Origin of the sequence: Chitinophaga skermanii, assembly GCF_003259335.1 — a bacterium.
Classification (GTDB): domain Bacteria; phylum Bacteroidota; class Bacteroidia; order Chitinophagales; family Chitinophagaceae; genus Chitinophaga; species Chitinophaga skermanii.
This window is the reverse complement of sequence record NZ_QLLL01000001.1, coordinates 230,686-288,356: the sequence shown is the minus strand read 5'-3', so window position 1 is coordinate 288,356 and position 57,671 is coordinate 230,686. Positions and strand designations below refer to the sequence as shown.

General features: G+C 42.0%; 45 protein-coding genes (1 of these 45 running past the window's edge). 20 read left to right on the top strand and 25 right to left on the bottom strand.

Features of this window, described 5'->3' with window-relative positions; all coding sequences use genetic code 11:
- Nucleotides 1-4 precede the first annotated feature (4 nt).
- The 6 genes from LX64_RS01220 to LX64_RS26535 form a co-directional block, all read right to left on the bottom strand.
- Nucleotides 5-5,746, bottom strand: coding sequence for an alpha-2-macroglobulin family protein (locus tag LX64_RS01220; RefSeq protein ID WP_111595779.1), 5,742 nt, complete (start codon nucleotides 5,744-5,746; stop codon nucleotides 5-7).
- A gap of 213 nt (nucleotides 5,747-5,959) precedes the next feature.
- Nucleotides 5,960-6,838 carry a succinate--CoA ligase subunit alpha gene (gene sucD / locus LX64_RS01215; protein WP_111595778.1) on the bottom strand — a complete coding sequence of 293 codons (879 nt, stop codon included), beginning with the start codon at nucleotides 6,836-6,838 and terminating at the stop codon, nucleotides 5,960-5,962.
- Nucleotides 6,839-6,931: 93 nt separating this feature from the next.
- The gene (locus LX64_RS01210) at nucleotides 6,932-7,753 is read right to left on the bottom strand and encodes an ABC transporter ATP-binding protein (protein ID WP_111595777.1); all 822 of its coding nucleotides are present in this window, start codon (nucleotides 7,751-7,753) and stop codon (nucleotides 6,932-6,934) included.
- 20 nt (nucleotides 7,754-7,773) lie between these two features.
- Nucleotides 7,774-8,517, bottom strand: a complete 744-nt coding sequence (locus LX64_RS01205) for an MlaE family ABC transporter permease (protein WP_111595776.1) — start codon at nucleotides 8,515-8,517, stop codon at nucleotides 7,774-7,776.
- Nucleotides 8,518-8,617: 100 nt separating this feature from the next.
- A complete protein-coding gene (locus LX64_RS01200; RefSeq protein WP_111595775.1) occupies nucleotides 8,618-9,649 on the bottom strand; it encodes a hypothetical protein in 1,032 nt (343 codons plus the stop codon).
- 112 nt (nucleotides 9,650-9,761) lie between these two features.
- Entirely contained in the window at nucleotides 9,762-12,071 is a 2,310-nt protein-coding gene (locus LX64_RS26535; RefSeq protein WP_111595774.1) for an NADP-dependent malic enzyme, read from the bottom strand.
- Between the two features lie 114 nt (nucleotides 12,072-12,185).
- Between LX64_RS26535 and LX64_RS01190 the strand changes: the two genes are divergently transcribed.
- A complete protein-coding gene (locus tag LX64_RS01190; RefSeq protein WP_111595773.1) occupies nucleotides 12,186-12,635 on the top strand; it encodes a DUF4293 domain-containing protein in 450 nt (149 codons plus the stop codon).
- A gap of 65 nt (nucleotides 12,636-12,700) precedes the next feature.
- Here the strand turns inward: LX64_RS01190 and uvrA are convergent, their stop codons facing one another.
- Entirely contained in the window at nucleotides 12,701-15,523 is a 2,823-nt protein-coding gene (uvrA, locus tag LX64_RS01185) for an excinuclease ABC subunit UvrA (protein ID WP_111595772.1), read from the bottom strand.
- A gap of 266 nt (nucleotides 15,524-15,789) precedes the next feature.
- Between uvrA and LX64_RS01180 the strand changes: the two genes are divergently transcribed.
- Nucleotides 15,790-16,371: an RNA polymerase sigma factor gene (locus LX64_RS01180; RefSeq protein ID WP_111595771.1), complete on the top strand. Its 582-nt coding sequence runs from the start codon at nucleotides 15,790-15,792 to the stop codon at nucleotides 16,369-16,371.
- 454 nt (nucleotides 16,372-16,825) lie between these two features.
- Here the strand turns inward: LX64_RS01180 and LX64_RS01175 are convergent, their stop codons facing one another.
- On the bottom strand, nucleotides 16,826-17,746 hold the full coding sequence (locus LX64_RS01175) for a DMT family transporter (RefSeq protein WP_158538495.1): 921 nt from the start codon (nucleotides 17,744-17,746) through the stop codon (nucleotides 16,826-16,828).
- 80 nt (nucleotides 17,747-17,826) lie between these two features.
- Nucleotides 17,827-19,026: an acetyl-CoA C-acyltransferase gene (locus LX64_RS01170; protein WP_111595769.1), complete on the bottom strand. Its 1,200-nt coding sequence runs from the start codon at nucleotides 19,024-19,026 to the stop codon at nucleotides 17,827-17,829.
- A gap of 71 nt (nucleotides 19,027-19,097) precedes the next feature.
- Here LX64_RS01170 and rlmN point away from each other — a divergent pair, with 71 nt between their 5' ends.
- The 3 genes from rlmN to LX64_RS01155 all read left to right on the top strand — a co-directional run bounded on the left by rlmN (nucleotide 19,098) and on the right by LX64_RS01155 (nucleotide 22,561).
- A complete protein-coding gene (gene rlmN, locus LX64_RS01165) occupies nucleotides 19,098-20,180 on the top strand; it encodes a 23S rRNA (adenine(2503)-C(2))-methyltransferase RlmN (protein ID WP_111595768.1) in 1,083 nt (360 codons plus the stop codon).
- Between the two features lie 34 nt (nucleotides 20,181-20,214).
- Entirely contained in the window at nucleotides 20,215-21,774 is a 1,560-nt protein-coding gene (locus LX64_RS01160) for a pseudouridine synthase (RefSeq protein ID WP_111595767.1), read from the top strand.
- A 64-nt stretch (nucleotides 21,775-21,838) separates the two neighbouring features.
- Nucleotides 21,839-22,561, top strand: a complete 723-nt coding sequence (locus LX64_RS01155) for an RluA family pseudouridine synthase (protein ID WP_111595766.1) — start codon at nucleotides 21,839-21,841, stop codon at nucleotides 22,559-22,561.
- 635 nt (nucleotides 22,562-23,196) lie between these two features.
- Here LX64_RS01155 and LX64_RS01150 read toward each other — a convergent pair.
- Nucleotides 23,197-23,832 (bottom strand): peroxiredoxin, encoded by a 636-nt coding sequence (locus tag LX64_RS01150; protein WP_111595765.1) that lies wholly within the window; start codon nucleotides 23,830-23,832, stop codon nucleotides 23,197-23,199.
- Between the two features lie 202 nt (nucleotides 23,833-24,034).
- Complete coding sequence (locus LX64_RS01145) at nucleotides 24,035-24,643, bottom strand: hypothetical protein (RefSeq protein ID WP_111595764.1); 609 nt, start codon at nucleotides 24,641-24,643, stop codon at nucleotides 24,035-24,037.
- A 150-nt stretch (nucleotides 24,644-24,793) separates the two neighbouring features.
- Between LX64_RS01145 and LX64_RS01140 the strand changes: the two genes are divergently transcribed.
- On the top strand, nucleotides 24,794-25,804 hold the full coding sequence (locus LX64_RS01140; protein ID WP_158538494.1) for a helix-turn-helix transcriptional regulator: 1,011 nt from the start codon (nucleotides 24,794-24,796) through the stop codon (nucleotides 25,802-25,804).
- 46 nt (nucleotides 25,805-25,850) lie between these two features.
- On the opposite strand, the gene LX64_RS01135 is transcribed toward LX64_RS01140, so the two are convergent.
- Nucleotides 25,851-26,576: a LolA family protein gene (locus LX64_RS01135; protein ID WP_111595762.1), complete on the bottom strand. Its 726-nt coding sequence runs from the start codon at nucleotides 26,574-26,576 to the stop codon at nucleotides 25,851-25,853.
- A 166-nt stretch (nucleotides 26,577-26,742) separates the two neighbouring features.
- Between LX64_RS01135 and ade the strand changes: the two genes are divergently transcribed.
- Nucleotides 26,743-28,383 carry an adenine deaminase gene (gene ade, locus LX64_RS01130; protein ID WP_111595761.1) on the top strand — a complete coding sequence of 547 codons (1,641 nt, stop codon included), beginning with the start codon at nucleotides 26,743-26,745 and terminating at the stop codon, nucleotides 28,381-28,383.
- A gap of 145 nt (nucleotides 28,384-28,528) precedes the next feature.
- Here ade and LX64_RS01125 read toward each other — a convergent pair whose 3' ends face one another.
- On the bottom strand, nucleotides 28,529-29,629 hold the full coding sequence (locus tag LX64_RS01125) for an anhydro-N-acetylmuramic acid kinase (protein ID WP_111596320.1): 1,101 nt from the start codon (nucleotides 29,627-29,629) through the stop codon (nucleotides 28,529-28,531).
- Between the two features lie 120 nt (nucleotides 29,630-29,749).
- Here LX64_RS01125 and LX64_RS01120 point away from each other — a divergent pair, with 120 nt between their 5' ends.
- The 3 genes from LX64_RS01120 to LX64_RS01110 all read left to right on the top strand — a co-directional run bounded on the left by LX64_RS01120 (nucleotide 29,750) and on the right by LX64_RS01110 (nucleotide 33,614).
- Complete coding sequence (locus LX64_RS01120) at nucleotides 29,750-31,606, top strand: YfbK domain-containing protein (RefSeq protein ID WP_111595760.1); 1,857 nt, start codon at nucleotides 29,750-29,752, stop codon at nucleotides 31,604-31,606.
- Nucleotides 31,607-31,723: 117 nt separating this feature from the next.
- Nucleotides 31,724-32,380, top strand: a complete 657-nt coding sequence (gene upp, locus LX64_RS01115; RefSeq protein WP_111596319.1) for a uracil phosphoribosyltransferase — start codon at nucleotides 31,724-31,726, stop codon at nucleotides 32,378-32,380.
- A gap of 220 nt (nucleotides 32,381-32,600) precedes the next feature.
- Entirely contained in the window at nucleotides 32,601-33,614 is a 1,014-nt protein-coding gene (locus LX64_RS01110; protein ID WP_111595759.1) for a PorP/SprF family type IX secretion system membrane protein, read from the top strand.
- 60 nt (nucleotides 33,615-33,674) lie between these two features.
- Here the strand turns inward: LX64_RS01110 and LX64_RS01105 are convergent, their stop codons facing one another.
- A complete protein-coding gene (locus LX64_RS01105; RefSeq protein WP_111595758.1) occupies nucleotides 33,675-34,292 on the bottom strand; it encodes a DNA-3-methyladenine glycosylase in 618 nt (205 codons plus the stop codon).
- Nucleotides 34,293-34,367: 75 nt separating this feature from the next.
- Between LX64_RS01105 and LX64_RS01100 the strand changes: the two genes are divergently transcribed.
- Both LX64_RS01100 and LX64_RS01095 read left to right on the top strand, forming a co-directional pair.
- A complete protein-coding gene (locus LX64_RS01100) occupies nucleotides 34,368-35,120 on the top strand; it encodes an EI24 domain-containing protein (RefSeq protein ID WP_111595757.1) in 753 nt (250 codons plus the stop codon).
- Entirely contained in the window at nucleotides 35,117-35,827 is a 711-nt protein-coding gene (locus LX64_RS01095; RefSeq protein WP_111595756.1) for an SAM-dependent methyltransferase, read from the top strand. Before LX64_RS01100 ends, LX64_RS01095 begins: the two co-directional genes overlap by 4 nt.
- A gap of 223 nt (nucleotides 35,828-36,050) precedes the next feature.
- On the opposite strand, the gene LX64_RS01090 is transcribed toward LX64_RS01095, so the two are convergent.
- Both LX64_RS01090 and LX64_RS01085 read right to left on the bottom strand, forming a co-directional pair.
- A complete protein-coding gene (locus LX64_RS01090) occupies nucleotides 36,051-36,446 on the bottom strand; it encodes a hypothetical protein (RefSeq protein ID WP_111595755.1) in 396 nt (131 codons plus the stop codon).
- Nucleotides 36,447-36,471: 25 nt separating this feature from the next.
- On the bottom strand, nucleotides 36,472-37,848 hold the full coding sequence (locus tag LX64_RS01085) for a M20/M25/M40 family metallo-hydrolase (protein ID WP_111595754.1): 1,377 nt from the start codon (nucleotides 37,846-37,848) through the stop codon (nucleotides 36,472-36,474).
- Between the two features lie 182 nt (nucleotides 37,849-38,030).
- Between LX64_RS01085 and bshA the strand changes: the two genes are divergently transcribed.
- Nucleotides 38,031-39,173 (top strand): N-acetyl-alpha-D-glucosaminyl L-malate synthase BshA, encoded by a 1,143-nt coding sequence (gene bshA, locus LX64_RS01080; protein ID WP_111595753.1) that lies wholly within the window; start codon nucleotides 38,031-38,033, stop codon nucleotides 39,171-39,173.
- A gap of 347 nt (nucleotides 39,174-39,520) precedes the next feature.
- Here bshA and LX64_RS01075 read toward each other — a convergent pair whose 3' ends face one another.
- From LX64_RS01075 to porU, 7 genes are all read right to left on the bottom strand, one after another.
- Entirely contained in the window at nucleotides 39,521-40,993 is a 1,473-nt protein-coding gene (locus tag LX64_RS01075; protein ID WP_111595752.1) for a murein hydrolase activator EnvC family protein, read from the bottom strand.
- 98 nt (nucleotides 40,994-41,091) lie between these two features.
- Nucleotides 41,092-41,949, bottom strand: a complete 858-nt coding sequence (locus tag LX64_RS01070) for a DUF4292 domain-containing protein (RefSeq protein WP_111595751.1) — start codon at nucleotides 41,947-41,949, stop codon at nucleotides 41,092-41,094.
- A gap of 30 nt (nucleotides 41,950-41,979) precedes the next feature.
- Nucleotides 41,980-43,752, bottom strand: a complete 1,773-nt coding sequence (locus tag LX64_RS01065; protein ID WP_111595750.1) for a tetratricopeptide repeat protein — start codon at nucleotides 43,750-43,752, stop codon at nucleotides 41,980-41,982.
- A 9-nt stretch (nucleotides 43,753-43,761) separates the two neighbouring features.
- Nucleotides 43,762-44,205: a dUTP diphosphatase gene (gene dut, locus LX64_RS01060; protein ID WP_111595749.1), complete on the bottom strand. Its 444-nt coding sequence runs from the start codon at nucleotides 44,203-44,205 to the stop codon at nucleotides 43,762-43,764.
- A 75-nt stretch (nucleotides 44,206-44,280) separates the two neighbouring features.
- Nucleotides 44,281-44,763 carry a 2-C-methyl-D-erythritol 2,4-cyclodiphosphate synthase gene (gene ispF, locus LX64_RS01055; RefSeq protein WP_111595748.1) on the bottom strand — a complete coding sequence of 161 codons (483 nt, stop codon included), beginning with the start codon at nucleotides 44,761-44,763 and terminating at the stop codon, nucleotides 44,281-44,283.
- A gap of 140 nt (nucleotides 44,764-44,903) precedes the next feature.
- On the bottom strand, nucleotides 44,904-46,055 hold the full coding sequence (gene porV, locus LX64_RS01050) for a type IX secretion system outer membrane channel protein PorV (protein ID WP_148707150.1): 1,152 nt from the start codon (nucleotides 46,053-46,055) through the stop codon (nucleotides 44,904-44,906).
- 107 nt (nucleotides 46,056-46,162) lie between these two features.
- On the bottom strand, nucleotides 46,163-49,534 hold the full coding sequence (gene porU, locus LX64_RS01045) for a type IX secretion system sortase PorU (protein WP_148707149.1): 3,372 nt from the start codon (nucleotides 49,532-49,534) through the stop codon (nucleotides 46,163-46,165).
- Nucleotides 49,535-49,774: 240 nt separating this feature from the next.
- On the opposite strand from porU, the gene LX64_RS01040 reads away from it, so the two are divergent.
- A complete protein-coding gene (locus LX64_RS01040) occupies nucleotides 49,775-51,304 on the top strand; it encodes an SUMF1/EgtB/PvdO family nonheme iron enzyme (protein WP_111595746.1) in 1,530 nt (509 codons plus the stop codon).
- Between the two features lie 72 nt (nucleotides 51,305-51,376).
- On the opposite strand, the gene bcp is transcribed toward LX64_RS01040, so the two are convergent.
- Both bcp and LX64_RS01030 read right to left on the bottom strand, forming a co-directional pair.
- Nucleotides 51,377-51,841 carry a thioredoxin-dependent thiol peroxidase gene (gene bcp / locus LX64_RS01035; protein WP_111595745.1) on the bottom strand — a complete coding sequence of 155 codons (465 nt, stop codon included), beginning with the start codon at nucleotides 51,839-51,841 and terminating at the stop codon, nucleotides 51,377-51,379.
- Nucleotides 51,842-51,844: 3 nt separating this feature from the next.
- Nucleotides 51,845-53,560 (bottom strand): peptidoglycan DD-metalloendopeptidase family protein, encoded by a 1,716-nt coding sequence (locus LX64_RS01030; protein ID WP_111595744.1) that lies wholly within the window; start codon nucleotides 53,558-53,560, stop codon nucleotides 51,845-51,847.
- A 217-nt stretch (nucleotides 53,561-53,777) separates the two neighbouring features.
- On the opposite strand from LX64_RS01030, the gene LX64_RS01025 reads away from it, so the two are divergent.
- From LX64_RS01025 to nth, 6 genes are all read left to right on the top strand, one after another.
- The gene (locus LX64_RS01025; RefSeq protein ID WP_111595743.1) at nucleotides 53,778-54,185 is read left to right on the top strand and encodes a DUF4332 domain-containing protein; all 408 of its coding nucleotides are present in this window, start codon (nucleotides 53,778-53,780) and stop codon (nucleotides 54,183-54,185) included.
- A gap of 161 nt (nucleotides 54,186-54,346) precedes the next feature.
- Nucleotides 54,347-55,252 carry a gliding motility-associated ABC transporter ATP-binding subunit GldA gene (gldA, locus tag LX64_RS01020; protein WP_111595742.1) on the top strand — a complete coding sequence of 302 codons (906 nt, stop codon included), beginning with the start codon at nucleotides 54,347-54,349 and terminating at the stop codon, nucleotides 55,250-55,252.
- A 104-nt stretch (nucleotides 55,253-55,356) separates the two neighbouring features.
- Nucleotides 55,357-56,652, top strand: a complete 1,296-nt coding sequence (gene eno, locus LX64_RS01015; protein WP_111595741.1) for a phosphopyruvate hydratase — start codon at nucleotides 55,357-55,359, stop codon at nucleotides 56,650-56,652.
- A 93-nt stretch (nucleotides 56,653-56,745) separates the two neighbouring features.
- A complete protein-coding gene (locus LX64_RS01010; protein WP_111595740.1) occupies nucleotides 56,746-57,060 on the top strand; it encodes an FtsB family cell division protein in 315 nt (104 codons plus the stop codon).
- A 164-nt stretch (nucleotides 57,061-57,224) separates the two neighbouring features.
- Nucleotides 57,225-57,446 (top strand): hypothetical protein, encoded by a 222-nt coding sequence (locus tag LX64_RS01005; RefSeq protein ID WP_111595739.1) that lies wholly within the window; start codon nucleotides 57,225-57,227, stop codon nucleotides 57,444-57,446.
- 78 nt (nucleotides 57,447-57,524) lie between these two features.
- On the top strand, nucleotides 57,525-57,671 hold the 5' portion of the coding sequence (nth, locus tag LX64_RS01000; RefSeq protein WP_245952511.1) for an endonuclease III. Its footprint extends 516 nt past the window's final position; 147 of the gene's 663 nt are visible here — the first part of the coding sequence; the start codon lies at nucleotides 57,525-57,527; its stop codon lies off the right edge, out of view.

Below are 57,671 nucleotides of genomic sequence, written 5' to 3'. Positions count from 1 at the left end.
CATACTATTTTACTTTTAGTACACCGGCTGCCGAATGCGCAGCAATGGCCGGATCGTACATACAGGTTACTTTCACAGGCCCAGCGGTGAATTCACCTCGATGGGTAACCGAAGAAGTATGTTCAATTGTATACTCACCTGGTGTTAGGTTGTTGATATAATAATTAGAACTTACGTCTTTTGTTACTTCATAATATTGCATATTCCCAAGGTAGTTGTACCCCGACAATACATTTTTAGGTTCGAAGCAAGCTGCCCTTACATCTTCCACCAACAAGTACGACAAAGATGCTGTTACTTTTATTTTTATTCTCGTTACAACTTGTTGTCCTACTTCCAATACTTCACCCGGTTGAATGGCTTTATTTTGTGCAATATTGCCACCAGGGGTGGCTATGAAATATTGTTTATCAATAGTAATAGGACCTGTACTAGTTGCTTTCAACTTCAACAAATCTTCGCTGTATTTCCAGTTAACATTTCCCCAAGAAGGCTGGCCATTAGAGCCCTTTACTTGTAACTTGATGTTTGCGTTCTTGTGGTTGAATTCCTTTGGTGTTATGCTTTCTACCAACTCGTATGCGCTTGATGTTATTACATGGTTGTTGGTGGTGATAGTGATATTGGGTTGGGCATCCATCCATTTCCCACTTGTCGACAATAACGCATAACAAGCACCAGCTGTTGCTTTGGTGGTTTCCCAATTGTTGTTGTCTTTATGGCGTAATAACCAATTCTTCAAATACAACACGTGTTGTTCGTTCTTCCCTAATTCTGCAAAAGCGCGTAGTGCTAAAGTTTGCGTTTCGATGTTACTATGATCAAAGTAATTCATGGGAACATCTTTCCAGTACATTGTTTGCAAAGAATCATCAACTTCTGCTTTGGATGTTAGGGCACGTATAATATTGTTGGCCACTTGTAGATCTCCGTTCCGTTTAAAATATAAAGCCAAGGCCAATTGGTCGTACAATGGATACTTCTGCCATGTAACGCGTAGTTCTTCTGTGTACTTTTTCTTCCACGTTTTAATGGAATCCACCATTGTATATTGTGGATATTCATCGCGTAAAAGTAAATACTGGATATTGTTATGTACAGGCAATATGGTACGATATTGATCTATAGGACGAGGTGTTTTACTATTCGCAAATTGCTGATCGAGGTATTGTATTGCACGTGCGAGTAATTCATTAAAAGACGCATCCTTTGTAAGTCTCTTCAACTGTGCTATTTGCTGCAAAATTTCGATAGTTATATACATATCGGCGCCATCGCCACCATACCAAGAAAATCCGCCTTCACGGGTTTGCCTTGCGGTTATTTTCTCGCGTATATCTACTAAGGTTGCTTTTACTTTTACTTGATCTAGCAAACCAAATAATTGTTTCTGCTTAGCTGCTTCGTCTAGTAACCAAGGCGATTGGGCGAATAAAATATGGCGTAAGGAGGATAAGGAATCGAGTACATCTTTCTTCGCTGTGGCTTTCCATGCTGCAATTGTTTTCGCTATTTGTGGATATTCTTGCAATAAAGAAAGCGCTAAGGCATTCGCCGAGTATTTACTCATTAACTGTTCTGTACAATCGTGTTGGTATTCGCGTAAATCACCCAATGCACGCACCACCGTCCATATTGGACTAGCAGTATATTCTATGTTCAGTAAGCGGTTTTGTAATGTGTTGCTGGTATCGCTGTGTTGTAGTGATTCGAATACGAAAGTTTTCTCACCATCCCCCTTCATCCCAATCGGCAATGTTTCACTGAGGGCGGTACTTCTTGGCAGTACCGGGATAATGTTTTGTTCTCCATCACTGATAGTACCTGCATCACCCATTGCGCGGTAGATGATGGCTTGCTCCATGTTTTCGCGTACTTGTAAGGTAAAATGGAGCACTTTGCTTTCGAAGGGTTGTAGTTGGATGGTTTGCACTTTGTAAAACTCTTCGAAAGGCTGGTTTGTTTTTGGGTTTATGTATTCCATGCCCGCTTTTACTGATAGGGTAGAATCGGTGTTATTGATGTAGTTCACAGATATTTTGAGATCGTCGCCGATGCGTACGAATCTTGGCGCATTGGGTTGTACCATTAACTTCTTCTGAGAGATTACATCGGCTTGTAGGAAGTTAGAGAAGGTAAGTTGCTTATTCCCTGCGAACGCTTTAAAACGCCAAGTAGTAACCGATCCTGGCAAGTCGAAATCCAATACAATTTCCCCTTTTTCATTGCTTTGTTGATGAGCGATGAAGAAGGCTGTTTCATTGAAGTTTTGGCGGATGGAGAGGATAGGTTTTTCTACAATTTGATCTAATACGCTAGCCACTGCAAAATTAGGGGGCGCCATAGCCGCCACTGCGGCAGTTAAAGATTCTCTTTTCATTCCACCAGCAAAATTCAATGCATCGCCCTCATATTGATGTATGTTTCTAAGCGTATTCAAATAACCTGCAAACTGTAGATATTTATAACGAATAAATTTCTCGCTATACGAACTGTAATGATTGTTTTTAGGGTATAAATATTGAAACTGGTTGACGGTATATGTTCTTGTTTCGTCTTTAAAGTTGGGCAATTCCCATCTATGCCTCAGCATTTCATCGATTGAAGCATCGTACATCGTAGCGGTAATCTCAGCGGGTAAAGCTTGTGCTTTTGCTTCTACTTTTATTTTCCATTGTTCATGTTGCCCTGGTAATAATTTATCTCGGAAGGTATGAAAGGAAATGGCCAAGGGAGCTTGTTTAGGTTCTACATAAATGAACACATTCCTTGAAAATACTCTTCCATCTTTAACGCCTAAAACACCCAATGTTTTACCGCCTAAATCCTTTTCCGTTATGCTATACTTCACCTCATTTACATCGCCTTTAGACCATATTGATTGTGATGTTAAATAACCGTAACTGCTTTGTTGTAAAGCCAAATAATATAATACATTCGGTGTCATAATAACACGGAACGTTATGGTATCGCCAACTTGGTATATCGGCTTAAAAGGATGTACACCCAGTTGTATCCAATTAGATGAAGGAGCTTCATTGGCGTTATAATCATACAATTTTGAATACCCTTCATATTCCAAAGGCTGCCCATATTCATCTTGTGAAGTGGCCACAAATTTATAATACCCAGGCGGCAGGCCCCTTAATGCAGTTGAATCGTTGTTATAAACCGTTAACTCTTTATACAATTTTGCCGGCCAGTTTGATTGTTGCGTACCATATTTATAATCATACCCAGGGAACTTTTGTAAAAAGGTTATACTATCCATGAAGTAAAGACTTGGTGGATTCCATGCTCTTTTATGGGTTTCAAAGTTACCAGGTGTTAGTTGATATATTTTAACTTGAATAGGGTAAGGAAGTAATTTATCACTATTAGTTTTCAGCACAAATGGTGACTTATGAACATGTTCAACACTCACTTCACTTCCATAAACGAAATACATCCTAGCAGTTTCATCTGAAATACTGATTGATTTATCCAGCTCATGCGACTCCCCATTTTGGTCCGTAACGGTTACATACAATTGGAGATATGCACTCTCGAGTAAACCTTTGCTTGTATCGATTTTAATAGCATGAATGGGGATGATGAAATTTCCTAGTGTATCTGTTACGGTATTGAATTGTACAGTATCATGTATATAATCGCTTGTATGTTTGATGCTATCAGAAAAACGCCAAGTATATTGTAATTGTGCTTGTACGGAAGCATGCGAAACGGGTGTACCTGCTAATGTAAGTGCATTGCCTGGTAATAGGGATGTATGATGTAGTTTTACTTCCTTATCATAACCAGTAAAAGCCAATTTGAAACGTGGTCGTTTATACTCTTCCACATTAAATCTTGTGGCAGTAACATTATAATATTCACTTTCGGGATCTATATCGGTTTCAATTTCAAATTCCCCTGTTCCGTAGCTTTCTTTTACGTCGAAGTAGCCACTGAAAGAGCCAAAAGTATTGGGTTTTATATACAGTTCTGCAACTTCTTCCGATCGATCATTCAACAACCTAACAGCAACGCTATCTTTCGTGACAGGTTTAAAATTATCCCAATCAGAAGCGCTTTCAGCCCCAATAAATCCTTTAAAAAAGACACGCTGGTTTGGACGGTAAATAGAACGATCTGTGTAAACAAATATTCTTTGTTGTCGCCTCTTCTCCCTACGATCACTATGTACGCTTACAAATGCATCACCTGGTTGCAATAATAATGAATCCCTACCTTTTATGAATAGGTGCGTCCAACTTCCATAAATCGAAAAGACTGGTATTACACTGCCTTCTGTCGTTGTTTTTCCTAGTTTTCTTAATAGTTTATTCTTCTTCCATGCTTCAATATTAACATTCGTAACCGGTAACCCAGTTGTTCTATCAAGTACGGCCACCTTGTTATTGCCTAAGTATACAGGAAATAAATTCGACACCTGGAAATCTACGCTTGTTGTACCTACTTTTCCTTCATAGGTAGCCGCGGAAATTGTTAACCGGTAATTCCCCACTGGCAAACCTTCTAATGGGATTTCCGTACTATAACTAGTATGTTCAACCGCTTTAGGCAATGCCTGTTCCCATTTACTTACTATGGTAGACTTTCCCTTACCAACCAATGGGAAACGTTCAATTTTACACTGTACCTTCTCAATGTTTCTAAAAGTTACCAGCGTTAATATTGGTGTATGGGGGCGTTGTACTGCTTCTATTTTAACATCTAGTTCTTTGTATTCGAGATCGTATTTCAACGCTAAAGCACGTTCACTTATCCATGAGTTGGGAGCCAATTTAATGGCTTGATTCACATAATGTAATTGTTGTAATAAGGACTGCTCGTCATGACTATCAAAATTATTGTTCAATTCTTGGGCTACTTCTAGGTAAGTTTCAGCTAATGCTGTTTGGGATTGCATAGTAGAATCGAGCAGGCTTAACTTGAACGTCAGCATATCCCTTATCCCGTTTTCAATAATATGCCTTTTGTTAGTTCTGCTTTCATACAGCATCTTGGCACGTTGGAATTCCAAATGCCGCAAAGCATCTATATTACTTGATGAGATATACCGTTTCGTTAATGTTTGAAAGAGGCGTATTTGTTGTATACGAATATCATGGGGAGCCTTAGAAGAAAAGGTTGTATTGACAAACACCGTGGACGGTGCTAAAACCATATTGGAGGGAGAAATAGCTACTGTGTCTATTCTTTCGATTGTTGCTATAGCAGCACTGTAAAGTACTAACAAGCGTTGTGCAAATAAGTCGTACAAAGAGGGTCTATAAATACTTGGGAATTGTTCAGCATCCAACTCTTTTGCATATGCTTCTATCTTGGTGTTTAATAAAACCTCGCTATCCCTTTCAAATGCACTACCTACAGCAAAAGCTGAATCGAATAGCGCTTCTTTTGTATAAAACTTTTGATTGAGCGTGTACCCACCAGTCATCCCTAATTCTAAGAAATGTACAGCTTGAGCGGCATTGAGGATGGCTTTACGAATGGAATCGTATTGATTGATGTACTTCGTGGTACGAAGTATATCTTTTGAGTAGCTTTTATTGGTACGGTAACCATTCACCAATTTATCCAGCAATACTTTGAAAGCCGCCGTGGTATCTTTCTTTTGGATAAGTTGGAGATATTGTTTTTCGAAGAAGTTGAACGAGGTATCTACTTGTTTGGGAATAGGCTTTTGTGCCTTCACATGACATGTGAATAAAAGCAATAGAAATAGTACGAGTCGCTGCATATAGGGTAATGAATTTGAAGCTGTTTAAAAATGCGCCGCCATGTTGTATTCAACCAGCGGCGCATCGATCCGAAGATCGGTATGTATAAACGGTAAAGCTTGTTAGGTTGTATAAAGGATGCAAAAATTGGGGGGATTGCATAATCTTAGGCAACAAAAAACCCATCCCGCGAAGAGATGGGCTTTTGCCTTAAATATATTGAGCAAGGAGGATTAAGCTTTAACGCCTAATACTTCTGCCATTTTTTTACCGATGTTAGCTGGGCTTTCTACTACGTGGATACCACATTCAGCCATGATCTTCATTTTAGCAGCCGCTGTATCGTCGGCACCACCGATGATAGCACCAGCGTGACCCATACGACGACCTGGAGGCGCTGTTTGACCAGCGATGAAACCTACAACTGGTTTAGTACCATGTTCTTTGATCCAATGAGCAGCTTCTGCTTCCATAGAACCACCGATTTCACCAATCATGATGATTGCTTCTGTTTCAGGATCGTTCATCAACAATTCAACCGCTTCTTTAGTAGGTGTACCAATGATTGGATCACCACCAATACCGATCGCTGTAGAGATACCCATACCAGCTTTTACCACTTGATCAGCCGCTTCGTACGTTAAAGTACCAGATTTAGATACGATACCGATTTTACCTTTTTTGAAGATGAAACCTGGCATGATACCTACTTTTGCTTCTTCAGCAGTGATAACACCTGGACAGTTAGGACCCACCAAACGTGTATTTTTACCTACGAGGAAGTTTTTAGCTTTAATCATGTCTTGTACAGGAATGCCTTCTGTGATACATACAACCAAGGCAATACCCGCTTCCGCAGCTTCCATAATTGCATCAGCAGCAAATGCCGGTGGTACAAAAATGATAGAAACATCAGCACCGGTAGCTTTTACAGCATCCGCTACAGTGTTAAATACTGGTCTGTCGAGGTGAGTGCTGCCACCTTTACCTGGTGTACAACCACCAACTACGTTCGTACCATACTCTATCATCTGAGTAGCGTGGAAAGTACCTTCTGTACCGGTAAATCCTTGTACAATTACTTTGCTATGCTTATTTACTAAAACACTCATCGCGCTTTGATTTATTGGTTTAATATTATTATATGCTCTTCTATTGGCGTGGCAAATTTAAAATATAATAGGGAATTAGCAATTACCTGGTTGTTAAGACTTAGGTTCATTGCCATCTTTTTTCATCTTATTTCGCCAATCCCGGTCCTGGAACATCTCCATTTGTCGCATTTCTTTAGCATCTCGCAAGAAATCCGAGGCAAAAATAAAATCGTTCAATTTTTCATCTTTTGCGAAGATGATTTCCTTATTACTTCCTTCCCATTGCTTTAAGCCCTGGTACATATACACAATATGATCCCCGCTTTCCATTACGGTATTCATATCGTGGGTATTGATAACAGTTGTAATATTATATTCTTTTGTTAACTCTGAAATGAGCTTATCTATTACAAGCGAAGTTTGCGGATCGAGGCCAGAGTTAGGCTCATCGCAGAAAAGATACTTGGGGTTCAGCACAATTGCGCGGGCAATTCCCACACGCTTCTTCATCCCTCCACTGATTTCAGCCGGGAATTTCTTCGCGGCATCCGAAAGGTTCACACGGTCTAAGCATTCTGCCACACGCTTCCTCTTCTCTTTATAAGACCCTACAGAAAACATATCCAATGGGAATAATACGTTTTCTTCTACTGTCATACTATCAAATAAGGCCGAGCCTTGGAATAGCATGCCAATTTCTTGGCGTATATCCTTTTTATCTTTGTCGTTCATCGCCGTGAAATCCTTGCCATTATACAAGATTTTCCCAGAATCGGGTTTCACTAAGCCCACCATACACTTCATCAGTACCGTTTTACCGCTACCGCTCGACCCGATGATAAGGTTGGTTTTACCGGCCTGCATCGTTGCCGATACATCCTGCAAAACAACTTTTTCACCAAAGCTCTTCCGTATATTAACCAGTTCAATCATCTATTGCGTTATTAAAGCGATTATAACAATATTGCCGCCAATATGTAATCGGCAAATAAAATCAAAATACAGCTGATTACCACAGCCGTTGTACTAGCACGACCAATCTCCAAGGCGCCGCCTTGCACATAATACCCGTAATACGCCGGGATGCTGGATATAATAAAGGAATAAGTGTAGCTCTTCGCTAAGGCAAAAAATACATTGTAGCCGTCGAACGACTGGCGTAAGCCTTGCATAAACTCTTCGTCGGATAAAATCCCAGATAAAGAGCCGGCCATTTTACCGCCCCAAATACCTAAGAATGCTGCTGTAATAACCAACATAGGGATGGTTACGATGGCTGCCATTATTTTAGGAAGGATTAAATATGCTTTAGTATTGATACCCATGATCTCCAAGGCATCGATCTGCTCGGAAACACGCATGTTACCCAATTCAGACGCGATCTTTGAACCAATTACACCACCCAATACGATACAGACCATCGTGGGCGCCATTTCCAAAATCATCGTATCACGTACGATTTGTGCAATCGTAGCTTTAGGAATAATCGGGCTCACCAACTGGTAAGCCGTTTGTACGGTGGTTACCGCACCTAAGAAGAGAGATATGATTAACACAATGCCTAACGAACCGATCCCGATTTCCACGCATTGATGCATAAATTCTTTCCAGTACATTTTCCCGTTCTCGGGGCGTGTAAACATGCCCTTTATCATTAACAGGAATTTACCGAAGTGGTAGAACAAATTGAACTGCATAACTGGTCAAAGATAGGAAAGAGTTACCAGTTATATGCTGGCTCCTCTTTGTAATATTATTATTTTATGGATACATTTTTTTCGTCATTTCTCAATTCCCTTACCGTAAACTCTTCACCAGTAAGCGTTTTAAGCTACGCTCTATTATTTCCCCCATGGTCTTGCATTTAGCAAAAACTGGGTCTTCATAATGCACCGCCAACTCGCTTCCCAATTGCTGAATTTTCTCGGGGAACGACACTCGGTCGGTCATAATCACATCCCGCAAATCTTTCATCCTATGCCGGTGCGCTTTTATGCGGCGGGCAATTAACGAACGCTCTTCCTGCTGGTATTGTTTCACCACCTCCGCATTCAAATGTTTCATGGCCAATTCTACGAACACCCGGTTCTCTTTAAAGAATTGTGGCATGTATAAAGTTTTCTTGCCCTCGTAAAATTGCTGGTCGAAATCAATCGCCCTTATCCTAAACTGCACATCGTCGAAGTCGGGCGTAATATCAAATATGAAGTTATACGAACGCATATCTCCCAGTAAGCGCACAAAACAACGTTCGTTGAATTTCACAAACTCCTTGGCTATCCGCTTCGGGTTAAACTCAGGGCGGTTAATATAATCCTTCGCAAACTGGTCGCCCGGCACGCCGGCAATATGCTCCTCCACGAGCGTATTACCATCGATATAGAAGTTCATCCAATAGGGCGACAAAATATGTTCCAATTCCAAGCCGTATATCCGCGAAGCATCTGCTATTTTGATATAGAAATAATCATACACTTCATTATAATTATTCACAATCTTGATCCGGAAGGGGTGCGAATTCCCAAAGGTGCAATAATCGATCCGCTCGATGTGTAGATGTTCTTCCGCAGCTTGGTCGCCCCCGGCTTTAAGAATGGAATATATCCGCTTTAGGCCGTTGTGAATGGTATCGATCATATGCTGGGGGTACATCACACTTACCCACAAGGTGTCCTTCCCGTACTTGTCGTACACGGGCACACCGAAATCATAATATTTCAGGTCTTCGTACGAGATAGGCAACTTCAATTCGCGTTCATATAACTTAAGGTAGTTCCTGAACGCGGGGTTGAGCGGGAAGAAGACTTTCTTGCGTGAAATTTCTTGCATATTCCGAATATAGGAAGAATTGTGAAAAATGACGACTGTAAAAACGTACAAACCCCGGTGATGCTAGCATTACCGGGGTTTGATACAATATTTCAAAGTACTGAAATCTTACTTATTTGCGACCTTTTTTCACAGGTGCTTCTTCTTTTTGGCAGCATTTTGTTTGTGCATCTACTACGGCAATTAATACCATGTTCACGATTTGGCGAACAGTAGAGCCTAATTGCAAGATGTGCACCGGTTTCTTCATACCTAGCAAAACAGGACCGATAGAATCGAAACCTGCTACTGTTTGTAACAAGTTATACGCTACGTTACCGGCAGCTAAGTTCGGGAAGATGAGGGTATTCGCTTCGCCATCTACTAGCTCGCTGAAAGGATAGTTGTCTTTCAACAATTCCTTATCAAAAGCTAATGTTGCTTGCATTTCACCATCCACAACTAAAGTTGGGTCCATTTGCTTCACCAACTCACGGGCTTTGCTCATGGCTTGTGCTTCAGGACTTTGGCTTGAACCAAAGTTAGAATACGAGATCATAGCAATACGTGGATTGATATTGAACTGGCGAACTTCTTTTGCTACCATCATCGTAATTTCCGCTAATTCTTCCGCAGTTGGGTTGAAGTTAACAGTGGTATCGGCCAAGAAGAGCGGGCCACGTTTCGTGTTGATAATATACATACCGGCCACGCGTTTAGCACCTGGCTCCATACCAATTACCTGCAAAGCTGGGCGAATGGTATCGGGGTATTTACGTGTTAAACCAGAGATCAAAGCATCTGCTTCACCTGTTTCCACCATCATACAACCGAAGTAGTTACGCTCGCGCATAATTTTCTTCGCTTCGTACAAGTTGAACCCTTTGCGTTTGCGTTTTTCGAAGAACAATTGGCCGAAATAGTGACGTTTGTCTTGCATTTCATCACTCTTAGGATCAATGATTTCAACGTCATCGATTTCGATGCTGTTTTCTTCCATGATCTTGCGGATACGTGCTTCGTTACCCAATAAAATTGGGTAGGCAATACCTTCATCTTTCACCACTTGTGCAGCCTTCAAGATTTTCACGTTATCTGCATCGCTAAATACTACGCGGCGTGGATCTTTACGGGCTTTTGAACCAATTACGCGGAAGAGTTGGTTATCCAAGCCTAAGCGTTTGTTCAAATCTTCTTTGTATGCTTCCCAGTCGGTGATCGGGTGCGTGGCAACGCCGCTATCCATGGCTGCTTTAGCAACAGCTGGGGCAACGGTGCTCAACAAACGTGGATCGAGCGGTTTTGGGATGATGTATTGTGAGCCGAACACAATGTTGCGTTCGTTATAAGCCAAGTTGACGATATCTGGCACAGGCGATTTAGCCAATTCTGCTAAGGCGCGAACGGCAGCGAGTTTCATCTCTTCGTTGATTTGCGTAGCACGAACGTCTAACGCCCCACGGAAGATGTAAGGGAAACCCAATACGTTATTTACCTGGTTAGGATAATCTGTTCTACCCGTAGCCATAATCACATCAGGACGGGCACCTGTAGCTGCTTCATAAGAAATTTCCGGGTCGGGGTTAGCCATTGCGAATACCACTGGGTTTTTCGCCATGCTTTTCACCATTTCCGGGGTTACCACGTTACCTACAGAAAGACCAACGAATACATCGGCACCTTTCATTGCTTCGATAAGGTTGGTAGCTTTAGATGAAGTGGCAAACAATTGCTTCATTGCATCTAAGTCGGTACGTTGTTTATTCAACACACCATCTTTATCGAATAAAATAAAGTTCTCGTATTTAGCACCGAGGGCAACATATAGCTTTACGCAAGCCATTGCAGCAGCACCGGCACCGTTTACAACGAACTTAACTTTTTCAATTTTCTTTTTCACCAATTCCAAGGCGTTCAACAAAGCTGCACCGGAAATGATCGCGGTACCGTGTTGATCGTCGTGCATGATGGGAATTCTTAATTCATTCCTCAACCTTTCTTCAATCGCAAAGCACTCGGGGCTTTTGATATCTTCCAGGTTGATACCGCCGAAGGTAGGCTCCATTGCCTTTACCACGCGCACAAATTCATCTACATCCTTCGTATTCAATTCGATATCGAATACATCGATATCAGCAAATATTTTGAATAATACACCTTTACCTTCCATTACAGGTTTACCTGCTTCCGGACCGATATCGCCAAGGCCAAGTACGGCAGTACCATTACTGATAACCGCTACGAGGTTACCTTTCGCAGTATATTTGTAAACATTTTCTACGTCTCTGTGAATTTCTTTACAAGGTTCGGCCACCCCAGGAGAGTAAGCCAGGGAGAGATCCCACTGTGTCTTTGAATCTTTCGTAGGTATTACTTCTATCTTACCGGGTCTGCCGAGCGCATGATAATCCAATGCGTCTTGCTTATTCAGTTTTCTAGCCATATAAGATTGTTATTGGGCGTGCAATATACAAACTATCGCATGAACAGCAGTGTTAAGCCGCCCAGTATTCGTAATAATTATTTACTTTTACCCCATTAAACATGCCGAAATATCATGATACAACGTATACAAAGTCTTTACCTGTTGCTGGCCGCAGCCTGCGGAACCGCCACTTGGTTCTTCAACTTATGGAAAGCTGATTTCTTAAAAGCTGGTGTTACCCAAACGGTGGCAGTAACCGCTCAATCGAACTTTCTTTCCTTTGTATTATACATGTTGATCGTAACCTTAGCTGTTGTTTGCATCTTCTTATACAAGAACCGCAAATTGCAATTTCGTTTAACGGTATTGAATGTGTTATTAGCTGTTTGCGCCATTTTCTTGCAATACTTTATTGTACAGGGTAAAATTGGCGACGAGCAACAAGCAGGTGCTGTTATGCAAACTTCTACATTCCTTCCGGCAGCTTTCTTGCCGATTGTAATCCTTATTCTCCTATTCTTAGCGGCGAAAGGTATTTATAAGGATGAAAAATTAATTAAATCGCTCGACCGTCTTCGTTAATCAACGGTTTCGCCGTCAAATATATTGAAAACGCCCTCTACTATTGATGTGGAGGGCGTTTTTATTTATTTCAAGAATTGTCCGGTATAACTCTCTTTTACTTTCGATAAGCCCGAAGGTATGCCCTCGTACAGTAAATTACCGCCGCCTTCACCGCCTTCTGGTCCCAAATCAATCAACCAATCGGCACTTTTAATCACATCCATGTTATGCTCGATCACAAGGATGGTATGCCCTTGTTCGATCAGCGCATTAAAGGATGCCAGCAACTTCTTGATATCATGGAAATGTAGACCCGTTGTGGGTTCATCGAAGATAAAGAGGATGTGGCCTTGAGCCTTTCCTTTTCCTAGGAAGGAAGCTAGTTTTACACGTTGCGCCTCACCACCAGAAAGGGTATCGGACGATTGGCCAAGTTTTACGTAACCTAATCCCACGTCGCTTAATGGCCTAATTTTGTTACACACATCTTTTTCGTCTTTAAAGAACTCCAAAGCTTCGTCTACACCCAGTTCCAATATATCGTATATGTTTTTGCCTTTATAGGTTACTTCCAATACTTCTTCTTTGAAGCGCTTGCCACCGCAAGTTTCGCAGGTTAAGTGCACATCGGCCAAGAATTGCATTTCTACAATTACTTCACCTTCCCCTTTACAGGAGTCGCAACGACCACCTTCTACGTTAAACGAGAAGTGTTTGGGTTGGAAGCCGCGCATTTTACTGAGTGGTTGTTTTGAAAACAGGTCGCGGATTTCATCGTATGCTTTGATGTAGGTAACAGGGTTGGAACGGGATGATTTACCGATTGGGTTTTGGTCGACCATCTCTACCTGTGTAATATCGTCGATATTGCCTGTGATGGCTTTATGACGGCCAACACGTTCTGTGAACTCTCCTTTTATTTTCATCAACGCTGGGTAAAGGATTTGCTTTACCAGCGTGGTTTTACCCGATCCGCTCACACCGCTTACCACGGTGAAAATGCCTAATGGGAATTCAACATCAATATTTTTTAAGTTATGCTGCCTAGCACCTTCTACTTTAATCGACTTCTTCCATTTGCGCGTAACCTTTGGCGGGTCGATACGCATGGTGCCGTTCAAATAGTTACCGGTAAGGCTTTTCGGATCTTTTAAGATTTCCGGGTATGTTCCCTCGAAAATCACTTCACCACCAAGATGGCTGGCTAGTGGGCCCATATCGATAATGTAATCGGCTTCCTCCATCATTAGTTCATCGTGCTCTACGACTACCACGGTATTACCGAGGTTGCGTAGTTCTTTCAACACACCAATGAGTCGATGGGTATCCCGGGCATGCAAGCCTATACTGGGTTCGTCGAGAATATACAACGAGTTGGTAAGGTTACTGCCAAGGGTACGGGTAAGCTGTATACGTTGACTTTCACCGCCCGATAAAGTATTGGCTACGCGGTTGAGGGTTAAATACCCCAAACCTACGTCGAGCAAAGTTTTGATGCGGTGATTGACTTCTATTAAAATACGTTTAGCTACTTGTTGTTGGTATTCGTTCAACTCCATGCCATCGAACCAAACTTTCAGTTTTTCGATGGGCATATCCACTAATTCTGCTATATTCTTACCACCTACTTTTACGTACAAAGCTTCGGGTCGTAAACGGCCACCGTGGCAGGTTGGGCAGGTAGTTCTTCCTCTATATCTCGACAACATTACGCGGTAGTGCACTTTGTACAAGTTTTGTTCTACCATTTTGAAGAAGTCGTTCAAGCCTTCAGCATACTCGTTTCCTTTCCAGAGAATGCTGTATTGCTCGTCGGTTAAATCGCCAACGGGCTTGTGTATTGGGAAATTGAATTTCTTTGCTGCGCGGATGAAAGCCTCTTTCCATTCGCTCATTTTTTCGCCGCGCCAAGGTGCAATGGCATTCTCGAATAAGCTGAGGCGCTTATCGGGAATTACCAAGTCCTCGTCGATCCCTAATACTTGACCGAAACCTTCGCAGGTAGGGCAGGCACCGAAGGGATTGTTGAAGGAGAATAAGTTGGGAACGGGTTCTTCGAAAAGCATGCCATCGAGTTCGAACTTATTGGAGAAGCGTTTTTCTTCTTTGCTGTCGATCTCAAGGATACATTCACCTTCACTTTCGTAGAAAGCGGTTTGAATAGAATCGGCGATACGATGGATATCATCTTCTTCGAAATCTTTAGTAACGATACGATCTACGAGCACGAAGGTGGCTTTCGGCAATTTGGGTTTCTTTTCTTCTACCAAATCTTCGATCCGCAACATTTTACCAACACCCTCGTCATCCTTTGCAAATAAACGGCTGAAACCCTTTTGTAGTAAAATATTCAGCTCTTCTTTTGCATCGCGTTTAGCGTGTTGACGGAAGGGTACAATAATTTGCACCTTGCTGCCGTGTGGCATTTTTTGGATATAATCTACCACGTCGGCCACTTCATCCTTTTTCACTTCCTTACCGGAAACGGGGGAATAGGTGCGGCCTGCACGGGCAAATAGTAGGCGTAAATAATCGTAGATTTCTGTCATCGACCCTACAGTTGAGCGAGGAGTACGGGTGATCACTTTTTGCTCGATGGCGATGGCCGGGCAAATACCTTTGATGTAATCAACGTCGGGTTTGTTCATTCTCATCAAAAACTGGCGGGCGTAAGCGCTTAAACTTTCGGCATAGCGGCGTTGACCTTCGGCGTATAACGTATCCATTGTCAACGACGATTTTCCCGAACCTGAAACACCTGTAACCACTACCAATTTCTCGCGGGGGATACTTACATTCACATTCTTCAAATTGTGTACCCGCGCGCCTTTTATATAAATCTGATCCTGTGTGCTCACTTCATTCACAGCATCCTTTTTTTTCGCAGTTGTATCTTTTGTGCGCATAATACAAATGTACTGAAAAATGCTTGCTAAAAATTTTAGGAAGTGCAAAAATGGGGAAGGAAAATGTTAAATCATGATTTAGAAAAATACCCTATAAAATATATGAGTCCCCGTTGTTTTATTGAACTATTCTATTATATTTGCAATAACCAGTATTAAATAATTCTATCACCCTAATTTACACGCTATCGCATAAACTCTACTCTATTAAATAATCTGCTATCTGATTATTGATTTATTTACTCACCTGTATTGGTAGAAAGTTTATGCAAGTAATTAACAAACTTAACGACGAAGAATTAATTTCCCTCTTCAAGATGGGCCATGCATCTGCATTAGAAGAGTTGGTATTCCGCCATAAGGATAAATTATTTACTTCAATTGTACTATTAGTAAAGGATACTTTTCTTGCTGAAGATATTTTTCAAGACACCTTTATTAAAGTAATAGACACGATCCGTGCCGACAGGTATACGGAGAAAGGTCGCTTCCTTCCTTGGGCAATGCGCATTGCTCATAACTTATGCGTGGATCATTTCAGAAAGATAAAGCGAACACCTATTGTTAAAACTAGCGACGATAAAGACATCTTTAACGTACTGAATTTCAGCGAGAAGAGCGCCGAGGACCAGATGATCCAACGCCAGAGCTATGATAGTGTTCGTAAAATGCTCGACTTATTACCGGAAGAGCAACGCGAGGTAATCATCTTGCGCCATTATGCAGATTTAAGCTTTAAAGAGATTGCCGATCTTACGAAAGTAAGTATTAATACAGCCTTGGGTCGTATGCGCTATGGTTTAATCAACCTGCGTAAAATGATGACCGAGAAACATATTTGTTTGTAATACCCATTTTGCTTGCCATCAACGGGCGGCCGGGCTAATTTTGAACGACCGCTCGTTTATTTGTTTTGCACTCCTACCTAACAAGTGTCCCTTTTACACCCAAGCATAATATCCCACTTATTCATCTACACATCTTCCCAATAGGAATTCTTTATCCCTTTTAGGGAATCCCAAGCTGAGTACCTACCCTTCATATAGGAACTACCGATGAACTCATAGTAAATGATAAGGCACTTATATATCTAATACTATAGATTACCAATGTGTTTACATGGATTTACATGGAAGTTACATGGGGATTACATGGAAACTACTAAGAATTTACATGGAAAGCACATGGAACCTACTTGCTAGGTACTTTACAATTACTTAGAACAATATGGGATGGATATATCTCTATATAGGCAAGAAACGATGAGCAATAATAAAACACCTTTATTTCCGAAGCATTAGACTAGGCTTTCCCCTTTTTACCGATTAACACCACGCCTGCCAACACTAGGATAGTACCGAATACCTGTGGTACATTCACTTCTTCTCCCAAGAAAAAATACGCCATAGCGATAGTGGCTACTGGGCCTACACTTGTAATAATAGCTGTATTACCTGCTCCAATCATTCGAATACCTTCCGACATTAAGAAAGTGGGGATTACTGTTGATATAATGGCCATCATGGCACATAACCAATAAACGTGTGTAGTGGCTTGGGGAAAATGTATGCCATGTTTTAGCATATAGTGTGCAAATACGCCTATTGAACTGAAAGTCAATGCATAAGCAGTAAACTTCATGGAACCAACTTGGGGTATTACCTCGCCGCCTCCTACAATGTAAAATGCATATGTTATAGCGCAGCCCAATACAAGTAACGAGCCTATAATGAGTTCGCGGCTAATGGCTTGTGTTTGAATATCACCATAAAAGGCAATCAGCATACCGATATATGCGAGACCTAACGCGCTCCATTGCAGCTTTGTGATTTTCTTCTTGAAGAAAACGGCTGCCATGAGTAAGGAAAAAGTAGGGTAGAGGAAGAGAATTAACCGTTCCAAGCCGGCAGAAATGTATTGTAAACCCATGAAATCCAGGATACTACTTAAGTAATAACCCATAAATCCCAACACCAATATATAACCCCATTGCTTGGCAGTAAGTCGCTGGTTACCCGGCCTGCTATATAGCCATATAGCCGTTACGAGGTAAAAAGGGATTGAAAAGATCATGCGCAAAGCGAGTACAGATATGGCATCAATTGGTTCGTGGCGATAAGCAAGCTTAGCAAAAATGGCTTTGGCGGAGAAACAAATAGCACCAAAAAGTGCCATGCTAAAGCCTAAAATGAAACGAGATCTTGGAATGGAGCTGTCGGACATAGGTTCAATTCTTCCCATAAAAGTACAGCAGGCATCGTTGGAATGGATGCCTGCTGCAAAATTTTTCTTGTTTTGGTGAATTAGAGTTTCTCGTAAATGATGGCGGCACCTTGTCCAACCCCTACACACATGGTGGCTAAGCCGTATTTCATGTTTTCCCTTCTTTGCATTTCGTGCAGTAAGGTAGTGGTAATTCTTGCACCACTACAACCTAAAGGATGACCGATAGCAATGGAACCTCCATTAGGGTTGATGATGCTGGGGTCTAATTTCAAGTCGCGCAAACATGCTAAGGCTTGTGCAGCAAAGGCTTCGTTTAATTCAATCAAACTCAAATCCTTCGGTGTAATACCTGCTCTTTGCATCGCTTTTTGTGTAGCTGGTACAGGTCCTACTCCCATAATAGAAGGGTCAACACCTGCCACTGCCATACTAACAATACGCGCCATGGGTGTTAGGTTGAAGCGTTTTAATGCAGCTTCGGAAACGATTAATACTGCGGATGCACCGTCGTTTATACCCGATGAGTTGCCTGCCGTTACGCTACCATCTTTGGCGAAAGCGGGTTTTAAACCGGCGAGTTTCTCTAAAGTGGTTTCGCGGGGGTGTTCGTCGACCGAGAAAATAACTTGCTCTTCTTTATTAGGGGTGATGGCTACCGGGGCAATTTCCGCGGTCCATTTACCTGCCAATAAGGCTTGCTTGTATTTTACTTGGCTTTCGAAGGCGAAGCGATCTTGATCCTCGCGGCTGATGTTCCATTGGCGGGCTACGTTTTCGGCAGTTTCACCCATAGAATACGGGTAGTACATATCTGCCAATTTCTTATTCGTAAAGCGCCAACCGATGGTAGAATCGTAGATTTCCGTTTTACGGGAGAAAGCTCCGTCGCTTTTAGGCATTACAAAAGGCGCTCTTGTCATGCTTTCTACGCCCCCAGCAATGTACACATCGCCTTCGTTGCACATTACAGCACGGGCGGCGTCCATAATAGCCTGTAGGCCTGAGGCACAGAGCCTATTAACCGTATTACCGGCTACAGTTACGGGTAAACCAGCGAGTAAAGCGGCCATACGAGCCACATCGCGGTTATCTTCCCCGGCCTGGTTGGTAGCACCTGCAATAATGTCTTCGATGGCGTGGACATCAATGCTTGGATTTCGGTCGAGTAGCGCTTTTACGACAACGGTAAGAAGATCGTCGGGGCGAACGCTGCTTAAAGCCCCACCATAGCGCCCTATGGGCGTTCTCACGGCGTCAACAATGTAAGCTGTTTGCATAAGGATATCGAAAATAGGGAATTTAGACAAAAAGTAAGCATCCGCGTACTTTTCGTTACCTTTGCAGCGAAATGAGCAGTAAGAAAAACATTAGGCATTTGAGCCTAACCGAGTTACAAGATTTTTTCGTGAAAAATGGCGAGAAAGCATTCCGTGCAAAGCAAGTGTACGAATGGCTATGGACGCGCCATGCAACGAGCTTCGAGGCAATGACAAACCTTTCGAAGCAGTTACGTACTTACTTGGAGGAGCACTTTGTGTTGCCGGCAGTGCAGGTGGGTACTACCCAACAGAGCAACGACGGCACCATTAAGAACAGCTTCCGTTTGGCCGATGGCAACATCGTGGAAGGGGTATTAATCCCAACAGATACACGTCAAACGGCTTGTGTTTCCAGCCAAGTGGGTTGTAGTTTAAGCTGCAAGTTTTGTGCAACCGGTTACATGGAGCGTAAGCGTAATTTGGATTACGACGAAATCTATGATGAAGTAGCACTGCTCAATCAACAAGCATTGGCACAATCTGGCAAAAAGCTCACGAATATCGTGTATATGGGTATGGGTGAACCGTTGTTGAACTACAGCAACGTATTGAAATCCATCGAAAGAATTACGGCACCAGATGGCCTAGGTATGAGTCCTAAAAGAATTACGGTATCTACTGCCGGTGTGGCGAAGATGATTCGCAAATTGGGCGACGATAAAGTTCGCTTCAACTTAGCGCTTTCATTACACGCGGCGAACGATAAAAAACGTAGTCAAATTATGCCGATTAACGATAGCAATAGCTTGAAAGAGTTGATCGATGCATTGAATTATTTCTACAAGCAAACAGGCAACGAAATTTCCTTCGAATATATCCTTTTCCAAAACTTCAACGATTCGTTGCAAGACGCAGACGAATTGATTAAGATTTACCGCCAAGTGCCGGTAGATTTGGTGAATGTGATCGAGTACAACCCGATTGATAATGTTGTATTCCGCAAACCGGATTCTGAAACCACCGATGCTTTCCTTGCATACCTTGCTAAAAACAAAGTGAATGCACGTGTAAGAAGAAGTAGGGGTAAAGATATTGATGCCGCTTGCGGGCAGCTGGCAAACAAACAAAAAGCGAACGAAATCGCTGAAGCTGCAGCATCCTCAACTATTTAATACTGCAGGAATGCAGCAAATATAAATTCAATACATGAAACAAAACAAACCTGCCGGTAAAAAGAGCTTTAGCCCTTTTAAAGAAAGCAAAAACGAAAGCAATCGTAAGTTTGCTGGCGGCAAGAATTCAGACAAATTTTCATTCGAAAAGTCTAACAAAACTTTTAGCGATTACTCGGCTAACTTCAACGAGTCGAAACGTTTCTCTAAAGCAGACCAGCCATTCAAAAAACACAAAGAAGATAACGACTTCAATAAAGAAGATAACTTCAAAAAGAAGAAAACATTTGAAGCATCTTCAGATAAACCTCGCTTCAAAAAAGATGATGATTTCTCTAAGAAAAGATCGTCTGAAGGTTATTCAAAAGATAAAAAAGGATTCTCTTCCGATAAGCCTCGTTTCAAAAAAGATGATGACTTCTCGAAGAAAAGATCACCTGAAGGTTATTCAAAAGATAGAAAAGAATTCAGCTCCGATAAGCCTCGTTTCAAAAAAGATGATGACTTCCCGAAGAAAAGGTCATCTGAAGGTTATTCAAAAGATAGAAAAGAATTTTCTTCTGATAGAAAACCTAAGAAGTCGTACGACAAAGACGATACCGCTGACTTCGATTTTGGCAAAGAGAAATTCTCTAATAAGAAAGAATCCGCTTTCCATGGCAGCGACGATAACGGTGCAAAGCGCGTAAAGAAATCGGCCTACGGAAAACCACTCTTCGACAAAGGATTCAAAAACCCAGAACGCGACACACCAAGCGGCTTTAATCGCCAGAAGTACTTAGATACTGCCAACGAGCGTTTTGCCGATAAACAAGCCCGTAAAGAAGAAAAAAGAAAAGTAAAAAACGACGCGTCTGAAGCCCAGCACGAATCTGTGCCAGGTGAAATGCCGTTGAACAAATATATTGCGCATTGCGGCCTTTGTTCACGCCGTAAAGCAGTTGATTTCATCAAAGAAGGTAAAGTAACTGTGAATGGCCAGGTAATAACAGAACCGGCCCATAAGGTTTCTCCTGCCGACGATGTGAAATTGTCGAACAAGAAGATCAAGATTTCTAAAAATCTTGTGTACATCTTGTTGAACAAACCGAAAGGTTTCATTACCACAACGGACGACCCGGAAGGACGCAAAACCGTGATGGAACTTATCACCGATGCATCTGATCAGCGAGTATACCCTGTTGGTCGCCTCGATCGTAATACCAGTGGTTTACTGTTATTAACCAACGATGGTGATTTAGCACAGAAATTGGCACATCCTAGCAATAACATCAAGAAGATCTACCACGTAGAGTTGGATAAGGCGTTGTTGAAACCGGATGCAGAAAAGATTGTAGAAGGGTTGGTATTGGAAGATGGTCCTACCCAGGTAGATGCATTGGGTTATGTAGATCCGAAAGACAAGAAGCAGCTGGGTATTGAGATTCATAGTGGTAAGAACCGTATTGTGCGTAGGATATTCGAGCATTTGGGATACGAAGTAGAAAAACTCGACCGCGTAATGTATGCAGGCTTAACGAAGAAAAACTTGCCACGTGGTAAATGGCGTTTACTTACTGAGAAAGAAGTGATTTTGCTGAAACATTTCAAATAATTTACACCAAATAAATAGGCTGCAAACTCTTAATTATAAGGGTTTGCAGCCTTTTACATAGAACATGCGAATCGAAGAACATATTATATTCGAAGATGACAATATAGTTGCGGTGAACAAGCCATCGGGATTGTTAACCATACCTGACCGTCATGATAACCAATTGGCATCTTTATCGGGCTTGTTGAAGAAGAAATATGACCAAATATTTATTGTGCACCGCCTGGATAAGGATACGAGTGGATTGATCATTTTTGCGAAGAACGAGGTAGCGCACAAGTATTTTTCCAAGTTATTTGAGAGCCGCGAGGTAGAGAAGTATTACATCGGTATTGTGAATGGTGTATTACCGAATGAGAAAGGCTCTATTAAAGAAAGTATAATGGAGCACCCTGTGGTAGCCGGTAAAATGGTAACTAATCCAAGGGGCAGGGCTTCTCATACCGATTACGAGGTATTGGAATCATTTGGCATATACAGCTTTATACAGCTACAAATCCACACAGGTCGTACGCACCAAATTCGTGTACATATGAAGTGGTTGGGTTACCCAATTGCAGTGGACGAGATGTACGGTACAGCACAACCTATTTTGTTATCGGCTATTAAGAAGAAGTTCAAGCTAGGCAAATATGTAGAGGAAGAGCGCCCGATATTAAGCCGCTTGGCACTACATGCTTTCAAACTCACCTTTACCAATATGCAAGGTGAAAAGCAAACGATAGAAGCGCCGTTAAGCAAGGATATGCAAGCTACGCTTACCCAATTAAGAAAACATAAAGGATAAATATTTAGAGGCTGTGGTGTTCCACAGCCTTTTTCTTACTATATAACACGATTATCTTAAAGATTTCCCGCCTAGGACTATCTCATTATCCAAGTTTCATCTATTCTTTCTTCTGCTGCCGGTGATGCAGCTTATTAGGCTTACTTACAGCAAAAGCTAACTGGGACTTACAATGAACCATCTTAGATTTATTACTACGGTTATTTTACCACGAAAGGGGTTTCTTTGTTAAAAAAGAGGCATATAAAGTATTAAAGCGCTACTATCATAGTAGGAAACGGGCTTTGTTCATGAAACAAAACAGGGAGGGTTTGGAAACAGCGACATCATATAAAGTGTAAAAGGGGACTGCCGGGGGAAGCTAAGCTGGTTGGACATGTATAAAAAAGAAAAACGGGGAAAAATCCCCGTTTCGTAAAATCAAAAACCAACCATTAAAAAAAATCTTGCAAATGTTGAAATCAATAAACCAAAAACGATTTAGCATTTCAATTTCAACACGATATATCTAATATTTTTGAATTATCGTTCGTAAAATACGCGATAAAGATAGCACGAATTCCTGTTCTACATAACACTATTTTATAAGTGTCTCAAATAAATTCAATTTACTTGTTTTGCGAACTGATTTTCAGCTATTTATTCGGCTGAGGCGTTGTACGTAAATAAGGCTTAATTTCTGTGAAGCCTTTCGGGAAACGGCCAGGGATCTCAGATGTAGGAATCGCAGGAACTACGATCACGTCTTCCCCATCTTTCCAATCTGCCGGTGTTGCCACGCTGTACTTAGCTGTTAATTGTAATGAATCTATAACACGTAAAACCTCGTAAAAGTTTCTACCTGTAGATGCTGGGTAAGTGATGGTTAATTTCACTTTTTTATCAGGACCAATCACGAACAAAGAACGAACAGTGAAAGTTTCTGACGCATTTGGATGGATCATACCATACAAATTCGCTACTGTTCTGTCTTCATCAGCTATAATTGGGAACGTTACATCACAATTTTGTGTTTCGTTAATGTCCTTGATCCAGCCTAAGTGTTTATCAACCGGGTCAACGCTCACTGCCAATACTTTAACACCACGTTTTGCAAATTCGTCCTTCAACAAAGCCGTTTTACCTAGCTCAGTTGTACAAACCGGTGTATAATCAGCAGGATGCGAGAATAAAACGCCCCAGTTATCACCTAAGAATTCATAAAAATCAATTTCGCCTTGCGAAGTTGTAGCTTTAAAGTTTGGGGCAATGTCGCCGAGTCTTAAACTCATAGTATTTCAATTATGTGGTCAAAAATACTAATTTCCTATAAATATTATAGACTTCTAGTAAAAAATTTCACAAAATTAGAAAATATTAATCCTCAGCCTGCAAGATAATTTGAAGTGGATGTCCTGTGCTGTAAAATAATACAGTTGTGGACTTGCCGGGTTGGGGTACTGGTTGTTAACAAACAAGCGGGGTAAAGGCCGGCTACTGCTTATCCTTTAGCTCTTGCTCTTTCCAAGCATAATAAGCTAAGGTATATTTCATGTCGTTCGTTAGGTTGGCTTTCCTACGGGCATCATCTTCAGGGAAATCCAACTCTAAATAGCCCAAATACAGCTCGTAATGGTCTGCTAATACTTGCATGCATTGATCAATTTCAATATTCACGGCAGGTTTGGCCGGTTTGGGGACTGGGATGGCCTCTACTTTTTGAATATAGAAACAGTTGTCTTGCGCATAAGCAGCCCAAGCATCTTTACGTTTGTAGATGGGTTTTGCCAAGTAGAACCGCATGTCTTCAAATTTGACAGGGTGGCCTAATTGGGCTTCAAAGTCTATCATTTCGGGTATATGCTCCATGTGCTCCAACTTCTGCACAATGGCCATTTGTACAGCTTCATCATGTTCTTCTAAGTAGCGCAACATGTTATTTAATACCTCGTAATTGGTTACAAAGTCACATCTTTTCCACTCACCTCCAGGCGTTTGGATATAGCCCCAGAAAGTGAGATAATGCGAGTCGTCCAAAATAATCTGGCCAATGGAAATGCCCGTCGTTATTAGTCCGCTTTTATTTGCTTCTATCTTTTTCATTTTGCTATGATTTGATGATACGAAATTATTCGCTCACCACGCACTGGATATGCGCAGTAAAAAAAGAGATGAATTTTTCTTCAATTCTTCTGCCCAATGCCCTATCACAGCCATTTTTCCTTATTTTTACTACTCCTTAAACAGCAATTCATGCCTTTTAATAAAGACGCGCTTTCTCGTTTCCGCTGGATCGACGAACGGTTAAGAAACAAACGTTTACCCAAACCCACGCTCGCCGATATCATTGCTTATGTGGCCGATAAAATCGAAAAGCCCGTAGGTGAAAGAACGATCCAACAGGATATCCAGCACATGCGCAGCGATACCAGTCTGAATTACAATGCACCGATTGTATACGATCGCTCGTCGAGAACCTACGCGTATAGCGACGATAATTACTCCATTAAGCAAATACCTATCGACGAAGCCGACCTCCAAGGACTCGAAATCGCCATCGGTATCCTCGAGCAATTCCGTAGCCTGCCCGTTATTCAACAATTTGAAGACGCCATCCTAAAAATTGCCGCCAGCTTAAAAATCAACCGCGATAACCTCGAAACCCAAGGCCTCATTAAGTTCAGTAAGGCCTCCCAATATAAAGGCGCCTCCTTTATTCCAGATATTGTCGACGCCATCAAAGAACGCAGCGTTATTCGCATTGCCTACCAAAGCTTCGGGCGCGACGAGCCCAAGGAACACTGGGTAGAACCTTATCACCTCCGCGAGTACCAAGATCGTTTTTACCTGATCGGTAAAAGTCAACAAACCCGCGGTGGTACTGTGCTTACGTTTGGTTTAGATAGGCTGGTTGACTTATGGCCTACCAACCAAAAGTTCGACGAAAAAAACTTCGACGATGCCAGCTATTTCCAGCACGCTATTGGCATAACCGTGCCTGGCGAAGCGCCAGAACACGTAGAACTGTCGTTTACCCCTTTACAAGGGAAATACATCAAATCGCAGCCTATTCATGCTACGCAAACTTTATTAACAGATAACGAGGAAGAATGTAGGATTTCCATCCAGGTGGTATTGAATACGGAGTTAACGATGTTGTTATTGAGTTACGGTGCGAATGTAAGAGTAATAGCACCGGCTAGCTTAGCAGAGAAACTGGCAACAGAAGCGAAAGCCATGGTGAATTTATATGCAAAAAAATAAGGAGTTCCTTTCGAAACTCCTTATCAAAAATTGATATATCAATTAATTATTTCCCTGCTGGCTTGTTGAACAATGTTTCTGTCACATCAGCACCATTGTAAGCATACTTGTTAATTTTGATATTCACGCCCATAGCCGGTTGTTCTAACGTTGTTGGCGTCATAATACCTTCAGGACCTTTCTTGTAATCACCGAATACGATTACGATATCCACATCTTGACCTTGGATGTTTTTCTTTTCAGCTTTCCTGTTGATCAAGTTTGTTTTTGTATCGATATAGATGTTTGACGTTTCGCCGTTAGGTTTAGTAACCAACAAGTTGTATAATTCAACGCCGTCGATAGTTTCTTTACCTTTCAGATCAACTTTGATACCTCTCGTTTTATAATCAACCAATTCGCCTTTTAAATCGAGTTGACCTTGGCCAGCTTTTGCTTCTTCAGCAGTTAATTCTTTGGGTTCAGACATACCTTGAACTGGCATATACATCCAACCACCGGTAGTTGTTACAACTTGTGAATTGGCTGTACCCATTACTTCCATATCCATACGCATGCCTTTATCGTGGAGAATCCATTGTTTGAAAGGGATTTCCATACCTTGTACTTCGAGGCTACCTTCAGCGTAAAGACTTTTAATTCCGTTCAATTTATCTAATCCGCCCATCGCTTCGATGTGTTTGCTTACTACCTCATCCGCAGTTTGTGCGAAGCTTGTAAAAGCTGCGAAAGTCAATGCCATCGTGAGGGTAAACAATTTAAAACGTTTCATAAGTTTCTTTTTAGAGTTTTAGAAGATGTAATACAAATGTATCCTTTTAAAGATAATAACAAAAAATCTGTTGTACCAAAAGGTAGAATCGCAGTACGAACAGGCTAAAATTAGGCCAAACTAGGAACTGCGTCCTGGTCGCAGATATTTCTTTTACTTTTGCTGCATGAATAGTTTCGAGATTGCAGCAAACCTCATAGATATTGAGGCCAAAAGGGTATTTCCTGCCCGTATCACGGTACAAGAAGGCGTTATCAAGGAAATTACGCCCATTGCCGATCATGTGAACACCTATATTTTACCCGGTTTTATTGATGCTCATGTGCATATTGAAAGTTCTATGCTCGTTCCATCGGAATTTGCCCGTTTGGCCGTTGTGCACGGCACCATTGGCACTGTATCCGACCCACACGAGATTGCGAACGTATGCGGCGTGCCCGGGGTAGAATATATGTTAGAAAACGGCCAGCAAGTACCGTTCTATTTTAATTTCGGGGCACCGTCGTGCGTACCGGCTACTATTTTTGAAACGGCCGGGGCCACTATTACGCCCGAAGATGTGGATAAGCTATTGGCGAGGGAAGATGTGAAGTATTTGACCGAGATGATGAACTTCCCCGGGGTATTACATAAAGACCCTGGTGTGCTGGCAAAACTAGCCGCCGCCAAGAAACACAACAAGCCGGTAGATGGTCATGCGCCAGGTCTACGCGGCGAGCAAGCCCGCCAGTATATCGAAGCGGGTATTAGTACAGATCACGAATGTTTTACCATAGATGAAGCAATAGATAAGCTGAATTACGGCATGAAAATTTTGATTCGAGAAGGCAGTGCGGCCAAGAATTTCGAAGCATTAGTACCGCTCATTGCTACTCACCCGAAAGAATTAATGTTCTGTAGTGACGATAAACATCCCGATAGCCTGGTAGAAGGTCATATTAACTTATTGGTGAAACGAGCGCTGGAAAAAGGATACGACTTATACGACATCCTTCAAGCAGCGTGTATAAATCCTGTTACACATTACAAACTTTCATCGGGCTTGTTGCGCGTTGGAGATCCAGCAGATTTCATCGAGATCGACAATCCCACAAACTTCAACATCATGCGTACATTTATCCAAGGAGAACAAGTGTCTGAAGCCGGTAGAACGCTCATCCAACCAGTACCTACATCCACCATTAATCAATTTAACGTAGATTTTAAATCTGCTAAAGATTTCGCTGTAAAAGCCGCTAACGAAAACGACAAAACCGTTACAGTGCCTGTTATTGAAGCGCTCGACGGGCAACTAATTACGCCTGCTAATACAGCTACCCTCAAAGTAAAGGATGGTTTAATTAAAACCGATACTACGCAAGATGTATTAAAAATAGCCGTTGTAAACCGCTACAACGAAGCGCCTGTTGCAACCGCGTTTATTAAAAACTTTGGCTTGAAAAAAGGAGCTATTGCCTCTACAGTAGCACACGATAGTCACAACATTATTGTAGTGGGCGTCGACGATCAAAGTATTTGTGAAGCTGTCAACTTACTAATCGATAGTAAAGGCGGTATTAGTATCGCTACGCAAGAACGCATCCAGTTGTTACCCTTACCTGTAGCCGGCTTAATGAGTACACACGATGGCTATGATGTTGCATTGCAATACAGTGAAATGGATAAAAGTGTAAAACAAATGGGCAGTAAATTATCGGCACCTTTTATGACACTTTCTTTCATGGCTTTACTAGTGATACCTCATTTAAAGCTCAGTGATAAAGGACTTTTCGATGGAGATAAGTTTGATTTTGTGTATAAAGCTTAATCGCCACGAGCCTATCATATGAAACATATAAACCAAACGCTTCCTACAACAGGAAGCGTTTTTTATTTGACACATCAATGTTTGACATAAAAAAGGTCGATGTTACGAAAACACCGACCAACCTAGTTTATTTTGCGAATTGGAGTTACACATCGTTGCCGACCCACAAAGCACCATTCACACTGTTCCTAGAAGCACCTGTAACAGAACTTAGTACATTCACCTCTTGTCTCCAGCGTAAAGCGCCCATCAAAGCCATAATTAAGGCTTCTTTGAAGTTGACCGTTTGTTCATCGGGTACAATTATATCGATACCCAATTTGCTTACATACCCATCTAATACTTCCAGTAAAAACTGGTTATGTGCTCCTCCACCGGTAACCAATAATTTATTAGTAGCCGCCGTAGTACCTTGTGCACGTAATTGTTCAACAGCTTTCGCGGTTTGTTGCGCGATGTGTTCAACTACTGTGCGTAATTTGGTTTGTACACTTAAAGTATATGATTGAATAATGGGTAACACTTCATCTACACCGAAACTGTTATCCAAAGACTTCGGGTAAGCTTGTTCGAAGTAAGGAAGTGCATTCAATTGTGCTAACAATTTCTCATCCACATGACCACCTTTCGCCAAATCACCATTCGCGTCGTATGCTTTTCCTAGCATACCTGCGAGGGCATTTAAAACACGGTTAGCAGCGCATATATCGTATGCAACGTACTGGTCGTTAATTGGAGCAGATATATTAGCAATACCGCCAAGATTGAGATAAAAATCATAGCCCGGTAATAACATTAGTTCGCCGATAGGTACAATAGGTGCACCTTGGCCGCCTAAAGCCACGTCCATTGCGCGCAAATCGCTGATAACAGGCAAACCTGTAACAGCCGCTAATGTAGCGCCATCACCGAGTTGTGCAGTTGCGTGAAATGCGGGGAAATGGAAAGTTGTATGACCGTGAGAAGCGATGAAATGCACTTTATGTTCGAGGGCATTTTTCTCGATGAATTGATTCACCAATTCGCCCATATAACGACCGTAAGCGGCATGTAATAAAACGTACTCTTTTGCGGAAATGTTAGCGGCATTTGCCAGCTTATCGGACCATTCCGCTGTATATGCTAAAGTTTCTGCGTATTGGATTTCGTATGTCCATTGCCCGCGAACCTCGGTTAATTCTACTTTTACTATATCCAAGCCATCGAGTGAGCTACCACTCATCAAGCCAATAACATGATAAACCATTATCAAAAATTTCCGCAAAGGTAACATCATATTCCCAAAGGCATCGTACAAAATTTTTATAGCCGATTTATGGAGAACGGGAAATGGGTGCATCATTTTTACGAACGAAAAACGGGGACCATGAAAAAATTAATGTCTTTTTTAATACTTATCGCGGCTACTTTATTCACGGTGCAGGTATATGCACAATCATTAACAATTACAGGGAAAGTAGTGAATGAAAACAACGAGGCATTACCATTTTCCACCATATTGGAAATTGGCACGAAGAACAGTGTAGCAGCTGATCAATCGGGTAATTTCTCCATCAAATTAACCCAATCGAAAGCACGTTTAAAGGTATTGTATATCGGTTATACAGCGAAAGAAGTTGATGTAGATGGAACTACAAGTTCCCCGGTAACAATCGTACTAAGGGCACAACAGGCATTGCAAGAATCGGTTGTTATGAGCAATGTAACACAACCTACCCAGCACGCAAAAGTGATGATTAGGGGCGTTTCTACTATGTCGAACAAAGCCACTCCTCCACCTGCCGGTGCTTATGGGTATTATAGCTATGCAGATAGGCAAGAAGAATCCTATGCCAGCATAAAAGACAATGCTTTTCGGAATGTAAAAGATGAAGCATTAAGCACGTTTTCCATCGACGTTGATCGTGCAGCATATTCCAATATTCGTCGTTTTTTAAACAATGGGCAACTACCTCCTGCGGATGCTGTACGTGTAGAGGAAATGGTGAATTATTTCGACTATAAATACCCAGCGCCGCAAACAGATCACCCAATTGCGGTATATGCCGATATGGCTGTTTGTCCGTGGAATACAACACACCAATTAGTAAGAATCGGTGTGCAAGGCAAAACCATCCAAACAGAGCATTTACCAGCCTCTAACATTGTATTCTTAATTGATGTTTCAGGATCGATGTATAGCGAGCATAAATTGCCATTGGTGAAACGTGCCTTCCAAGTACTCATTAACCAATTGCGCGAGCAAGACCGTGTGGCTATTGTTACCTATGCAGGAGCAGTTTCTGTTAAATTGCCTTCTACATCCGGCGCCGATAAAGAGAAGATTATTACTGCATTACAAAGCTTAGAAGCATCTGGTGGTACCGCAGGGGGCGCGGGTTTAACATTAGCGTATGAAACAGCCTCCAAATACTTCCTTAAAAAAGGGAATAATAGGATTGTAATGGCTACAGACGGCGATTTCAACTTAGGAGAATCGAGTGATGAAGCCATGGAAAAACTAATTACAAAAGAAAGAGATAAAGGTATTTACTTATCTGTACTTGGGTTTGGTATGGGAAACTATAAAGATAAAAAGTTAGAACTTTTGGCAGATAAAGGTAACGGAAACTATGCTTACATCGACAACTTCGAAGAAGCCCGCCGTACGTTCATGACGGAATTCGGCGGCACCCTATTCACCATTGCGAACGATGTGAAAATCCAAGTAGAGTTCAACCCTAAGTTTGTGCAAGCATACCGCCTAGTAGGTTATGAAAATAGGATGTTGAACAAAGAAGACTTTAATGACGATAAGAAAGATGCAGGAGAAATGGGTGCTGGTCATACAGTAACCGCCTTGTATGAGATTGTGCCTATTGGCGCTTCGGAAGGAAGACCAGCCGTAGATCCATTGAAATACCAGCAGGTGACGAATATAGGTGTGTATAACGACGAGTTATTAACCGTGAAAACCCGCTATAAATTGCCGGGCGAAATGAAAAGCAACCTGTTATCTACCACGTTAAAACCCACAATGCAAACAATCGACCAAGCTCCGCGTGATTTCCGTTTGGCATCGGCAGTGGCGGAATTTGGATTATTGCTGCGTCAATCTCAATACAAAGCACAAGCAAACTACGATGAAGTAATTAGCCGTGCCCAAGGGGCAAAAGGCGATGATAATGAGGGGTATTGCGCCGAATTCATCCAATTGGTGAAAAAGGCAGCCATCTTGAAATAACCCATGCTTTGCTACGATAAACAAGTCCACCTTGCCTTTGCGAGGTGGATTTGTTATTTTTAATGGGGCTAAATGGCTAAAGTGTCCTATTTTAGCAGCGCAAAACAGGCAAAGCTTATGATTATTAATTTGAGTGAAACGAACTCTTTGGTAGGAGAGTGGTTGAGTGAAATCCGTGATGCATCGATTCAAACAGATCGCATGCGTTTCCGTAGGAACATGGCGCGTTTGGGCGAGGTAGCTGCATATGAAATCAGCAAAACCTTAACGTACGCCTATAAGGAAGTACAAACGCCATTGGGTTCGGCAAATTGCCACGTCATAAAAGAACAGCCTGTTATTGGTACAATTTTACGTGCTGGGTTAGCGTTACATGAAGGATTAGCTAATTATTTCGATAAAGCCGATCATGCGTTTATTTCCGCTTACCGTAAGCATAACCGCGATGGTTCTTTTGATATTAGCCTTGAATATGTTTCTTGCCCGAACTTAGAAGGGAAAGTGCTTATTTTATCCGACCCTATGTTGGCTACAGGTGCATCCTTAGTGAAAACGATTGAGCACATTGTAGAATTTGGCAAACCATCGCATATTCACATTGTAACGGCCATTGCTTGCACTGTGGGTATCGAATATGTACAAAGAAATGCAGATACGGCCAATATGACCCTCTGGGCCGGTGATATTGACGATGAGTTGACTGCCAAGGGGTATATTGTACCAGGCTTGGGCGATGCCGGTGATTTGGCATTCGGTTCTAAGATGCAGCAATAAGAATATTATTTTTAGCAATACACGGAAACACCGCAAAACAGGAATGTGACTAATTTTATATAATTAGTTAACAAACTGCGATTTGCGGTGTTTTTTAATGCATATGATTTGGAGGCAGGCATTCCTACAAGAATAATTATATAATTTTAATTTGAAATATGATTTTATTTAATTACCTTCACATTATATAGTGTCTATCCTATATGCTATAACCTGTTGTATGAAACGAGTTCTACTATCTTTAGCCATTATCCTTATTACGCTTTCTGCAAAAGCGCAAGACCCGCATTTCACGCAATTCTTTGCTTCTCCCCTTACTTTGAATCCAGCATTTACCGGTTATTTCTCCGGGGATTTCCGGTTATCGGGTAATTACCGCTCACAATGGAGCAGTGTTACATCACCTTACGTAACGGGAACAGTAGCAGCTGATTTCGGAATTATGAAGGATAGAATTTCTTATAATGATATTTGGGGCGTAGGTATTTTAGCGATGTATGACAAAACCGGTTCCGGTGCTTTAACTACTACATACGCTGCTTTAAGTACTGCCTATCATAAAGCCTTAGACGTTGATGGCAACCACACTTTAGGTTTGGGTGTTCAGATGGCTTTGGTAAATAAACGTATAGATCAAACGAAGTTGATTTTTGAAAACCAAATCGGTAATACCGGCTTCGATCCATCTTTACCCAGCGGTGAATCAATTGCTAATCCTAGCATTGGCTATATGGATTACAACGTAGGTTTATTGTACAATGGTTTAATTGGAGAAGATGCGAATGCTTACCTTGGCGCTTCTTACTATCACTTCACACAACCTATCGAATCTTTCTTAGGGCAAAATAACAACCGTTTAAGCTACCGTTACACGGTGCATGCTGGTGGTTCATTTCCTATCAGCGAATACAATCGTATCCACTTAAGTGCTTACCATATGCGCCAGAACCAAGCTACTGAAACGGCTTTGGGCGGTGCTATCGGCTTCTTAGTAAACGGTATACCGGAAGAGCCTACTACTTTCTATGTAGGTGCTTGGTATCGTTACAAAGATGCGGTAAACCCTTATGTGGGTTTAGAGTTTAAAAACGTGCAAGTAGGTTTAAGCTACGACTTCAACGTGTCTACACTACGTGCCGCTTCTAACTACCGTGGTGGTATGGAGTTGTCGATTATCTACATTCACCGTCGTGATGAGAATAGTCGTTATAGGCAACATTGTCCTCGCTTCTAATATTAATATTGAACTTATTTCATAGTAGAAACCGCCTTCTTAGTAGGGCGGTTTTTGATTTTAGGGGAGGGGCAATCCTTTTGCTTTGCTGCGGTACGGGTTATCTTTTATGTAGAAGCGATAGGGTAAGTAAGCATCGTCGCCTGCATAATTTACACCTACCCGGGTGGTTATCATCACTGCTGAATTTGGTAATGTTTTGTTATTTTTTTCGATCCAAATCAAGTTACCGGTCAAGTCTTCGCCGGCATTCTGTACAGTAATCCCTAATGCCTTAGAAAGGCTACCAGGGCCATTCGTAAGTGAATAATCCAGCTTCGTTTTCCCGCATCTTTTCAACATTACATCAATTCCTTCCACGGGTTCAATGGCTCGTAGCATAACTCCATCGGGGTGATTCTGCTGATTTGTTACTACATTGAAGAGGTGATGCAAACCGTACACGAGATAAACGTAGGCATAACCACCTTCGAGATACATCTTTTCGGTACGATTGGTACGGCGGTTATTGAATGCATGCGAAGCACGATCTGTAATACCTTTATAGGCTTCTGTATCTACAATAATACCAGCGGTGCGCTCACCGTTGAACATGGTCACTATTTTACAACCTAGCAGTTGCCGGGCTACATTTACAACGTTGTCTTGCAAGTAGAATGCGCGGTCTAATTTAGCCATGACCAAAAATATTACTATTTTTAGTTCAACCTATAATTCATAACCTATATTCTGTCACAGTAAAATACGTTTGTTTTGTTTTCTTTAAGAGAAGTACTTGGTGCAATACAGTCATATGGTAAAGCACATACCTTTATTAAACAGCATAAGCTTTGGAAGTGGATCATTATCCCGGGACTTATTTACTGCGCATTATTTTTCTTAGGCGCCGTATTTGTATGGGGATATATTGGTGAATTGGTAGATTCTTTGATGAATTTCTTACCGTTGAAGAAATGGTTAGCATCATTGGGCAGTAGCTTCCTCAACTTTTTATTTATACTGGCCGGGTTGTGTATACGGCTTATTACCCTCTTGCTGTACATTTCCTTTTTTAAATATTTCTTCTTGATAGTAGGTTCTCCACTTTTCGCATTTTTAAGTGAGAAAACAGAGGCCATCATGCAAGGAAAGGACTTCCCTTTCAACTTCTCCCAATTCATAAAAGACATCTGGCGCGGGATTAAAATATCGTTCCGTAACATGGTTTATCAAACGGCGTTGATGTTGGCTTTATCTATATTAGCCTTTATTCCGTTAGTTGGTTTAATAACACCCTTGGTAGCATGGTTAGTGGAATGCTTTTATTGGGGATTTTCGATGATGGATTATAGTTTTGAAAGGAAACAAATGAGCATCAAAGAAAGTATTGCCTTCATTCGTGAACATAAAGGCATGGCGGTAGGCAATGGCTTGGTGTACTATATATTGATTTTCATTCCTATTATTGCACCTTGTTACGCGGTAATTGCCGCCACCATCCACATACAACAACAGAAACTAAAATGAAGCAGTTAGGAAAAGTATACTTAGTACCCACCGTTTTAAGCGCCGACGCGTTGTTCTCTTTACCCGCGTACATCACTGAAACTGTGCAAAAACTACGTGTATTTTACGTGGAAAATGAACGTACAGCACGCCGTTTCTTAAAAGCACTCGATAGAAATATCAATATCGACGAGTTACAGCTGCATCTCATGCATGAAAACCATGCACCCGATCTTGCATTGGCTAAGAAGCTCTTGCTAGAAGGAACCGATATTGGCATTATCAGTGAAGCGGGATGTCCAGCCATCGCCGATCCCGGCAACCTAATTGTGCAAGTAGCTCACCAAGTGCGTGCTACTGTTATACCTATGGTGGGTCCTAACTCCATTCTCCTCGCCTTAATGGCCTCCGGGATGAATGGCCAGAACTTCCAGTTTACAGGCTATTTACCCGTTAAAAACCCAGAACGCGGCAAAACTATTAAAGACCTAGAAGCCACCTCGCAAAAACGCGATCAAACTATCGTTTTCATTGAAACACCTTACCGTAATAACCAAGTAGTACAAGATATCCTGCAGCATTGTAAGGATAGTACACGGTTGTGCGTAGCTGTTGACCTTACAGGCCCAACAGAGTTTATTCGCACATTGACGGTGAAAGAATGGAAAATGGATATGAACAAGGTGGATTTACATAAAAGACCAGCGATATTCCTGTTACATGCATAACTACCTGTGTTAATTTCTTTGCTTCTTTAAAGAAAGGAGGATCTCTACGCGGAGCCGTGATTAACTATCGTACTCCTGCGCTGCCGAGCAGAATAGGGGCAACATCTTAGCTTGGTAGGAATACTTAATAGGGGAGCATTCACTGGTTATTTAAAAGATTTCTATAAATGCGAAAGCCTTCCCTAAATTGGAAAGGCTTTCGTTTTATAAGGGAATATCTCAATTATAGTTGTTCCTTCTCCAAAGTCAAAGGATCTGTAACAGACAATATACTATCTACTATATACACACTATATCCACGCCATGGTAATGCACCTAGGTATTGTTTATAATGTACTTCTACTTGTTTGCCGCTACAGCGGAGTAGTTTTTGGGCTACTTTTTCGTCGACTACTGAGAAGGTGAACTCGTTTGATTGCAATGTGTTCGGTTGCCTACCGCGGAAACCTGATTGGATCAGGCGGCCTTCGTAGGTTTTGAACATATAGCCTTTCTTTGCGAAGTAGTTGAGTTCGCCTGCTTTTGAGCCGTCGGCATATACGTACAAGTATTTGTAAATAAAGAATATTGTGAAGATTAACACAATACCGCCGATTACGAAAAATAGGAATTTACGCATATAATAGTTGAATATAAACTTGCTTTTATAGTCCGTATTGATCTACCAAATATATCAACCCAGCCATATTTACCGCTCCAAGCAACAATTCTCGCCTGTTTACATTTTCGAATACGTCGCTAGCTGCGTGGTGAATATCGAAATAACGTTGTGAATCAGGGGAAAGTTCGCCCATTGGAGTGCCCAATGCACGGTGTAAAAATCCTACGTCAACCCCGCCACCTACTTCATCGAAATCGTATGCACCGTATGGTAAAAGTAAGGGTTTAAACGACACCAATTTCGCGCGTTGTTCTGGCGTGCATTCTAACATAAAGCCACGAGGTGTAAAACCACCTGCATCGCTTTCTAAGGCAAATACATGCTTTTCATTCTTAGCTTTCGCTATTTCTGCATATTTCGCACCGCCACGACCGCCATTTTCTTCGTTCGCAAATAATACCACGCGCAAGGTGCGTTGTGGTTGAATACCCAATTTTTTGAAAGTACGTAAGATTTCGATCGATTGTACACAGCCGGCACCATCGTCGTGCGCGCCTTCGCATACATCCCACGAATCTAAGTGTCCGCCTACCGTAACGAACTCATCCGGGTATTTAGCACCACGGATTTCGCCAATTACGTTATGACCAATTGTATCTGGCAACTTCTGGCACATCGTACGGATATATACTTTGGCAGATGGGTCGTTGGCTACACGGGTACTGAGACGATCAGCATCTTGTAAACCGATGGCTACTGCTGGAATTTTCGGTTGGGTGGTATCATAATTTACGGAACCTGTATGCGGGTTGTTATCGGTACTGTGCGACATAGAACGTACAATGACCGCAACGGCACCATATTTCGCTGCCCTGCTGGCACCCGATCCACGGAACTTTACAGCATCGCCGTAAGAATGGAAGGTTTTAACGAAATTGGACTTGAAGGCATAGTTATAGAAAACGATTTTACCTTTGATTTGATCCTTTTTCGCTTCTAATTCATCAAACGACTTCACCTCAATTACACCTGCCGTTACCCCTTTGGCACCGGTACCTACGGAATTACCCAGGGCTAATATATTCAACGGGGGAATAAAATCGCGGCGATTCGAAATAATTTTGGCTTGCTCTTTCTCTCCACGTACCCAATGTGGCACCATGCATTCTTGGAAATACACGGTATCGGCACCGGCAGCACGTAAAGTAGCTGCACCCCATTGCTCAGCTTTCACCATCTGCGGAGAACCGGCTAGGCGGCCACCAATGGTTTTTGTTAATACTCTAAGGTCTTCGTAGGCTTTACCGTTGGCTAAAATTTCGTCGGCTACTTGCCTAATAACGAGCGAATCGCGGTTGGCTTGCGCATTCGCCCCTACAATACTCCCACAACACAGGAAGAGGAGTAAATACTTCTTCATAAGCATTTAATTTAAATTTAAAACTAGTCATTTAAATTGCTATTACAAATTAATGAGATTTGTGAACGCTCCAAATGAAATTTGTACACTACCTTAGTTGTAAATTTCCCGGAAGCCCATTGCGAGTCATTCCCCTCATTAGGAAGAGAAATCTATTAAAAGGAAGATTAAACAGATTATTAATGAATATAGGAATTGTGTGCTATCCCACTTATGGCGGTAGCGGCGTATTAGCGACAGAACTAGGGAAAGCGCTGGCCGATAAAGGACATATGGTTCATTTCATTACTTACCAGCAACCCGTTCGATTAAACGCTTTTCACGCCAATATTTTTTACCACGAAGTTCAAGTTCCAACCTATCCCTTATTCGACTTTCCACCTTATGAATCTGCGCTTAGCAGCACCATGGTGGATGTAATTTTGAACCAGAAGTTGGATCTTTTACACGTACATTACGCTATTCCGCATGCATCTACAGCCTATTTGGCGAAGCAAATTGCGGCAACGCACGGTAAACGTGTTCCGTTTATCACAACCCTCCATGGTACCGATATTACGTTGGTAGGCAAGGATAAAACATACGAACCCGTTGTTACCTTCTCGATCAACGAGTCCGATGCTATTACGGCTGTTTCTAACAACTTGCGCGAGGAAACATATAAATCGTTCCCTATTACGAAGGATATCGAGGTGATTTACAACTTCGTAGATACACAAAGGTTCCGCCGACGCGATATGCCTCAATTTAGGAAGGCGATTGCCCCTAACGGCGAGAAAATTTTGTTACACGTATCTAACTTCCGCAAGGTAAAACGCGTACCCGACGTGGTAAATGCCTTTAAGAAAGTGCGTGATGTAATGCCTGCGAAGCTTTTATTAGTGGGTGACGGTCCTGATCGCCCATCGATTGAATGTATGTGTCGTTCTTTGAATTTGTGCGACGATGTACGTTTTGTGGGTAAGCAGGAGCAGTTGGAAGATGTAATGTCGATTGCAGATTTATTCTTATTACCGTCTGATTATGAGAGCTTTGGTTTGGCGGCATTGGAAGCCATGGCCTCGCATGTACCCGTATTATCGAGTAACGCGGGTGGTTTGCCAGAGATTAATATTGATGGCGAAACAGGATTCACAAGCAATGTAGGAGATGTAGATGCTATGGCCAAACATGCTATAGAAGTACTTTCCAACCCGGCATTATTGGAACACCTCCGTGAAGGCGCCTATAAACAAGCACAACGTTTCCATATCGACAACATTATTCCCGAGTACGAGAAGCTATATGAGCGTGTTGTACAAGGCGTAAAGCCTGTAATGGCCTAATATTCAAACTCTTAGAAGAGGTCGCCATAGCAATATGGCGACCTCTTTTTTTATATTACACTGGTTTATAGGTAATTATAAATGCATAAATAGGGAAGGGGATAGGGTGGAGATAGGCTTGAGATAGGCTTAGGATAGGCTTGAGATAGGGTATAGATAGGGTGAGGATATGAAATTACATGGAGTTTACATGGAAACTACATGGATTTAGCCAGAAACTACATGGAAATAACATGGAACATACTTGCTGAACACATTGGCATAATATGTTCCTAATAGGTAAATAACAGGCATAAAAAAAGCCGTCTCTATGTAAAGAGACGGCTTTCTTATTATGTATAAAATGATTATTTACGTTTTAACCACAGGATTGGGTTTTGAAGCTGTACGCTTTTCCAAATCTGTAACTCGAATTCACCGCGGTTATCTTCTTCGTTGGTGCTGGCAGTACCAATTACTTGGCCGGTTTTTACCATATCCCCGGATTTAACGCGTAAAGATTGTACGTGTACGTAGTTGGTGAAGTACTGGCCATGTTTGATAATTACAACGTATCCTGATCCGTCGGCAGCAAAGATCTTTCTCACTTCCCCGTCGAAGATAGTGCGTACGGGTTCATTTTTGGGAGTGGAGAAGATCAAACCTTGGTGGTTGATTGTAATAGTTTCGATAACAGGGTGCTTTTGCGGGCCGAAGTAACCAGTAATAATACCAGACGCCATTGGCCAAGGCAATTTGCCTTTGTTGGCTTCGAAGCTTTCGCCTAGGGCAGCTGCTTCTGGTGTTGCTTCGAGTACGTTTACAGCCCTAGCTGGTTTGGTATCTTCCGGATCTTTTTCTTGTGGTTTAGGTTGCTCTACTTTCGGCTCAGGCGGCTTCTGTGCAGTAGCTTCTTTTACCACGGTATGGTTATTATTGTTAGCAGCAGCTTCTTTGGCGGCATTCGCAGCAGCAGCTTTTGCGGCAGCTACTCTACGGGCTTCTTCTGCAGCAGCGATTCGTTTTCTTTCTGCTTCAGCAGCAGCGGCTTTCTTACGGGCTAGTTCTTCTGCTTCGGCTTTCTTACGAGCATCTTCAATCTCTTTGCGGATTACAGCGCGGATGGCTGTTTGAACTTTCTGGGCATCTTTGATTTTCTTGGTCAAATCTGTCGTTAGCTCTTTCTCGCGGGACTTCAGTTTATTAAAAACCTCGTCCTTTTCTTGTTTATCTTTTTCAAGTGTGCTGCGCTCTTCTTGTTCCGATTTAAGTACTGTACTACGTTTAACCTTCTGTGATTCTAAGTTATTGATCTTAGTTTTTAGCGCGTTTTGGGTTTCTACGATCGTACCTGCTTGGCGACGACGGTATTCGCGGTATTGGCGAAGGTATTCGTATCGTTTAACGGCATCGTTAAAGCTGTTAGCGCTGAATACAAAGTTGAGCATGGCGTAAGAGCTACGGTTTTTGTAAGCATATACTACCAATTGTGCGTACTGTTGTTTCAGCGTATCTAGGTCCTTCTCCAAAGTTTTCACATCGCGATACGCGGAATTGATATCGCCGTTAATGAAATTAATTTCGGAGTTGATATTATTGATGAGCTTTGAACGGAGTTCGATTTTATTACGCAACACGCGGAGTTGACCAAGGCTCTCTTTCGACGATTTTTTCGTTTCTTTTAAAGCTTCGTTGGCTTCATCAATTTCTTTCTGCAATTCCCGTTTCCTGCGTTCGAGTTCTTCCCTGGAGGGTTGATTCTGCGCTTGCAAAGCAATCGGCATTACTCCTAGCATTACTACGACTAAAATTGTGAAAAACTTGTTGAATTGAACCCTCATGTTGTATTAATCCGCTTAAATTATATTTTTAAATAACGTTAAAGTTACAAGCTTAATTATACATGCGCATAAACTTTAACGAATTCCTTGACAGAGTTTTATTTCTGTTTGAATTTGCTGGGTTGGAAATTGAAGGTAGTGGTTACTTTATCCTTATTGAATTCCACCCTGGTAAAATCCATGGCTACTTTAATCAATCTTTTATCTTCGATGAAGATTCTCCTAGAGAATGGTAATTTTCTGCCGTCTACTACTTTATAGTTGCCATATGTTAATTCACAAGAACGTTGTTGTCCTGTGGCATCTGCGCCTGATACTTTGCTTTGTTGTAAGCTGTAATCGTCGGGATATACGTTAAACAAGCTTGTTAAGCCGGCTTGTACGCAAGAGAACGAGATAAGCGTTGGTGTTTTTACGATTTGGGATACGGAATCATTCAAGAACACGGGATTACCAACGAGTAAATCTTGGATGGTGCTAAAATCGAATGGAATACCAAGTACATCACTGGCATTCCTAATATCGCGCAGCATCATTTCTTTATGATAACGATCTACCAACTTCAAACTATCGGGCGTAATAAGTACCCGTGCTACTTCACCTACAATAGGTACGCTCACGGAAATCCAAACCACGCTGTCTTTGATCATATTGATGTCAACATTCAAATTGTTCATCGACTCCCCTTTATCGCTTTCGAAATCGGCTTTCAACTTAGCGCTATAGGTTTTAAAATCGATGTGGTTCTTTTGAATATTATCCAGTAAAGTTTTTACTTCAGCGGGGTCGGTACCTTTGGGTACGGAAGTACCGCTAGAGTCTTTCGGTAATTTCGTAGAATCGCCGGTGAAATAACCCGTTTCCGGTCGTGCTAATTTCTTCGACGATCGGCACGAAACCGTTACCATGCCAATGATCAATACGGATAGTATGTGTAATAGTACTTTTTGCTTCATTGTTCTCGAAAAATAAGTTCATTACATCGGCTACTGTGCACTTGTTGTAATAGCAGGATGAATATAACGTTTCTCTGCTATTTTTTGTGCCAAGCCAACTGAATTTGCGCCTTTCGATTTGGCTAATTGCCAATACTCTACGGCTTTGTCCACTTCTTTTAAATTATACAAGATATCCCCATAGTGTTCTAGCACATCGGGATCTTGCTTTGCTTCCTCGTGCGTTAATGCTTTTTCTATATAATCACGCGCTTCGGAATATTTGCCCAACCTGAATAATATCCAGGCATATGTATCTAAGTAAACCGGGCTGTTGGGCATCAAGTCCAAACTACGCCGCGATAATCGTTCCGCTTTATCCAATTTCTCACCCCGCATCGATAAATAATAGCTATAGTTATTCATCACCAGGTGATCTTTAGGTCGCAAATCGAGTACCAATTCGTAACAACTGTCGCTTAACTGGTGTTGACCAGTTGCGTGGTAAATGTCACCCAACAATGAATAAACATCACCTCGTAATTTCGAATCGCCTGTACCTACTTGCAAGCCGCGGTTGAGTATTTTGGCGGCATCGCCATAATGTTGCTCGAAATAGTTCGCCAAGCCGTTGAAATAATACCCCATAAACTCTTTAGGGAACAACCTGGTGACTTTTTCACTCACTTCTTTCATCATATCCACATCATCGCCCCTGGAAGTAAGCCACATAATTTGATACCAAACGGTAAACTTCGTGCTATCCAAGTCTACGGCTTTGAAATAGGCGGTAAGTGCGCTGTCTTCCATTTGAGCCTGCGTAAACATGTCGCCTTGTAAAGCGAATGCTTTGGCGTCGGTCGGATGTGTATCTACGATAATACGCGACAGGCGGAGCCCTTCGTTCATTTTAGTAGAGTCGAGCGAAAGCATTTGCAAGTATGGATAAACGAATGCGACTTTATCGTCGATATTATAATCTGGATTAGCGAATGCACGGGAAAGATGAGTCCAATACGCTTCCGTATTGCCTTCATTTTTCTCCATATTGGCGAGTGCAATGAGTGCTCTCGGGTTGAATTCGTCGCGTTTCAGTACCCAGTTGTATTGTTCTTTTGCTTCTTCGGGGTAATTATTCGCTTCGTATACATCGGCGAGTAGTAGGCGGTAGCGTAGTTCCAGTGGGTTATCGGCAATCAGTTTTTTAATCTCTGCCGCGGCTCCCCCTACGTTATTAAGCCTGAGAAGAAGTCGTTGCTTTTGCAGGATGACATCTTCCACCACTCCCATTTTTTTCTCTAAGGTATCCAGCACATTAAGCGCTTCGCGGGGCTTATTCGCTTGTGCGAGATTCATAGCTTTATTGAACAGGAACTCTTCGTTATCTGCGTTTTCGCGGGCGAGTTGATCGAACACGGTGGCAGCGGAATCGTACATTTCATTCAGCACAAAAGCATCGGCTAAGGTGCGTTGGAACCATTTATTTTGATTATCCATTTTCACCGAAACCCTTGCAAAGCTGAGCGCTATCGGCGCATTCCGTACTTCTACAAAGAGGCGAGCCAATTCGTAGTAAACGGTCGGATTATAACGATTTAAGCGTAAATAATCGGAATACTGCGTGATAGCGGTTTTGTAATCGCCCAGCATTTTAGAACGCTGTGCGGCGAAGAAAAGGCTGTCGGCACGTTGAGCCAGCACTTCGGGATCTTTCACTTGTTGCAATGGAGCTTGCGTTGGAGCATGCGTGATGCTGCGGTTACTTTTACAACCGGCGGCCAATGCAAGGGCAACAAATGATATAACGGTGATGGCTATACGCATGGAAATGGATTAGGATTTACCGGTATGACCGAAACCTCCGGCGCCGCGTTCTGTTTCAGACAGTACCGCTACGCTTTCGATCGTTGCTTGCACAAAAGGGGCAATGATCATTTGAGCGATTCGATCGCCATGTTGGATGGTTTGTGGTTCTTTCGATAAGTTAATCATAATTATTTTCACCTCACCACGGTAATCGGCATCGATGGTACCAGGTGTGTTCAATAATGTAAGACCTTGTTTGATGGCCAAGCCGCTACGAGGGCGAATTTGTGCTTCGAAGCCTTGCGGAATTTCCATAAACAAGCCCGTTGGAATGAGTAAACGTTCCATGGGTTGCATTACAATTGGGCGCTCGAGGTTTGCGCGAAGATCCATACCGGCTGCATCTTTTGTAGCATATTCCGGCATTGGGTTATTTGATTGGTTAATTATTTTCAGTGTTACTTCGGCCATATAAACAAAGATACTTTTGAAAGTTGATAATGCGGTTAAACGCAGTGGCAAGTTTTGTTAAAATTTCGAGGCAAATTATTGCTTTTCCAAGAGGGCTGAAGCATATGCTACTACACCTTCTTCACGACCTACGAAACCTAACTTTTCTGTGGTGGTTGCTTTAATAGACACCTCTTCTTCTGTTACGCCGATTAATTTCGCAATAACGGATTGCATCTGCGGAACATAAGGTTTGATTTTAGGTGCTTGCAAACACAATGTGGCATCCACATTCACAACACTATAACCTTTAGCAGCAATCAATTCCGTTGTTTTTGCCAATAAAATTTTGCTGTCGATATTTTTGTACGCATTATCTGTATCTGGAAAATGTGTGCCAATATCACCTAAAGCTGCAGCACCTAACATCGCATCACAAATAGCATGTAATAAAACGTCGGCATCGCTATGCCCTAATGCGCCTTGATGATGCGGCACTAAAACACCGCCTAACCAAAAATCACGTCCTTCTACTAACTGGTGGAAATCCACGCCCAATCCAATCCTTAATTTACTCATGTTTCATGTATTATGATGAAAATAGATAATTGTCCAAACATACAGTTTAACCTGCACATATGCACGAATAAAATATAAATCCTCCCAGCGAAAGGCTAGGAGGATTTACAAGTATCGTTCTATTGCAAAGATAGGATTCTTTAATCGTTGCTACGCGACAAGTCGAATGTGAGTGTGAAGCGGAGAGTATTCGACAGTGGGTTCTTCTGTATACCGGAGCCTGAAGGCACGAGGTACGAGAAGTTTAAACCGAAGATGTCGTATTTCACACCTAGGCCGGTAGTGAAATATTTGCGGTTACCTTTGGTAGCATGCTCGTTGTAGTAACCGGCACGTACAGCAAACATATCGTTATACCAATATTCGGCACCAAGGCTGTACATTAACTCGTGGAATTCTTCCTTCAAACTTGCATCACCAAAGGAAGAGAACATGCCTTCCATTACGGATTTATTCAAGTAAGTACGGGCAGAATCTGGTGTAGGCACCATTAACTTGTTAATATCTAAAGTACCGGTGATTTTATTGAATTCGTCAATTTCGTATGTATAGGCAGTACCAATACCGAGGTTGGTAGGAATGAAATCTTTCTGTTGCGCCGATTGCGTATAAGAGATTTTCGTACCAATGTTCGTAATCGCTACACCGAAGTTCCAAGTATTCTTCAAACCATCTTCGCGTTCGAAATCTTTCGTGTAGAAGGTAGAGATATCTGCACCAAATGCTTTACCCGGGCGAATAGTTTGACCGGATTGGTTTTGACCGTTGGCAAGATTTGAATAAATGAAACGCCCAGTTAAACCGATCGACCAATGGTCGCTCAACTTTCTAGCGTAACCCGCATCCAATGCGAATTCGCGTGGGCGGTATTCGCCGGTGGTTTGACCGGTGATGTCTGTAAAATTGATATTACCCAGTGAGAAATAACGTAAGGAACCGCCAATAGCTTCGATGTCGCTTAGTTTCGTATACCCGCTTAAGTTAGCAAGAAAAACATCGTTAACGAGTTCTTTGAGCCATGGGGTATAAGTAACAGATACGGCCGAGTTTTGCGTGGCAAAAGGTAGCTTGGATAAGTTCCAATAAACAGAATTGGCATCAGGGGAAATAGCAATCCCCGCGTCGCCCATGGCGCCACTACGGGCGTCGGGAGAAATACGGAGAAAAGGAACAGCAGTATTGATAGTATTTACCCTACCATCTACATCACCTGAGTTGATCTGGCCGAAGGCCTTAGGCGACGCAAATATGGCAAAGAAACATACCACAGCCGTTGTTATCCTACGAAACATGCAATATTGGATTTAGTTAGATAAGATGTAAAAATAATGTGTAATTTGATATAACCAAGCATAAGGGATTATAAACACATAATAAATTTTAATCAATTAAAATATCTTTATAATACTAAAAGCTTCCCACCTAAGTGTTTGACACTGCTCTCTTTATCTCTAATTGTTAACTTATAGAAATAAATACCGGGGTTTACTTTTACTCCAGAGTCGGCTTTACCATCCCACAAAATGCTTTGAAAACGCTCATTTTGTACATTTATTGTGTTCTTAATATTTCGGACGGATTGTCCTGCCGTATTAAAAATTTGTACGCTTACCGCTAGTTCGCCGCTTCCTTGGTTGTGGGTAAAGATGAAACGTGTTTGCTCATTGAACGGGTTAGGGAAATTCACAACGCTTTCTACTTGCAAAGTTTGTTGGCCTGGTACCCTAAACCTGAGCCTGTAAACACTGGAATTATTATAGGTATCCCAAGCTTTGATCGTCAACTCGTGTGCTCCTGCTGCGATGCCTTGGATTGGAAATTCGATCGATCCACGTTGATAGCTGTTCAACGTAGCATTAAAATAATCATTTAATACGAAATACCGTGTACTGTCATCTAGCCAAGCTGTTATATCGTGCCCTATGTTTTTACCGGTTGTATTGATCCCATGTTCGTCGAACAGATCGATGAGCAGTAAGGGGTCGCTACTTGTGATATCATTTTGGCGGAAGAATTTTGTATTCAACCATGCCGAAATTTGGGGCCCGGAAGTATCGGCACTGGGAGTATTCGCTATTTTATCGCCTATTTGTAATTGATGGAAGGCACCTGCGGCATCTTCGGTTTTACTGTAGGCATAATAGTCAATACTTCCATTTCCGAGGGTGTAATTTATATCTTTTGGCATTATGAAAGTAAATTGAAATTCTCCATTTCTTACTTCCGACTCACCTTTGAACAAAATTTGATCATTAACAGGATACTTCAAAACCAAGCTGGACTGGTCATTAGCACGTGTTTGCTGCCAATTGGGCTTATCCATCACACGCATCATAACTTTTCCATTGAAATCCCGGGCTTTTTGCCCTGCAGGGGTAATTACTGTGCCTTTTACACGGTACTGACCTAAAGCATGTACAGTATCAGCACTTAGGGAATCCGTGGCAATTCCAAGCTGCGGAAATGCTAGCCGCATCGCAGGGTCGCCTAATAAGTGGAATTTCCTGTTATTCACAACGTTCCGGTTGTATGCATAGGTTTTATTCTTCGCAAACCGGGCTGCTTCGCCGAGGGTTAATCCTTCTATTGAAAATACTTGCTGCAAATAATCGGCATTCATTTCGTAGTTCGCGTTGGCGTAAACGGGTCGTACTGTGGCCATTACAGCTATAGCGCCACCTTTCGAACGCAATAATAACTTTTCTCCCAGCGAAAATACTGCAGGGTTATCAAAGGGCGCTACATCACAAGTCGCCGCAATTACAAACGGTAGCTTATTCTCATTTTGCCAGTTTTCTACCGACATCTCATCCAAAACATTCTCATCTGCTAAGCGGGAGAAGGAGCCATGACCAGTATAATTTAATACAAGGGCACCTTTGAAGAGGTTTTGGTCGATAGCTTCACGGGCTTGAGGATAGCGTGCCACCCCGCCGGTTTGGGTTTGAGGGTAGGCATCGAGGTATATCTTCTTGATGTCGAAGGGAAAAGTTGATTGAGCTACTTGGGAGGCTAATTTCTCCGCATCGTTCACATGGAGATTATTATCCTCGTCGTCGGCCACGAATACCATGCGTTTACGCCAGTCGCCGAAGGTACTGTTGGTATTGTATTGCATAATTTTCGCTACAACAGCATTGGCTTCTGCCACAGTTTGAACAGGAAGGCGTCCAATACTTACATCGAGCGTATTAACTTGGGCAGGGTTATTCACATCCTCTCCAGCCTCTAAATACCCAAAAAAATCATCGCTTACATAGGCATTTAATGGATCTAGCGAAGCAGCACTTTGCCAGCTGGGAACAAAATTGGTATTGGCTTTCACCCGGTTTTTATAATCATATGAAGCATCCCCTAGGAACAAAACGAACCGAAGATCCCGCTGCGCTAAATACCGAATATAATCTCGAATTGCAGAAGGATCGGGGTTACCGGCAGCCATTTCATTGTAAATCTCGGTGGTTGTTACAACCGCTGTTGACCATTCCGGCGAACGGAAACTAGCTAGTCGTTCGGCAGCTTGTACAAACCCGGGATGTGTAACAATCAAGTATTGTGGTGATAACTGTAGAAGGTTTCGGTTTGCAACAGCACCTATAGCAATGGGCGTTAAGGCTTTACCAGGTTCGAAAGCTACAAAGTGATAATTATTATCTTGGCTAACACGAGCACTCGTAATTCCCCCTGTATTGGTCGTATTTAATTGTAGTGGTTGAAGGGGATTAGAAATATCCCACATCATCGTTGCCTCACTTGCTTTTACACGGTATTCGGTGCTGCTGGTAGCTTTATCCCAAAACTCGAACTGCCCGCTTGTTGGTAACTCCAAAGAAGCACGCCCCGATAAGGCTACGAAATCTAACCAAGCTTTCCCGCTGTTAGCCCCTGGCTGGAAGGCGATTTTTACATCGCCGCTAGTAAGAATTTGTTGAAAATACCCAGTCAGCAGTTGATCTTGGGCGTACGCGTCAAGGATATTACCCGTTACGGCGGGAAAATACAGGGGAAATGCTTGACCGCCTACAGTAATATTAGCTACCGTGTTACTAAAATCCCGCGCTGCCATTTTTACACTTAACTGTGCATTTTGCAGGCCACCATTGGGCAATGCAAGCGATATGGTACGATTAAGCCCTACCCCCACTTCATTGCTACATACTTCTCCATACCAGCTTTTCCCCGATTGCAAGAGGTTGAGCGCATCGTTTTCGTGGAAGATGTAGTAATCGCCGGTGGTGGTAGTACGGGTAGCAGCAGGTTGTACTGCTTGTTGCTTCACTTCCGAGGTGTTGCCTGCATGGGTACAGATGAGGAAACTGAGGCTATCGGTATATAAATTAAATTGGTGTTCGAGCTGTTTTGTGATGCTATTATAGGCTACTTTGTGGGCACCGGGTGAATAGAATAAGTAATAATCCTGCTCATTGAAAATACCGTCTCCGCCATCTTCTATCCAAATTTGCATCTCTTGCATACCTTTTGTAAGCTTAGCTGCATTGGCTTCCGGTAGCATACCGCTTGGGATGCCGAACATGCGAAGCCCTTTGGATGGTTGACCTACCCAATTGATACCCAGCTGTTGTAGGAAGCGAGCATCGAGCTTGTAAATACCTGGATTTTTGGATTTTACTTGGTACCAGTTGCCATTTTGCAAAACAGAAGTATCTTGTAGTGTGTTAGTTAGGGGAGAGGTACCGTACGTTTTCCCGGGAGCCAGGAAAAATAAACAACAGTAAAGCACAAAATAAAAAGCGGCAACCGGCGTTTTCATAGCGTACAAATCTACGTTCAAGAAGAGCAAAACTCAAATTTGAGCAAGATATCAACCACAATTATAGATACTATTTTAAGTTAATATAAATAATACTAACTTCCCAAAACGCTAACACCCTGATTTAAAGTGTGGTAGCTGTTTTGGTAACATTTAATTACAAATTAATATTTTTTGATATAAAATAAAAAATATTAAATTTGCGTTTACCTATATAATACTGTAAAAAAGCCGTATCGCATGCGTAAATTAACCTCCTTCTCCATGCTTTTAGGTACAGGTGCATTGCTATTATCTGCCTGTAATAAGAGCGGAAATGCTGGCAAATCATCAGCTACTGGATGGAACTATAACGACCCTAAGATGGGAGGCTATATGGTAGCCAAAAATAAAGACCAACAAACCGGTCCTGGTCTCGTTTTCGTGCAAGGTGGTACATTCGTAATGGGTGCCACTGAACAAGACGTTATGTACGACTGGAATAATATCCCTCGCCGTATCACGGTTTCTTCTTTCTATATCGACGAAACCGAGGTAGCAAACGTACACTACCGCGAATACCTTTTCTGGTTAACACGCGTTTACGGTGAATCTTTCCCTGAAGTTTATCGCCAAGCTTTACCAGATACTTTGGTATGGCGTACGCAATTAGCTTATAACGAACCTTTGGTGGAATATTATTTCCGTCACCCTGCCTACAACGATTATCCAGTAGTGGGTGTAACCTGGGAACAAGCTACCAAATATTGTAAATGGCGTTCGAACCGTGTGAACGAAAAATTATTGATGGATGCAGGTCTTTTGTCGAAAACCGACGTAATGGATCAATCCGACGATAACACGTTCGATACGAAAGCATATACCTCTGGCCTATACGAAGGTACACCGGGTAAAATGTCGAAATCCAACAAGAAACAGTTCAAAAACGCCGACGGCTCTCCGCGTAGTGCACAGTTCGAAGACGGTATCATGTTACCGAACTATCGCCTCCCAACGGAAGCTGAGTGGGAATACGCTGCCCTCGGTTATATTGGCCAAAACCCTGGTCCTTCTAAGAAAGAAGGTCAACGTGGTGAAGAGTTGATCATGAACAAACAAATCTACTCTTGGAACAATAATAACAGTGGTCTTCGCGAACTCCGCCGTGGTAACTGGCAAGGTAAGTTCCTTGCGAACTTCAAACGCGGTTCCGGTGATAACATGGGTATCGCGGGTGGTTTGAACGACCGTGCATCCATTCCAGGTCCGATCATTTCTTACTATCCGAACACTTTCGGTGTGTATAACATGTCGGGTAACGTGAGTGAGTGGGTGAATGACGTATACAGACCGTTAACACCTATCGATGGTAGTGATTTCAACTACTTCCGTGGTAACAAATTCGAAACTGTATTTAAAAATGGCGATGGTGAAGTAGAGAAAGATTCTCTTGGTAACCTTAAAATGCGCCCTGTAACAGATGAAGAATCTGCTCACCGTTTGAACTACCAAAAAGGTGACGTAATCAACTACTTGGATGGTGATACATTGTCTTTGGTTGAATACGGTTACGGTATGACCTCTTTAGTAAACGATAAATCTCGCGTTATTAAAGGTGGTAGCTGGAACGATCGCGCTTATTGGTTGTCACCAGGTACTCGTCGTTACATGCAACAAGATATGAGTTCTATGACAGTTGGTTTCCGTTGTGCGATGGACCGTGTAGGTTCGCCTGAAGGTAACCGCTTTAAAACCGGTAACTTGTTCAAGAAACAACGTCAAAAACGCTAATAACATCATTGCAATAGCATAAAAAAACCTTCCTCTATGTGGGAAGGTTTTTTTTATGCTTTATAGTGAAGCTTATTGCTCCCAAAGTGCCAAGATTTCTTCTGTATGGTTCTTTGTATCGGGCTTTGTAATGATCTTCGCGATCTTACCTTTTTCGTCAATTAAGAAAGTGGTACGGTGTGTACCTTCATATTCTTTTCCCATAAACTTCTTCGGGCCAAATACGCCGTACTGCGTCACAATCGTCTTATCATCATCGGCTAACAAAGTGAAGGGCAAATTGTACTTCGTAATGAACTTTTGGTGTTTTTTCTCGTCATCAATACTTACCCCAATTACGATATAACCTTTCTTTGTAAGCTCTGGATAATGATCTCTTAAATTACAAGCTTGGGCAGTACATCCCGGCGTATCGTCTTTCGGGTAGAAGTAAAGGATCACACGTTTCCCTTTGTAGTCCGATAAAGAAACTTTGTTCCCGTTTTGATCCTTTCCTTTAAAATTAGGCGCTTTATCACCTTCTTTTAATTGCGTCATTTTTTATCGTTTGAAGTTGAATGTATATGTTGAACTGTTACCGGCAATATCCGTAACTGTTAATTTAAGTGTGTGGTTACCCGATCCCGGTAAGCAACGTTCATCGAACGTGTGCGTTAATACATTGCTTTTACGAGAGAACATCAACCATTTTCCATCTAACTCGGCACGGTACGATTGAATACCGCTACCATCGCTCATACTGAAAGAAAGTTTCGTTGATTTTGACAGGTTTGCATTTTGCTTCAATGCACCCAGTAAAGTGATTTTAGGAGCAACGGTATCGATCACGAGTTTGAAATTCCCAAAATCTCGGAATGTTCCAGTGTACCAGCCATTATCGTAGGTAGTAGCAGAAGTACTGCTGCCATAGCTATCACGCTCCATCACTACCTTCGATTGCAAACTCGCAGGTATGGGCTTATTCGGTTTTAGGCGAATATTGTAGTTGCTATGAATAGGCACGAGCGCATTGTGCACATGTTGTATATTCGAGAAATTGGTAGCTGCACTACTAGGAATTTCTTGGTAAGCGAAACAAATATCGTCGTATAACTCACCTTCCGGTAAATTGAATTCCACTTGGTTGTTTTCAAAGATATTACGAGAATCGGCAAACATCCTATTCGCACAAACTGGCGCTGGACTTTGGGTTCCATCATATTGCAACGACAACGCTACGCTGGATGCATTTCCGTACGCATCCTTCACTTCAACTGTAATGGGATGTGGCTTTCCATCTGACAAATCCAAATAACCGTCGCCTGCTAAATCGTGGTAAATATCCAGCATATTCCCAGGCAGCGAAAACAACAATTGTACGTAGGCACCACCGGCCTTCTTCATTTTGTAATCGATGTGTGCATTGAGATAGCGCGTTTCTTCGTAACCGATATTATCCAATTGGAAACCAATATTTGGTTTACCATCTTCTGTTAGGATTGCTTCGTAAATACCATTCGGGTTATCTGAATTTGATTGTCGATCGATAGCACCTACAGCCAATCCCACTTTGCTGGCATGTACCTTTACCACCGGCGTGGGTGGCAGGTATGTTCCTTTTACTTTTGAAGCCCGTAAAGCAATCATTTGCGGCGATTGTTCGTAAATGCTTTTGTCGGCATTGTATACAGCAAGCCTATACATTTCAGGCACCCGTGTATCGGGGATATCGAAGCCGAATAACATGGGGTTTAATGGCTTTTCCGTTTTTGTATCGCGGATTTCGAAGTGGAGGTGTGGGCCGGCGGAACCGCCTGTATTACCACTCCACGCAACAAATTCTCCTTTTTTAACGGGGAACTTGCCTGCCGGGATATCGAGGCTCATGGCCCAACTTTCCTGGCTATATTGTTGTTGTTTTACATACTGCTCGAGGGCAGGGTAGAACCTATTTAAGTGTGCGTAAACTGTCGTGTATCCATTAGGATGCGTGATGTACAAAACATTCCCGAAACCGGTATGAGAAACACCGATCCTACTAACGTAGCCTTCGGCTGCGGCATGTACAGGAAGATTTTCGCGTTGCTGGGTTTTCATATCCAATCCCGAATGGAAGTGATTCGGACGTAACTCGCCGAAATTCCCTGCCAGTACTATTGGTACTGCCAATGGATTACGGAAATAACCTTGGGGATAATTCTTTGTAGGCATCGATTGCGCATGGAGCTGTTGCGCTATTAAACAACATAAACTAAGACCGATAAATAAACGCTTCATTGTACAAAAGTAATGTATAGATAAGACTTGAATAACTTCGTATATGCGTAACTGTTATACAAAGAAATAACTGCATTCCTTCAAAAGTATTGATGATGTTAGCATCTAGCGAATGCATAAATTAGCAATTATATTCTTAACTGCTTGCTTATTTAACATTATTTTAAATTAAAGGTTGCTAGAATTCTGTATTTTCAACACATATAATGTTCATCTTATGAGTTACGCTATTCATGAAATCGAAGGTATTGGTAGCACCTACGCAAGCAAATTGCAAGGTGTTGGTATCAATACTGTAGAAAAATTATTGGAAGACGGTGCATCAAAAAGTGGCCGTAGCAAGTTAACTGAAACTACCGGCATCCCGGAGAAGCTGATTTTAAAATGGGTGAATCATGCCGACCTCATGCGCATTAACGGCGTAGGCGGACAGTTTGCTGAATTATTAGAAGCGGCCGGTGTTGATACAGTTAGGGAATTACGTAACCGCGTACCGGCGAACTTGCACCAGCGCTTAGCAGATGTAAACGACACTAAAAACTTAGTGGGTCGCATCCCATCATTAAACGAAATCACGGAAATGATTGAACAAGCGAAGACCTTATCACCGGGCATTACCTACTAATTGTTCCCTGGAAAGATTTTACAAGAGGATGCGCCGTTGCCTAAGTGTACTGGGCATCCTTTTGTTCTTTGTTCGAGAGATGAAATTTTTCGCGGCTTACCTATGCAAAACCATTTATCACACCGAATTTTCTATTACTTTAGAGCACTCAAAAATTAAACATGTCGATTGAAGTAACGCACCTCACTAAAATTTACGGCGAGCAAAAGGCCGTAAATAATATTTCCTTCGAATTGAAGAAAGGTGAGATTGTAGGTTTTTTAGGCCCGAATGGAGCCGGAAAATCTACCACCATGAAGATTATCACCGGTTATTTGCCTCCAACCGAGGGCACGGTGAAGGTGGCTGGCTTTGATGTTGTAACAAATACAATGGAAGTGCGTAAGCGCGTGGGCTACCTCGCGGAAGCGAATCCTTTGTATTTCGATATGTATGTGCGCGAGTTTTTGTCGTTCGTAGCAGATGCTCACCAAGTGCCGAATAAATGGGCACGTATTGATGAAATGATTGCTATGACTGGATTAACGGCAGAACGGAATAAAAAAATCGGGGCTTTATCTAAAGGGTACAAACAACGTGTTGGCCTAGCCCAAGCGTTGATACACGACCCAGAAGTATTGATTTTAGATGAGCCAACCTCCGGTTTAGATCCCAACCAGCTTGTGGAAATCCGCGACCTCATTAAATCGCTTGGGCAAAATAAAACCGTGATGCTGTCTACCCATATTATGCAGGAAGTAGAAGCCATGTGTAGCAGGGTAATCATCATTAAGAACGGAAACATTACAGCAAACGATTATATATCTAATCTAAAAAACCAGCCGGGCGACGAGGGTTTTATTACCGTTTCATTCGGCGAAACCCTTACCAACGAAGAATTAGCCGCTATTCCGGGGGTTACACGGGTGGTATCGAGGGAAAACAATGCTTGGCAGCTGTTTTCGACCGACCTGGAGGTTCTTCGGAAAAACCTAATGCAATTTGCTTTGATAAATAACAGGAACATCCTTTCTTTGCAGAGCAATTCAACGTCGCTGGAAGATATTTTCAGGGATATTACTAAATAGTAGGTCAGCATTACAAGGCAATTTGTAGAGTGGTAACAATGCTTGGCAAGTAAGCGGGCTGGATTTTAGAAAAACCATAAAACTTTTTAAACACCCAATTCATCATGAGTATCATTACACAAATTCATGCTAGGCAGATTTTGGATAGCCGTGGCAACCCAACAGTGGAAGTAGATGTTAGAACAGAAGATGGTCATTTTGGCCGTGCAGCAGTACCATCTGGTGCATCTACAGGTAAACACGAAGCTGTAGAACTTCGCGATAACGATAAGAGCGTTTACATGGGTAAAGGTGTATTGCAAGCCGTTAAAAACGTAAACGAAATCATTGCACCTGAAATTGAAGGTGAATATGATGTGACCGATCAAACCGGTATCGATAAATTAATGCTCGAATTAGATGGTACGCCAAACAAAGCTAAATTGGGTGCGAATGCTATCTTGGCGGTGAGCATGGCTGTTGCTAAAGCTGCTGCTGATGAAAGCGGTTTACCACTTTACCGTTACCTTGGTGGTGTTAACACAACTACTTTGCCTATTCCTTTAATGAACATCATCAACGGTGGTGTACATGCTGATAATAAAATCGACTTCCAAGAGTTCATGATCGTTCCTCATGGTGCGCCTTCATTCTCTGAAGCTTTACGTTGGGGTACTGAAATCTTCCACCACTTGAAAAGCGTGTTGAAGAAAAAAGGTTACAGCACTAACGTAGGTGATGAAGGTGGTTTCGCTCCTGAAATCCAATCAAACGAAGAAGCTATCGAAACTGTACTCCAAGCAATCGAAGTAGCCGGTTACAAACCAGGTGAACAAGTTTCAATCGCTTTGGATGCTGCAAGCAGCGAAATGTACAACGAAGCTGACAACACATACAAATTCTACAAATCTTCAGGTAAAGTAATTAGCAGCGATGAAATGGTTGCTTACTGGGCTGAATGGTGCAACAAATACCCAATCGTTTCTATCGAAGACGGCATGGCGGAAGATGATTGGAATGGCTGGAAAAAATTAACAGAGGCTATCGGTACTAAAGTACAATTAGTAGGTGACGATTTGTTCGTAACAAACGTAACGCGCTTGAAAGAAGGTATCGACAATGGTATCGCTAACAGCATCTTGATCAAAGTAAACCAAATCGGTACTGTTACTGAAACTATCGACGCGGTTAACATGGCGCACAAAGCCGGTTATACTTCTATCATGAGCCACCGTTCAGGCGAAACAGAAGATACAACTATTGCTGACTTGGCTGTAGCATTGAATTGCGGTCAAATCAAAACAGGTTCTGCTTCTCGTACTGATCGTATGGCTAAATACAACCAATTACTTCGCATTGAAGAAGAATTGGAAGGCGTTGCTTTTTATCCAAATAAATCAACTAAATTTGGCAAGAAATAATCGTTAAAAACGTTTATATAGTGGTCAACATACCCTGGTGTTGCACCCGCAATACCAGGGTTTTTATTTTTTAGTTTTCCTCATCTTCTTCCCATGGAACAAAAAAAATCTTTTAAACTACCCAGCTACATGCGCAATATTTATTTTATTGCCATATTAGCATTCGTGGTATGGATTTGTTTCTTGGATCGATATAACCTGATTGCTCAATACGAACTCAGCGCCGAGCAACGCAAAATGGAAACCCAAAAAAGCTTCTACCTCACCGAAATAGAAAAAAATCAACAAGAGAAAGAAGATCTCCTCTCCGACCAAGAGAAAAGAGAGAAATTTGCCCGCGAAAAATACTACATGAAAAAGGATTCCGAAGACCTTTATATTATTGTCCCAGAGAAGAAAGACAACTGATAATCACACCTTATTATAATTTACAATAATATACAACCTGTATATAACCAACCAACCTGTAAATTTTTCTTAAAAGCGAAAAATTTTCGGTAAATTAACAATACTTCCTACCCATTCACCGTTATATTCTCGTTCACTCAAATCAATCATCAAATTGTACCCGCATGAGTAATTCTACACTTCCATTTTTTAATTTACAATCCTATGCATCTTCCGAAGCAGGAAACAACGAGTGTGATATGAAAGAGGAAAAACGTTTACAGCAGGAAGACCAACAATTGATTCTAGTTACCAAGCAACTGCTCGATACCGTGCAGTACACACCCAGAACTTCTACCTTACAAGCGATCTTCGATTACGCTAAAAAAGGCGAAAAGAAAAGGTAACCCAGCAAGCAAATTGGTTTCAATAAGGCGAATATATCTTTTGTCTTACACAACAATTTTACGCGCCAAACTTTTCGAATGCGCTATATTTACAGCATGACGAAAAAGGAACGCTACCAATTTGTACTCAATTATTTCGAAACACACGTACCACAAGCAGAAACCGAACTCATCTACGACAATCCTTACCAATTGTTAGTAGCTGTAATTCTATCTGCCCAATGC

Excerpts from the sequence above, each read along its gene's own strand:
- LX64_RS01220 (WP_111595779.1), bottom strand. The coding sequence starts at position 5,746 with ATGCAGCGACTCGTACTATTTCTATTGCTTTTATTCACATGTCATGTG.
- sucD (WP_111595778.1), bottom strand. The coding sequence starts at position 6,838 with ATGAGTGTTTTAGTAAATAAGCATAGCAAAGTAATTGTACAAGGATTT.
- LX64_RS01210 (WP_111595777.1), bottom strand. The coding sequence starts at position 7,753 with ATGATTGAACTGGTTAATATACGGAAGAGCTTTGGTGAAAAAGTTGTT.
- LX64_RS01205 (WP_111595776.1), bottom strand. The coding sequence starts at position 8,517 with ATGCAGTTCAATTTGTTCTACCACTTCGGTAAATTCCTGTTAATGATA.
- LX64_RS01200 (WP_111595775.1), bottom strand. The coding sequence starts at position 9,649 with ATGCAAGAAATTTCACGCAAGAAAGTCTTCTTCCCGCTCAACCCCGCG.
- LX64_RS26535 (WP_111595774.1), bottom strand. The coding sequence starts at position 12,071 with ATGGCTAGAAAACTGAATAAGCAAGACGCATTGGATTATCATGCGCTC.
- LX64_RS01190 (WP_111595773.1), top strand. The coding sequence starts at position 12,186 with ATGATACAACGTATACAAAGTCTTTACCTGTTGCTGGCCGCAGCCTGC.
- uvrA (WP_111595772.1), bottom strand. The coding sequence starts at position 15,523 with ATGCGCACAAAAGATACAACTGCGAAAAAAAAGGATGCTGTGAATGAA.
- LX64_RS01180 (WP_111595771.1), top strand. The coding sequence starts at position 15,790 with ATGCAAGTAATTAACAAACTTAACGACGAAGAATTAATTTCCCTCTTC.
- LX64_RS01175 (WP_158538495.1), bottom strand. The coding sequence starts at position 17,746 with ATGTCCGACAGCTCCATTCCAAGATCTCGTTTCATTTTAGGCTTTAGC.
- LX64_RS01170 (WP_111595769.1), bottom strand. The coding sequence starts at position 19,026 with ATGCAAACAGCTTACATTGTTGACGCCGTGAGAACGCCCATAGGGCGC.
- rlmN (WP_111595768.1), top strand. The coding sequence starts at position 19,098 with ATGAGCAGTAAGAAAAACATTAGGCATTTGAGCCTAACCGAGTTACAA.
- LX64_RS01160 (WP_111595767.1), top strand. The coding sequence starts at position 20,215 with ATGAAACAAAACAAACCTGCCGGTAAAAAGAGCTTTAGCCCTTTTAAA.
- LX64_RS01155 (WP_111595766.1), top strand. The coding sequence starts at position 21,839 with ATGCGAATCGAAGAACATATTATATTCGAAGATGACAATATAGTTGCG.
- LX64_RS01150 (WP_111595765.1), bottom strand. The coding sequence starts at position 23,832 with ATGAGTTTAAGACTCGGCGACATTGCCCCAAACTTTAAAGCTACAACT.
- LX64_RS01145 (WP_111595764.1), bottom strand. The coding sequence starts at position 24,643 with ATGAAAAAGATAGAAGCAAATAAAAGCGGACTAATAACGACGGGCATT.
- LX64_RS01140 (WP_158538494.1), top strand. The coding sequence starts at position 24,794 with ATGCCTTTTAATAAAGACGCGCTTTCTCGTTTCCGCTGGATCGACGAA.
- LX64_RS01135 (WP_111595762.1), bottom strand. The coding sequence starts at position 26,576 with ATGAAACGTTTTAAATTGTTTACCCTCACGATGGCATTGACTTTCGCA.
- ade (WP_111595761.1), top strand. The coding sequence starts at position 26,743 with ATGAATAGTTTCGAGATTGCAGCAAACCTCATAGATATTGAGGCCAAA.
- LX64_RS01125 (WP_111596320.1), bottom strand. The coding sequence starts at position 29,629 with ATGGTTTATCATGTTATTGGCTTGATGAGTGGTAGCTCACTCGATGGC.
- LX64_RS01120 (WP_111595760.1), top strand. The coding sequence starts at position 29,750 with ATGAAAAAATTAATGTCTTTTTTAATACTTATCGCGGCTACTTTATTC.
- upp (WP_111596319.1), top strand. The coding sequence starts at position 31,724 with ATGATTATTAATTTGAGTGAAACGAACTCTTTGGTAGGAGAGTGGTTG.
- LX64_RS01110 (WP_111595759.1), top strand. The coding sequence starts at position 32,601 with ATGAAACGAGTTCTACTATCTTTAGCCATTATCCTTATTACGCTTTCT.
- LX64_RS01105 (WP_111595758.1), bottom strand. The coding sequence starts at position 34,292 with ATGGCTAAATTAGACCGCGCATTCTACTTGCAAGACAACGTTGTAAAT.
- LX64_RS01095 (WP_111595756.1), top strand. The coding sequence starts at position 35,117 with ATGAAGCAGTTAGGAAAAGTATACTTAGTACCCACCGTTTTAAGCGCC.
- LX64_RS01090 (WP_111595755.1), bottom strand. The coding sequence starts at position 36,446 with ATGCGTAAATTCCTATTTTTCGTAATCGGCGGTATTGTGTTAATCTTC.
- LX64_RS01085 (WP_111595754.1), bottom strand. The coding sequence starts at position 37,848 with ATGAAGAAGTATTTACTCCTCTTCCTGTGTTGTGGGAGTATTGTAGGG.
- bshA (WP_111595753.1), top strand. The coding sequence starts at position 38,031 with ATGAATATAGGAATTGTGTGCTATCCCACTTATGGCGGTAGCGGCGTA.
- LX64_RS01075 (WP_111595752.1), bottom strand. The coding sequence starts at position 40,993 with ATGAGGGTTCAATTCAACAAGTTTTTCACAATTTTAGTCGTAGTAATG.
- LX64_RS01070 (WP_111595751.1), bottom strand. The coding sequence starts at position 41,949 with ATGAAGCAAAAAGTACTATTACACATACTATCCGTATTGATCATTGGC.
- LX64_RS01065 (WP_111595750.1), bottom strand. The coding sequence starts at position 43,752 with ATGCGTATAGCCATCACCGTTATATCATTTGTTGCCCTTGCATTGGCC.
- dut (WP_111595749.1), bottom strand. The coding sequence starts at position 44,205 with ATGGCCGAAGTAACACTGAAAATAATTAACCAATCAAATAACCCAATG.
- ispF (WP_111595748.1), bottom strand. The coding sequence starts at position 44,763 with ATGAGTAAATTAAGGATTGGATTGGGCGTGGATTTCCACCAGTTAGTA.
- porV (WP_148707150.1), bottom strand. The coding sequence starts at position 46,055 with ATGTTTCGTAGGATAACAACGGCTGTGGTATGTTTCTTTGCCATATTT.
- porU (WP_148707149.1), bottom strand. The coding sequence starts at position 49,534 with ATGAAAACGCCGGTTGCCGCTTTTTATTTTGTGCTTTACTGTTGTTTA.
- LX64_RS01040 (WP_111595746.1), top strand. The coding sequence starts at position 49,775 with ATGCGTAAATTAACCTCCTTCTCCATGCTTTTAGGTACAGGTGCATTG.
- bcp (WP_111595745.1), bottom strand. The coding sequence starts at position 51,841 with ATGACGCAATTAAAAGAAGGTGATAAAGCGCCTAATTTTAAAGGAAAG.
- LX64_RS01030 (WP_111595744.1), bottom strand. The coding sequence starts at position 53,560 with ATGAAGCGTTTATTTATCGGTCTTAGTTTATGTTGTTTAATAGCGCAA.
- LX64_RS01025 (WP_111595743.1), top strand. The coding sequence starts at position 53,778 with ATGAGTTACGCTATTCATGAAATCGAAGGTATTGGTAGCACCTACGCA.
- gldA (WP_111595742.1), top strand. The coding sequence starts at position 54,347 with ATGTCGATTGAAGTAACGCACCTCACTAAAATTTACGGCGAGCAAAAG.
- eno (WP_111595741.1), top strand. The coding sequence starts at position 55,357 with ATGAGTATCATTACACAAATTCATGCTAGGCAGATTTTGGATAGCCGT.
- LX64_RS01010 (WP_111595740.1), top strand. The coding sequence starts at position 56,746 with ATGGAACAAAAAAAATCTTTTAAACTACCCAGCTACATGCGCAATATT.
- LX64_RS01005 (WP_111595739.1), top strand. The coding sequence starts at position 57,225 with ATGAGTAATTCTACACTTCCATTTTTTAATTTACAATCCTATGCATCT.